This is a genomic window from Nannocystis punicea (genome assembly GCF_026965555.1).
GTDB lineage: Bacteria > Myxococcota_A > Polyangia > Nannocystales > Nannocystaceae > Nannocystis > Nannocystis punicea.
Map to the genome: position 1 here is coordinate 7,421,611 of NZ_CP114040.1, position 57,671 is coordinate 7,479,281.

Genomic DNA, 57,671 nt, shown 5'->3' on the forward strand with positions numbered 1-57,671 from the left:
GCTGCTCGGCCACGCGGTAGATGTCGTCGAGGCGCTTCGACTCCCAGAACCGGTCGAGGAACGTGATCGACTGCGACTGCGCCTGGCTGATGTGGATCAGCTTGTAGAGAATCACGAAGATCGTGGTGAAGATCGAAGTGACCAGCAGGATGGCGACCACGAGCACGAGGCCCTTGGCGCCGAACAGCAGGTGGATGATGTCGATCTCGGCGAGCAAGCTGGGCGCGGGAAGCAACACGCCGGCAGGCTACACGCCCCCGCCCGGCCCCGTCAAACCGCGGGCCGCCCCCGACGGTTACGGTTTTGCTATCCTCCCGGCCGTGCCTCGCCCCGCCCACGCGCTCGCGCCCGCGCCCGCCTCGCACCTGCGGCGGCGCCCGAGCCTGGCGGCAGGAGCGACCCTCGCGCTGGTCACCGCCGCCGCCTGTGTGCGCGACCAAGGCGAGGTCGAGCTCAATTGGACCGTCGTCGACGCCGCGGGCCGCTCGATCTTCCCCGCCGGCGAACTCGACGAAATCGCCGGCTGCAACGCCGACGCCCCCAAGTTCGACGACCTGTGCGGCTTCATCGGCCGCACCACCCCCGACGGCCCGCGCCGGCGCTACCAGTTGCACACGCAGCTGCGCCTGTGCGAACCCGATTGCCCGCAGGCGTGCACGGCCGACGAATCTTGCCAGATCGACGTCCTCACCTACGATTGCAAGGCCGCGCGCGGGTTTTCCATCGTCGCCGCCCGCGAGCAGGAGCCCTACGACTTCGAGGTCGCGCTGGTCGCCCAATTCGAGAACGAATGCGTCTGCGAGCTCGGCCCCGCGTGCGCCCTGACCCCCGGCCCGCGCACCCGCAAGGTCGAACCGGGCCTCTTGACCGACCTCCAGGTCTACCTGTTCGTCCTCACCGGCCTCGACGCCTGCGTGCAGGAGCCGTCCGAACAGGGCCGCACCGTCATGGACCTCGTAGGATGTTGCGCCGGCTGCTCCTAGGGACCTGGCTCTTGGGGCCGGCTTGCGTCCTGCCCGCCGGCGGCGCCACCGGCGTCGAGCTGACGTGGACCGCGCGCGAGACCAACGAGGCCGACGGCCCCGACGCCCGCCGGATGCGCACCTGCCTCGGCGCGGGGCTCTCCGGTGTGACGGTGCGGGTGATCGACGCCGACGAGCCCGAGCGCGACCGCCTGTTCGCGTACGGGTGTGAGGCCGGCAACATGTCGCCGGCTGCGCGGGCCGTCGAGACGCCGGAGATCTTCCTCGACCTCCGCCAGGGCACCTACCACTTGACCGCCAGCGGCCGCGCCGCCGACGACGAGCTCCGCGCCACCGGGGCCGCCCTCGGCGAGGTCGAGAGCCACGCGATCACGCTCGTCGACCTCGAGCTGGGGCGCGCGCCGCAACCACTCGACCTCGCGCTGACCGGCGCCTGCAGCGAGCTCGTCGTCGCCCTGCGCTACGCCGATCCGGCCGCGGCTCTGTTCCTCGACGAGGCCGAGCAGCCGCCCGCCGTCTATCGCCAGGGCCTCCGCAGCGATCGCGGCCTGCGCCTCGGCGGCCAGGCCCAGGCGTGCGCCGGGCTCCAGGGCGCTCACCGCGTCGCCGACGTCGACCCCGGCCGCTATCGCCTCGACCTCGAGATCGACGGCCGCAGCTGCTCGCGCGCCGTGACAATCGAAGACTCACCCGTCCAGATCGCCCTGGACCTTGAAAACCCCGCCTGTGACGGATAGACCGGCCCTGATGCTCCGCGCTCGCCTCGCCCCCCTCGCGCTCGCGTCCGTCGCCGCGGCCGGCTGCGCGGAGGACCCCAGCTTCTGGGTCCGCTGGCGCTTGCAGTCGCCGGTCGAGGCCGAGGTGAGCGAGGCCGTCGAGCTCGTGTCGGTCGACCAGTGCACCGAACTCGGCATCACGCGGGTCCGCATCAGCACCCGCGACGGCAACAACACTCTCGTCGACGAGCGCGAGTTCCCCTGCTTCCCCGCCGGCTTCGAAGATCCGGACGCCCGTGCCCCGGGCCCGGAGGTCGGCGCCGGTGCGTACAGCGTCACGGTCACCGCGCTCGGTCGCCGCGACGTCCAGTTCTGCGCCGACGAGCCCGTCGAGGACGACGGCGACACCGACGGCACCGAGATCGACACCTCCTGCAAGAAGGTGCTCGCCTCCACCGCGCAGGACGTGATGGTCCAGGCGACCGGGGAGGGCAAGCAGCTGCCCGACTTCGTCATCGTCGGCGCGCCGCAGTGCAGCGACGGCATCGACAACGACCGCGACGGCTACACCGACCTCGCCGACCCCTCGTGCGCCGGGGACCGCACCGCGCTCGAGGTCGGCGACAGCGCCGGCGCGCAGATCCTGGTCCGCCCCGAGCTGATGAGCGGCAACCCGAACGCTTACTGCGGCGGCCTGCAGCTCGGCGAGATCGAGCTCGCCATCGACGGCCCGACGGCGAGGAAGATCCGCTTCCCCTGCACCACCACCGCCCAGACCATCAGCGAGCCGCTCGACCCCGGCGATTACACCCTCTCGGTCACCGGCCTCGGCACCAACGGCAAGCCGCTCGCCGTCCCCATGCTCGACGCGGACGTCACCGCCTTCACCCTCGCGCCGGAGGGCTTCCGCAGCGTCGACCTGATCGCCGACTTCACGATCGCCAGCTTCCTCGCGCCGATCGACGCCGGCTTCTCGTTCTCCCTGGCGATCCTCAGCGGCCCCGACGAGCTGCCCCTCACGACCTGTGAGCCGGAGCCGGGCCTCGTCCTCGACCGCGCGCGGATCACCGTCCTCGACGCCGACCTCCAGGTCGTCCCGACCGCCGCGCTGCGCGACGGCCAGAACCCGCCGATCGTGCTCGACGGCGTGGCCACCGTCCCGTGCGCGCAGCTCGGCAAGATCCGCGACATCGAGCCGCTGGTGTGGGACGACGCCGCGCCGGGTCACGAGGCGCTGTTCCTGCGCATCGAGGCGCTCGCGCCCGACTCCGACGTGGCCTGCTACGGCAACGGCGACGACCCGGTGCCGGCGGCCCCGAACGCCAGTCTGGCCGTCGAGCTGCCGCGGATCTCTTTCGACGGCGCCTGCGCCGGAATGCAACCATGACCGACACACCCGAACAACCCGGCACCCCGGCCGCGCCCGCCGCATCGGCGCCTCGCTCGGACTCGCGGCGCAAGCGTCGCGGCACCGGCCCGTTCCTGACCTCCGAGCAGGAGATCGCGCAGGCGCAGGCGGAGGCCGCCGCCCGCAACCCTGCACCCGCGGCTCCGCTGACGAGCGAGCGGCCGCTCACCCCGAAGTTCGGCCGCTACGAGCGCGCCGACTTCGAGCGCGTCGAGACGATGCTCGGCAGCTTCGCCACCCGGCGGTTCGGCCCGTTCGTCACCCAGGTCATGAACGGCTTCTTCGGCGGCGCCACGCCGGCCGAGAAGAACAACGCCGACCTGCGGCGCGCCGCCCAGACCTTCTGCCTGTACGGCTACCGCGACCCCAAGGGCATCCGCCTGATCGATATGTTCGCCAGCGCCGGCCTGCCCCTCGAGGGCCGCCAGCGCGCCGCGCTCGACGCCTGCCTGCAGGCGCGGCTGCTGCTGGTCGCCGTCGACGACGTCCACCCCGGCAAGCAGCGCGTCCGCGGCAAGGACCTCCTGCGCGACGAGCCGGTCACCCTCACCGACAACAACATGTCCCAGGTCCTGCGCCCGGGCGACCGCGTCCTGACCTGGACGATCCCGTGGGGCACCAGCTGGCAGCCGATCGGCGTCGGCCAGCGCCTGGAGGCCCGCCGGGCCGGCGTCCTCGATCGCGGCCTCGAGACCCTGTGCGACAGCCTGCGCGCGGTCCGGCGCGAGCTGCCCGACCGCCACGGCCCCAACCTGTTCTGGCTGGTCCACCGGGTCGCCAACGCGCCGCTCGCCTGAGCCTGCGCTTCCGGGCATGTCCCGACGGACATGTCCGTCGAGACCCGCTGGAAGGGGCATGTCCGCCTGGACATGCCCCTTCGGTCATAGGCCGGCCGGCCCACCCGTCGACGCTCTCGCACAGCGAGGCTCCTGCCGGCTCCCCCAGCGGCTCAGCGCCGCCGCCGGCGCGCCGCCAGCAGCCCTAGCCCCGCGAGCATCAGCGCCGCGCCGCCCCGTCCGCCGCCCGTGCGGCAGCCGCAGCCGCTGGCGTCGTCCTGCCCGCCGCCGGTGGCAGAGTCGGGCCCGCCGTCGCTGCTGCCAGGGCCGTCGGAGTCGGTGTCGCTGGCGCTGGTGGTCGGCGCGTCGGGGAAGCGGGGCCAGCCGTGGGCCAGGTTCCACTCCTCGATCTTCTTGTTGATCGCCGCGGTGTTGTTGACGAGGTGCATCGGCTTGCCCTTGAGGGCGACCTGCTGGACCTCCTCGGCCCACCACATCTCGCCGATGAAGTCCGGCCACGGCCCGCCGTTGGGCACGAAGATCTCGCGCTCGTCGGGCAGCGTCACCACGCTGTTGCCGTCGCACAGGTTGTACTCGGTGGCCGAGCGGAAGCTCGGCACCTCCGGCAGGTCCGGGTTGATATGGAAGATCGGGTCCGCGATCATCTCGTTGGGCGAGATGACCGTGTACATGCGCGTGAGGTACGAGTACGTGTCGAGCAGCTCCTGCGCGTGCTCCCCGGGCGCGATGATCCGGCTGTCGAGCGCCTGCGCGAAGCCGCTGCCGTCGCCCCACGCCATCGCGTCGATCTGCCCCGCGTAGGCCGGGAGGTTCGCGTAGAACTCCTCCGCAGCGAGGCCGTCGGGCACCGGCAGGAAGTCGTTCAGCAGGCTCTCGAGCAGCGGGTGGTTGTAGAAGCAGAAGTCGGCGCCGAAGCAGTTGGCCAGGCCCTGGTCGTTGAGGGTGGTGATCACCTGCTCGGGCGGCAGGCCGACGAACGCCGCCTCGTTCCACGACGTGCTGTAGAAGTTGAACGAGAACGGCTGGACCACGTTCGACGGCCCGGCGTACTCGGTCACGAACGCCAGCCCGTCGGCCTCGAGGTCGTCGACCGCCTTGGTGATGACCTCCTTGTAGTTCGCCGCGAACTGCAGCCAGTCGATCTTCAGCGGGTTGACGAGGACGTGGCGGTAGTTGGTCGGCGCCGCCCGCTGGTCGCCGAGCACGAACACGCGGATGTCCATGTTCTCGATCGAGGCGAAGCGGGTCAGTCGCAGCGGGAAGCAGTTCTCGTTCGACGGGTAGCGCAGGACGATCGGGTGCACGTCGCCGCCGTCGGACCCCGCCGCCAGCTTGAGCGCGACGATCACGTTGCCCTCGTCGAGGTACTGCTGCAGCACCATCTCCGAGCCGTCGATCCACTGATAGTCGTTGTCGAGCAGCCACTGCTTGATCGGCTCGATCGTCTGGTCCTGCAGGACCACGATCTCGAACGCGCCGGCCGTGGTCTTGAACACCACCGGGTCCTCGCCCGGGGCCGGCTCCTCGCCGCTGGTGCTGCCGCCGGCAGTGTCGCCGGCGGTCCCCGTCGCGTTGGTCGTGAGCCCGCCGGAGATGCCGTTCTCGCCGCAGATCTCGAAGGTCTGCTGCAGCTGGTAGGTCGGCACCGACGAATTCAGCAGCGCGTCGAACAGCGGCTGCGAGCCGACCTCGAACTCGGGGATCTGCGCGATCGGGACCAGCCACGCGAACTTCTGCGCGTTGGTGTTGGGGTCGATGCTGATCTGGATGTGGACCTCGACCTCGTTCTGATTGAGGACGAAGAGCACGTTCTCGCCGTCTTGATTGACGGGCATCGAGTTCGGCAGGCCGCCGTCGCAGAACACGCCGCCGCACGCCTCGGCCGTCTGCGGCAGCGCCACGGCCCCCGCCGCGGCGAACGCCGCACCCAACAACATGGAAGTCCGCATCACCGTGCTCCGATCTCGCAAGTCAAAACAGCCTGTCACGGCAGGGTCGCACAGGCGTGCGCATCCCGCCAGCGACGGCGAAATTGCGGCCACAAGGCGGGCCCGGAACGCTGCTCTGCGCTCAGGTGCGGAAGATGTAAGACCGCTGGCCGTGGACCCGGGCGACCCCGCGCGGGCGCGGCTGCATCGCCCCGCGCAGCTCGGCCATCATCTCGAGGGTCGGGCTCGGGTCGCTCGGCGACTGCGGCGGCACAACATCGAGCGTGAAGCGGATGCTCGGCGAGGGCTCGATCGACCGCAGGTATTGCATGCAGAACTCGCGCGCCTCGTTCTCGTCGGTGGCCAGCACCGTCAGCCCCGTGGTGTAGCCGTCGGTGTTCTCGGGCCAGTGCTCCGGCCGCTCGCCCGCCTCGGCGCGCGCCACCACCGTGTACATGCTGACCTGCGGCGAGCGCCCGTGGTCGGCCTCGTTGAGGCAATCGAGGATGTGCGGCGTGATCCACTCGCGCTGGCCGGCCAGCCGCGCCACCTCGCGGGCCTCGCCCTGGCGGCCGTTCTGCCACAGCGCCTCGAAGATCTCCTCCGCGACCAGGCTGCAATAGCCGATCTGCCCCGGGTCCTGTGCGTAGCGCCGCTCGAGCAGCTCGAGCGCGCCGTACAGCAGGCCGAGCGCCTCGTCGAGGTCGCAGTCGGCGGCCGACAATCGCCAGCCGCCGAGCACCGCCAGCGTCAACGCGTTGCCCTTGTCGAGCTGACGCGCCCGCTCGAGCGCGCCCAGGGCCTGCTCGTAGCGGCCCAGGCGGTACAGCGTGATCGCCTTGTTGTACTGCGCCCCCGCGTTCTCGGGGTCGAGGCTCAGCGCGAAGTCGAAGCGATCGATCGCCTCGTCGAGGCGATCGAGGTCGGACAGACAGATGCCGTGCTCGACCAGGATCTCGACGTTGATCGAGTCGTCGCTGAGATAGGCGTCGTAGATCTGTTCGGCCTCTTCGAGCCGACCCTGGCGCCGCAGCAACGCCCCCAGCGCCGCGATCGCCTCGTACATCCCGCCGTGCGGGTCACACTCGTTGGCCCGGCGATAACAGACCTCCGCGTCCATCTCGCGGCCGAGTCGCTCGAGCACCGCGCCGAGGTTGTAGTGCTGCAGGCCGCCGCCCGGGTCGTGATCGATCGCCGCCTCGAACGCCTCGCGGGCCTTCTCGAGGTCGCCGACCAGGTCTTGCACGTTGCCGAGTGCGATCAGGACGTCGGCCTCGCGGGGGAACTCGTTGGCGGCCCTGCGCGCGAGCGTCAGCGCGTGGTCCAGTTCGCCCGTCTCACACAACCCGCGGACCCACATGCAGTACATGCGCACCAGGTCGTCGGGCGGGAGGTCCGGCTCCCAACAGCTTCGCAACAAGCGGACCGCCGAATCCGCGGCACCCTGGTTCAGCAGGGTCGCGATCGCGTCGAGTTGGGGTAGAGAAGACATGGGAAAGCCAGGGCACGCCGGCCCGAAGGGCCGTGGGGTTATGGTTTTTGCACGGGCCTTCGCGCTTGGCAATCCTGGGGATTTCGCCCGCTCGCTTTCTCGCCCGACCTCCGGATTTTACGCGCTCTCGGGTCCGCCGCGAGTGGCACCAGCGGCGGGAGAACGTCGCACATTGCGACGTCTTGCGAGCCAGGCGAGCGTCCGCCGCGGCAACGCGCGGGCGAGCAGCGCCACCAGAGCCGAGGCCGCGCCATCGTGCGATACGGCCCGTCCGGCCAGCGCATCGCGCAGCGCTAGGGCCACCACCTGCTCCGGCATCGTGGCAGCGGAGATCGGCCCACGCACGCCGGCGACCGCGAAGAACTCGGTCGCCACCGGCCCTGGACACACCGCACACACATCGATCCCACGCGGGCGCAATTCCTCGCGCAACGCATAGGCCAGGGAGATCACGAAACTCTTGCTGGCTGCATACGCCGCGAAATAGGGCGAAGGCACATACCCCGCCGCAGATGCCACCAGAATCACCTTCGACCCGCGCGACATCCAGGGCAAAAGCCCGTGTGTCAGCAAGGAAAGTGCGCGAATGTTCAGGTCGAGCATGCTCGCCAGCGACGCGGCGTCCTGGTCGGCGAATGCCCCGAGGTGACCGACACCGGCGCTGGCCACGAACAGGCGCACGGCAGGTCGTTCGTCTCGCACGCGCGCGAGCACGGCCTCGACCCCGGCGGACGTCGCCAGGTCGGCAGTGATCGGCACCCCGAGCTCGCGCGGCAGCTCGCGCGCGATCGCGTGCAGGCGCTGCTCGCGGCGTGCGACCAGCCAGATCTGCGCCAGGTCGGCGAACGCCGGGTGCGCGGCGATCGCCCGTGCGAACGTCTCGCCGAGCCCCGACGACGCCCCCGTCACGACGGCGATCGGTCGTCCAGTCATGCCAGCGCCGCGAGGCGATCGCGGACGATGCCGAGGAACATCGCCACGCCCGTCGGGATGAGGTCGTCGTCGAAGTCGAAGTCGGGGTGGTGGCAGACCGGCGTGTCCTCGTCGCCGCGACGGGCCCCGAGAAAAAAGTACGCCGCCGGCACCGCCTGCGCAAAGTAGGCGAAGTCTTCCCCGCCCGCCAGCGGCAGACCCGCGTTCGAAACCCGTTCACGACCGAGCACGGCGGCGCCGACGCGAGTCACTGCGTCCACGCAGTTCGCGTCGTTCATCGTCACCGGGTAGCCGACCTCGATCTGCAGGTCGATGTCGACCGCGAACGTCGCCGCAGTGCCGCTCACCACCTCGCGCACGCGCTCCATCACCCGCTCGGTGGTGCTCGGCTCGAACGAGCGGATCGTGCCCTTCATGCGCGCGACGTCGGGGATCACGTTGTGCGTCGTGCCCGCCGTGAATTGGGTGATGGACACCACCGCCCCGCCGGCGTAGCCGAGCCCGCGCGACACCACCGTCTGCAGCGCAGTCACCAGGTGAGCCCCGGCCACGATCGGGTCGCGGCACAATTGCGGCTGGCTGCCGTGGCCGCCCTTGCCGCGGATCGTGAGCGTCAGCTCGTGCACCTGCGCCAGCATCGGCCCGACCTGCACGCGCAGCTCGCCTTTCGGGTACGCCGGCCAGTTGTGCAGCCCGTAGATCTCGCGCACCCCGGCCAGCGCACCCTCCTCCACCATCACCTTCGCGCCGCCGCCCCGGACCCCTTCCTCGGCTGGCTGAAAGAGCAGGCGGATGTTGCCGCGCACCGACTCGCGGTGACGCGCGAGGATGTCGGCGACCCCGAGCAGGATCGCCGTGTGGCCGTCGTGCCCGCACTTGTGCGCGCGGCCCTGGTGGACCGAGCGATACGGCAGGTCGGTGCTCTCGTGCATCGGCAGGCAGTCGAGGTCGGCGCGCAGCGCGATCGTCGGCCCGGAGGAGTGCGGGTGTAGATCGGCCACCAGCCCCGTCTCGGCGCAATTGCGCGGCTGGTACCCGCGCTCCATGAGCCACGCGCGGACCAGCGCTTGCGTGCGCACCTCCTCGAAGCCCAGCTCCGGGTGGCGGTGGAGGTCGTGGCGGATCTCTCGCAGGCGATCGGTGAGCGCCTCGATCTCGGCGCGCGGGTCGGTCCAGGACATGCCAGCAAGCTAGACCATCATTCGCGCCGACGCGACCGCTTGCCCGTCACTGCGCCGGCGCGCCTCTGGGGTCGCTGAGCGGCAGCACCCGTCGCGGTCCTCTACGAGGGCGTGCTCACCGCCCATCGCTCCTGCGAGATCGCCCTCGCCGACCCCTTCGACCGCCCGCCCGCCCGCTACCTCGCCCGGGTCGAGGCCGAACTCGATCGCGGCAGCAACCCCGACCTCGTGCGGCGGTTTCCTCGGCCCGGCTCGCCACGCCTTCGCACCGCGCTGGTCGGCCAGGTCGCGCAGCTCATCGACGACACTCTGCGGGGAGCACGGCGTGGTCCACACCGCCACTCCCGTCACCATCGCCGACGGGCACCGATTCGACCGGGCGCTCGACCTCGAACCTGCCCCGAAGACCAGCTGAGCGGGCGCCCGGGGCGGGCGATTGCGCCGGCCCGGGTCGTCGTGCCACCCTTGGTGGATGCAAGAGCCGCAGGCCAACCACTCGCCCCCGGGAGTGCCTCCGCAAGCGCAGCCGCCGCTCGGCTCCTCGCCGACGCAGGCCACCGACGAGCTCTTCTTCGAGGGCATCGCCAAGCACAGCGCCAACATCGGCACCTACCTCTGGTGGGTGGGTGTCTGCATCCTCGGCGGCGGCATCGCCTACGGCCTGTTGCAGATCGAGGCCCTGCAGGGCAAGCCGCTGTGGCTGCTGGCGCTGATCGGCACGCCGATGCTGCTGTGGTCGTACCTGCAGCACATCAGCACCCGCTACAAGATCTCGCGCCGGCGGGTCGAGTTCCAGAAGGGCGTCGTCAGCCGCCGGCTCGACTCGCTCGAGCTGTGGCGCGTGCTCGACGTGCGCTACGAGCAGAGCCTGCTCGACCGGATCTTCGACAACGCCAAGATCACCCTGATCGGCACCGACCAGACCCATCCGAACCTGCTCCTCTACGGCTTGCCGAACCACCGCCAGCTGTTCGAGCGCCTGCGCGAGGCGGTGCAGTTCGCGCGCAGCAACAACCGGCCGATGGAGCTCGCGCCGGGCGCCCACGAGGGCGGCGACGCCTTCGGCCATCATCACCACTGAGCCGGCGGGCGCACCTTCGCCCGCTCGTGGTGCGGTGATCGTCCGGTCACCCGAAGTCCCTTGCGGTATTCTCGGCCCCGATGAAGCCGCAGAACCCGTCCGCTTTGCACATCCTCGCCTTCGTGTATCTCACCTTCAGCCACGTCACCGACGGCGAGCTGAGCCGCGAGGAGATCGACACCATCGCGCGGGTGCTCCACGGCTGGCTCCCCGAGGCCACCAGCGACCAGATCTCCAAGGTCATCGTCGACAGCGCCGCGTGGGTCAACGGCATCACCAGCGACGAGGAGCGGCTCGCGCAGGCCGAGACCTACGCGCACCTGATGAAGGAGCAGATGAGCGAGAAGCAGCGCAGCGCGGTGCTGGTCAACCTCATCGAGCTCGCCCGCGCCGACGGCAAGATCACCGCGAGCGAGGAGCAGTTCATCGGCCACCTCACGCGGCTCCTCGGCCTCGGTTGAGTTAACGTCGCCGCGCATGCGGCCCGACGACGCGCTCTACCTCCCGGACGGCGAAGCGGACCGCGCCGTCCGCTTCATCGCCACCCCCTGGACCCGCGGCCCCTGGGACATGCGGACCCAGCACGGCGGCCCCCCGACCGCGCTCATGGTGCGGGCCATGGAGCGCCGCGCCGCCGAGCTCGGTGACTTCCAGCTCGCCCGCGTCACCGCCGACTTCCTGCGCGCCATCCCGATCGCCGCCTGCGACCTCGTCGTCGAGCCGCTCCGTCCCGGCCGGCGCGCCCTCGGCCTCCAGTGCACCCTCGCCGTCGACGGCCGCCCGTGCGCCCGCGCCAGCGCCCTGTTCATCCGCCGCGCCGACGTCCCGGTCCCGCCCGAGCTCGCGCTCCCCGACGATCCGCTCGACCCGCGCGGCCTCCCCGAGCACACCTTCGACTTCTTCCCCGACCCAGTCGGCTATCACACCGCCATCGAGCTGCGCGTCGGGACATGTCCTCTGGAACCTGGCTCCGGGGACGGGTGGCTGCGCCTGCGCGGCCGCCTGGTCGCCGGCGAGGCGCCGAGCCCGGCCCAGCGGGTCGCCGTCGCCGCCGACGCGATCAACGGCGTCGGCTTCGCCCTCGAGTTCGCCCGCTGGACCTTCGTCAACGCCGACCTCACCGTCTACCTCCACCGCGAGCTCGAGGGCGAGTACGTCCGCCTGCGGACCCGCCACATCTCGCAGCCGGACGGCCGCGGCCTGGTCGACGCCGTGCTCGGCGACCGCCGCGGCCCGATCGGCCGGGCCCTCGAGGCCCAGCTCCTCGAGCCGCGCCAGCCGACCGCGCAGGGCGGCTGACGGTCCGATTTTCAACCTGTCCTCGAAGACATCCTGCCCCAAAGGACAGCCGACAGACGCCCCCTGGAACGCGCCTGTCTCGAAAGCCAGCTAGACCAGCGAGTAGCCGCCGTCGGCCACGACGTCGGCCGCGGTCATGAACGACGACTCGTCGGACGCGAGGAACACCGCCGCGTTGGCGATCTCGTCGGGCGTACCGCTGCGGCCGAGCGGCGAGCCGCTGTGGGTCGAGGCCTTGACGTGGGCGATGGTGGCCTCGTCGAGGCCCATGTTGACCAGGATCGGCGTCTCGGTGAGGCCGGGGCTGAGCGAGTTGACGCGGATCTTCCGCGGCGCGAGCTCGACCGCGAAGGTGCGGGCGAACTGCCGGACCGCCGCCTTGGTCGCCCCGTACACGGACATGTACGGCGTCGCCTTCTGGTGCAGCCCCGACGCGATCAGGACCACCGAGCTGCCGGCCGGCATCAGCGGCAGCGCCTTCTGCACCGTGAAGAACACGCCCTTGATGTTGGTGTCGAGCAGCATGTCGAGCGACGTCTCGTCGACCACGTCGACCGGGCCCATCACGCTGCGACCGGCGTTGGCGACCACCACGTCGACGCGGCCGAACTTCTCCTTCACCTCGGCGTACAGCCGCTCGATGTCGGCGACGCGGGTGACGTCGGCCTCGACCGCCAGGGTGTCCGCGCCCAGCTCCTGCTGCGCCGCGTGCAGCGACGACGCGCTGCGCCCCGCGATCGCCACCTTCGCCCCCTCGCGCACGAACGCCTTGGCGATCGCCAGACCGATCCCGCTGTTGCCACCCGTGATGACCGCGACCTTGTCCTTCAGTCTCATACGTCCCCTCGTTGCCGGCAGCCTACGCCGAAGCGCCAGCCCTTGGCCATCGGTCTGCACGCGCGGAACCGCCCGGACGCGAGCATCGCATGTCTCTTCGGACATGTCGCTGTTCGCCGCTCGCTCGCCGGGCGAACGGCGGTGCGCCGCGGCTCCTGCGCCGCGTCGCCGGCGAGCGAGCGTTCGGGCGCGCCGTGGCTGCTCCGCTGCCGGCACGCGGAGCCCGGTCCGCGCCCGTGCAGGACGCCCGCGCTACCATCCGCGACGATGGAGCCCGATCCGCGCGAGCTGCAGACGCCCGGCCAGCGCGTCCTGTCGCGGCTCTCTCGCCTCGTCTCCGGCGAACACCCCGAGGGCAACTACGTCCTCACCCGCTTCGTCGTCCTCCGCGTCCTCGGCCTCGTCTTCGTCGCCGCGTTCGCCACGGCGGTCACGCAGCTCGTCCCGCTCGTCGGGTCTCACGGCATCACGCCGATGGGGCCGATCGACGACTTCTGGGCCCGTCCGACCCTCTTCTGGTGGAGCGCCTCCGACGCGGCGCTCGGGACAGTCAGCGTCCTCGGCCTCGTCCTCTCGGTCCTGCTCTTGCTCGGCTGCGAGAACGTCCTCCTCCTCCTCGTCCTCTGGGTCCTCTACCTCTCGATCGTCCACGTCGGCGGCCGCTGGTACGCCTTCGGCTGGGAGATCCAGCTGCTCGAGACGGCGCTCCTGTGCGCCTTGCTGGGCCCGCTCGCCCGCCTGCGCCCGCTCGCCGGCGATCGCCCGCCCGCCTACGTCGCGGTCGTCCTGCTGCGCTGGCTCGCCTTCCGCATCATGCTCGGCGCCGGCCTCATCAAGCTGCGCGGCGACCCCTGCTGGACCGAGCTCACCTGTCTCGAGAGCCACTTCGAGACCCAGCCGATCCCCAACCCCGTCAGCTTCTACTTCCATCACCTCCCGCCGGCGGCGCTGCGCGCCGGCGTCGTCTTCAACCACCTCGCCGAGCTCGTCCTCCCGTGGTTCGTGTTCGGCCCGCGCCGCCTGCGTCTGCTCGCCGCGCTCGGCATGATCGCCTTTCAGCTCACCCTGATCGTCAGCGGCAACCTCTCCTTCCTCAACTGGCTCACCCTCGTCCCGCTGCTCGCCTGCCTCGACGACCACTTCCTCGGCCGACTCCTCCCCGCCCGCCTGCGCGCCCGCGCCGGCGACGGCACCGCCCGCCCGACCCGCGCCGCGGTCGTCGCCGCCGCCTCCTACGCCCTCGTCGTCGCCTGGCTCAGCATCGACGTCGTCGCCAACCTCGCCGGGCGAGGCCAGCAGATGAACGCCTCCTTCGATCGCCTGCACCTCGTCAACACCTACGGCGCCTTCGGCAGCATCAGCACCATCCGCCTCGAGCTGCAGATCGAGGGCACCGACGCCGCAGCCCCCGACGACTCGGCCACCTGGCGCCCCTATCACCTCCCGTGCAAGCCCGGCCCCGTCGATCGGCGGCCGTGCTGGCTCTCCCCCTACCACCGCCGCCTCGACTGGCTCATGTGGTTCGCCGCGCTCGACGTCCTCGGCAACGGCACCCTGGCCCGAGAGACATGGCTCTTCAACCTCCTCGATCGACTGCTCGCCGGCGAGCCGACCGTCCTGAGCCTGTTCGCCGACCCGCCGCAGTTCGCGGGCGGCAAGCCCACCTTCGTCCGCGTCGAGGTCTACCGCTACTGGTTCGCCCCGCTCGGCGACCCGGCCTGGTGGCGGCGTGAGCGCCTCGACCAGTTGATCCGGCCCGTCGCCCGCGACGATCCCGACCTCCGCGGCCTGCTCGACGGCGAGTGATCGCCCGTCCCCGCCGGTCCCCCTTCGCCGGTGCGTCCGGGCGCTGTCGCAGGACGCAACGTCGCGTCTCGCCACGCCCTGCCCGTGTGCAAGCGCCGACCCTCGCGCGCGGCCTGGAACGAGGCTTGAATCGCGAGCGACGGAGGATCTTCGTGACCCGGGCACTCGCGCTCTCCCTCCTCTTTCTCGGCGCCTGCGGCAGCGACCTGCCGGCCGGCAGCGACAGCGACGGCCACGAGCCGGACACGACCATCGCCACCACGTCCGGCGACGACCCCACCGCGGGCACCACCGGCGACCCCGGGGACGGCGAACCGATCCTGCTCGGGCCGCGCGACCGCCTCTTGCGGATCTCGATGGCCCTCCGCGGCGTGCGGCCGAGCGACGCCGACTACGCCGCCGTCGAGGCCGACCCGCAGGCCCTCTCGCAGCGCGTCGACGAATACCTCGACTCCCCCGACTTCGGCGCCACGGTCCGCGACCTCCACAACGACGCCCTGCTGGTGCTCGCCGACTTCGCGGCCCCGCCGGCCGGCTTCCTCGCCAAGGACGGCCTCGCCGGCATGGACCTCGTCGCGGCCAACCGCGCCATCATGGAGGCTCCGCTGCGGCTCATCGAGCACGTCGTCGCCGGCGATCGCCCCTACAGCGACATCGTCACCGCCGACTACACCCTCGTCAGCGCCGCCTCTGCGGCCGCCTGGGGCCTCCCCTTCGATCCGGCCGGCGACGCCTGGCAGGTCCAGGATCCGCCCAGCGACCTGCGCAACGCCGGCGTCCTCGCCGACTCGTGGCTGTTTCAGCGCCACGGCTCGACCCGCACCAACGCCAACCGCGGGCGGGCCAACGCGATCGCGCGCGCCTTCCTGTGCGTCGACTTCAACGACCGCGACCTCGAGATCGACCCCAGCGTCAACCTCGCCGACCCCGAGGCGGTCGCCGACGCGGTGCAGGAGAACCCCACCTGCGCCGCCTGTCATCAGACCCTCGACCCGCTGGCCGCCTTCTTCTGGGGCTACAAGCCGCAGTTCGTCCCGCTCCTGGTCGACTACCCGCAGGACCACTACGCCGAGGGCTTCTTCACCACCATCCTCGGCGTCCCGCGCCGCGACCCGCACTACTTCGGCAGCGTCGGCGGCTCGCTGGCCGACCTCGGCGCCCTCCTCAGCGTCGACCCGCGCTTCAGCCTGTGCGCCGCCCGGCGGGCCTACGCCTACTTCCACCAGACCGACCTCGGCGCAGTCCCGCTGGAGCGCGCCGGCCAGCTCCAAGCTGTCCTTCAGGACAGCGACGACTACAAGGCCATGATCAAGGCCCTCGTGCTCGCCGACGACTTCGCCCGCGGCGACGGCGAGCTCGGCCGCAAGCGCGCCCGCCCGCACCAGCTCGCGCGCCTCGTCGAGGACCTCACCGGCTTCCGCTGGCGCAGCGACCTCACCGGCTTCGGCGCCGGCGTCCTCGACCTCATGGACGACAGCCTGATCGGCTACCACGTCCTCGCCGGCGGCCTCGACGCCATCTTCGTCAACACCGCCTCCTACACCTACAGCGCCACCACCAGCCTGGTCCTGCGGGCGCTCGCGCGTCAGGCCGCCAACGACGTCGTCGAGGACGACTTCGCCCTCGCCGACAAGGCCGCGCGTCGCCTCTTCACCCTCGTGTCCGCGGTCGACACCGGCCAGGCCAAGCTGCGCCCGCAGATCGCCCTGCTCCACCGCCGCTTCTTCGGCCGCGACCTCGCCGACGACGCCCCCGAGGTGAGCGAGACCCTCGAGCTGTTCAAGGCCGCGCTCGCCCTGGCCCCCGGCGACGCCGAGCGCGCCTGGAAGATCACCCTCACCGCCCTCCTGCAGGACGTCCGGATCGCCTTCTACTGAGGAACATGTCATGAACGCCATGTCCAAACAACCATGCCTCATGCGACATGTTCCTAGTGACATGTCCCGAAGGTCCTGGCTGAAGCGCGGCCTCTACGCCCTCGCCGCCGCCGGCGCGCTCGCGGGCGGTCGCCGGCTTGCCGCCGCCGAGCCGGGCCCGGCCCGGCGGCTCGTCCTCGTGCTCGTCCAGGGCGGCTGGGACACCACCTACGCCATCGACCCCAAGCCCGGCGTCGGCGGCGTCGACGCCCCGGTCGGCGCGGTCCAGGACTTCCACGGCCTCGACGTCCTCACCGACCCCGCGCGGCCGGCCGTGGGCGCCTTCTTCGACGCCTGGGGCGACCGCTGCGCCCTCGTCCGCGGCGTCTCGGTCGCCAGCGTCGCCCACCCCGACTGCATGCACCGGATCCTCACCGGCGTGCTCGACGACACCGCCCCCGACGTCGCCGCCATCGCCGCCGCCGCCCACGCCCCCGACCTCCCTGCCCCTTACCTGATCCTCGGCCGCACCGCCTACAGCGGCCCCTGGGGCGCGCTGTCCGCGAGGACAGGTTCCGTCAACCAGATCGTCACCCTCCTCGATCCGAAGCTCACCTTCCCGGCCATGGGCGCCCCGCTCCTCCCGCTCGTCCCGACCGACGCCGAGGAGGCCCTGATCCGCGCCCACGTCGAGCTGCGAGCCGAGCGCGAGCTCGCGGCCGCGAAGGGCAGCAAGCGCGTCCAGGACTTCCTCGACGCCTTGCCGCGCGGCGACCTTTTGCGCGACCTCGGCGAGGTCAGCAAGCTCGAGCTGACCCGCACCTTCGACACCCAAATTAAACTCGCGGTCGACGCCCTGAGCCGCGGCCTGTGTCACTCGGTCCAGATCGAGAGCGCCGACTGGGACACCCACACCGGCAACGACGCCCAGGGCCCCAAGCACCAGGCGCTGTTTCAGAGCCTCGCCGGCCTCATGCAGTCGCTCGCCGCCGCGAAGCTGCTCGACGACACCGTCGTCGTCGTCGCCTCCGAGATGGGCCGCACCCCGCGGCTCAACGCCGCCGAGGGCAAGGACCACTGGCCGATCACCAGCACCCTCGTGCTCGGCGCCGGCGTCGCCGGCGGCCGGGTCGTCGGCGCCACCACCGACGCCCTCGACGCCGCCCCCGTCGACTTCACCACCGGCGCAGTCGACCCCAAGGGCCGCCCGATCGCCTACGCCGACCTGGCCGCCGGCATCCTCCAGCTCGTCGGCGTCGACCCCTCCGCGCACATCCCCACCGGAGAGCCCCTGCATGCCCTCTCGGCCTGACCTGCCGGCGCTCGCCCTGCTCACCTGCCTGTCCCTCGCGTCCTGTACCGAAGACCCTGTCCCTTCGGACAGCGACACCGACACCACCGGCGACGACACGAGCACCACCGGCACCACCGGCGCCGACGAGTCGACCGGCGCCGACTACCCGAGCCTCGACGAGCGACCTTGCCCCGAGGACAGCATCCTCACCGCCGAGAACTTCGGCGCCCCGTTCATGCTGACCCACTGCACCGGCTGCCACCACGTCGCCCTGAAGGAGGGCGAGCGCGCCGGCGCCCCCCTCGGCATCGACTTCGAGAGTCTCAAAAAAGTCCGCGCCCAGGCCGACCGGATCTGGGCCCGCGCCGCCGATCAGAACGCCACCATGCCGCCGGTCGGCCCGCCCTCCGCCGACGAGCGCGCCCGCCTCGGCGAGTGGCTCGCCTGCGGCGCCCCCACGGCCGCAGAGCTGTGACGCGCCCGCGGCCCTCCCGACCTTCGCCGGCCTCACGCCCCCGTCGTCCCGAACGTCGCCTCGGCGACCCGCCGGATCGCCTGCCCGGCGCCTCTCGCCCGGCGGTCGGCCATCGATGGTGGGTCGACGCATCACCGGTCACCCGCGCGAGGATCGTCCTGCGAGCGGTCGAGCACCACGGCATCGGCGACCACCCGCGACGCGCGCGAGTCCGTACCGCCTCGCCTTCGCGTCCCCGCCCGCACGCGTGAGCCTGGGAATGCCCGCGCCCGCGCGTCCGCACGCCTGTCCCGGCGCCGGCGAATCACGCTACCGTCGCGACGTGCGCCTCGCCTTCGCGGTCCCTCTCGTGTTCGTCCTCGCCTGCGCCGACGGTTTCCCCGACACCGCCACCCTCGACATCGGCACCAGCTTCGACACCAGCACCAGCACCAGCACCAGCACCAGCACCACCTGGTCGACCACCTTCGACACCACCATCTCCGTCGATTCGCTCACCGACGGGACCACCACCTCGACCACCGGGACCACCACCGAAGACCCCACCACCGGCGCGCCCCCGTCTCCCGCCCGCCAGTACGACCTCGACGACGACGGCCAGCCCGACACCGACCTGTCCCTCGGGACATGCACTCAATCCGCCGACCTCACCTGCCTGCGCGTCGGCAGCGACCTCGTCCCTGTCCTCGAGGTCAGCCTCGGCCCCCTGCCCGACCAGTGCGACGGCAACCTGTTCGGCGCCCCGCGGATCACCCTGATCGGCGATCACGACGGCGACGGCCTCAGCGAGGTCGCCGCGCGTCACTGCCGGTTCGACGGCGTCCAGGGCCCGCCCGCGCTCGCCGTCGTCAGCCTCCCCGCCGCCGCCGTCAGCGCCCGCGCCGACGCCCCTGCGGTCCAGGACAACGCCTGGAGCGACGACCTCCGCGATCCGCAGGGCCTGCTTCACCCGTTCCTCGCCCCCTCCTACGGCGACGGCGAGAACCCGCTCGGCGACTGGGGTCGGCTGTGCGTCTACCGGCCCGACCTCCCGCCGGGCGACGGCTGCGGACCTGGCTTTTCGGCCATCTCGACCTTGCTCGCCCCGGGCGAGTTCCGCGAGGTCGGCGGCACCCTGCAGGACCTCGACGGCGACGGCTGGGAGGACATCAACCTGATCTACCACCGCCGCCAGCACACCGTCTCCGCCGCCACGCTCGCGCTCGTGAACGACCTCGAGTACGACGTCGCCGCCGCCAGCGAGCCGCAGAGCCCGAAGTGGTTCCACTCCGGCCGCAACTACGGCACCCACGCCGCCGTCGTCGGCGGCGACGGCCAGCAGCGGCTCGTCGTCGTCGGCGGCGCCCCGGTCGGCAGCTTCGGCGACGACCTGTGCAACGTCAGCCGCTTCCTCGCAGTCCTCGAGTCGAGCCCCGGTCAGCCGGCCACGCGCAAGCTCGCCTGGTCGACCTACTTCTCGTTCTCCTCGAGCATCTTCAAGACCTACGACCCGGTCCACGCCGGCGACCCGATGGCCGACGTCGCCCGCCTCGCCGACGCCGTCGACGGCTGCATCCACCGCTACGCCGACAGCCGCACCGTCATGGACGGCCAGGAGGTCCTGCTCGTCAACTACTTCGCCATGGACGCGCCCGTCGACCTCTGCCTCGACGAGCAGTTCGCCCTCTATCAGCCGCCCACGTGGACCGACGAGAAGGCCGACGCCTGGTACGGCTGCTTCGCCAAGAACAAGCAGGCCTCCGGCAAGTGGGGCATGCAGGTCGTCGACGAGCGCACCGGCCAGGGCCTCACCGGCAGCCAGCAGACCTACGTATGGGGCTGGAGCGACCAGCTGCGCCCCGGCGAGCTCGTCTACCTCGTCGAGTACCTCCCGCCCACCACCCTGTGGGACCTCAGCGACGTCGCCCCGAGCGCCCTGCAGGTCCAGGCCCTCGAGGGCGGCCTGTGGCAGAGCCGCGGCACCTTCCCGGTCGCCGGCCGGCCCAAGCTGCAGCAGCGCGTCCCCACCGGCGCGCAGGGCGTCGGCTCGTACACCAGCTTCGCCGAGCTCACCCTGCACCCCGGCGACCCGCCCGGCGTCGAGCTCGAGGACGGCACGGTCATCGCCCACGACCCGGTCCGCGACGCGTGGATCGTCCGCTGACCTTTTGGGCATGTTCTTCTGAACATGCCTGAAAACCATGCCCATCGTTCACCGCCGGTGTCCACGATCGAGCGCATCTCCGGCCGCCCCCAAACTCGCCACCTGTCCCTTCGACCAGCCAATTTCGGAGCTCACGCAGTGCCCGCGCGAACCACCCTCGTCCTCGTGCTCCTCGTCGCCTGCGGCCCCAAGACGCCGCCGGAGACCGACACCGACAGCGCCACCACCACGTCCACGACCACCTCGACCACGAGCGGCGCTCCGCTCCCCACCTCCACGACCACGTCCGGCACGACGACGACCGCCTCGGAAGTGACCACCGACGGCGTCGCCTTCATCCGGCCGAACGATGGCGGCGTCGCCTGCGGCGCCGTGTTTGAGGGCGACGGCGCCGTGCGCTGCAAGCCGTGCGACCTGTGGTTAGAATTCGACTGTATTCCCGGCTACAAGTGCGTCCCGGAGGACGACAGCGGCCAGGGCGACTGGAACGATACGACCTGCGTCCCGCTCGCCCCCGACCCCGCCGCGATCGGCGAACCGTGCACCGTCGAGGATAAGGGGAGCCACCGCGCCGACACCTGCGAGCTGGGCGCGATCTGCCTCGGCGTCGATCCCGAGACCCTCACCGGCACCTGCGTCCCGCTGTGCCAGGGCTCGCAGGACGCGCCGGAGTGCCCGGCCGGCACCGCCTGCGTCATCAGCCACGAGGGCGCCCTGATCCCCTGCCTCCCGACCTGCGACCCGCTGGGTTCGACATGTCCCGAGGGCCAGGCGTGCCAGATCAACTTCAGCGACCCCGACAACTTCGTCTGCCTCGAGAACGACCCGGCCGCCCTCGCGCCGCTGTTCGCCCCGTGCGACGCCGTCCTCGACTGCGCCCCCGGCCTCGCCTGCATGGACGCCGCGCTCGCCGAGGAGTGCGACCCGCAGCAGTCGGCCCGCTGCTGCCTGGCCCACTGCGACCTCGGCATGCCGAGCTGCCCCGGGGTCATGCAGGAGTGCCTGCCGTTCTGGGCCATCGACCCCCCGCCGCCGGAGTGGGCCCACCTCGGCGTGTGCCAGCTGCCCTGACGCAGCACCGCAACGACGTGCTCCGAAGAACATGCCCTCGAGGGCATGCTCTTTCGGACAGGCTCTTTGGACCACCGACGCACGCTCCTCCAGTCGACATCCACCCATGCATCCGGAGACAGATCGCCGGACGCACTCCCGCCGAGAGCAGGCGCGAATCCACCCCGGACACAAACATCGTTTATTCGGCCTCCTCCTGCATCTCGAAGTCCCTGACATTCTAACATTTCAATAATAACAATGAATTCGCGCTCGCCGTTTGCTAACCTCGAACCCGTGACTTCCTCCACGCCCGCCTCTTTCTTCCCCGCCGCCGCGGCGCACCTCGCCAGCCTCTCGTCGTCGCTCGCGTTCGCGTTGCTCCTCGCCTGCGGCCCGCAGCCGGCCACCACCGACGGCACCACGGGCGAGAGCACCACCACGACCGGGTCGACGACCGGCGGCGCACCCGTCACCACCGGCGGTGAGCCCGGAACCACGACCTCGTCGACGACCAGCCCGGCCTCCACCGACGACTCGACCACAGGCGCCGCCTCCACGACCGGCGCCGGCTTCATCCCTCTCTCCGACGGCGGCACCTGTTTGGTCGGCCACAGCGGCGACGGGCAGGTCCGCTGCATCGAGTGCGACCCCTGGTCGCAAAATTGCCCCGCCGACGGCAAGTGCAACGCGTACGCGCCCCATCCGGACGGCACGTGGGACGCCCTCAAGTGCGTCCCGCTGTTCCCCGACCCCGACCATGCCGGCGAGCCGTGCACCGTCGAGGGCGCTCCGATGAGCGGCATCGACAGCTGCGACCTCGACTCGATGTGCTTCCACGTCGACCCCGACACCCTCGTCGGCACCTGCGTGCGCCGGTGCGCCGGCTCGCCGGAGGCGCCCGAGTGCCCCGCGGGCCGCGCCTGCCACGTCAGCCACGACGGCAACCTGGCCCTCTGCCTGCCGCAGTGCGATCCCTTGCTCGCGGACTGTCCCATGGGACAGGTCTGCATCCCGACCTCGCACCAGGACTTCGCCTGCGCGCCCGACCTCTCGGGCGCCGGGGGCCAGGCGTTCAGCCCCTGCGCCGACGAGGCCGCCTGCGACCCCGGCCTCGCCTGCGTCGACGCGGGGCTCGCCGCCGAGTGCGACCCGCAGCAGACGGGCTTCTGCTGCCTGCCGTTCTGCGACCTCGACCAGCCCCCCGCGTGCCCCGGCGCCGGCCAGCAGTGCCTGCCGTTCGTCCACCCCGGCTGGAGTCAGCCCGTCCCCGGCGGCCCCGGCCTGTGCACCCTCGCGCCGTGAGGGCCGCCCGCGTGCGTCTTCGGCCATGCCCCTCGGAGCATGCTCCCGGGGACATGCCCCTCGGAGCATGCCCCCTCGGACAGCCGCTAGCCGACCATCAGCCGGCCCTCGGGGAACGTCACCCGCCCGGTCTTCTGGGCCCCGAGCGCCAGCGCCAGCGACGTCGGCCCGACGCGGCCGATGAACATCAGGACGATCAGGACCCACTTGCCGATCGCGTGCAGGTCGTCGGTGATCCCGAGCGACAGGCCGACGGTCCCAACCGCGCTGACGACCTCGAACACCACGAACGCGAACGGCAGGTTGTGGGTGGCCAGCATGATCACCAGCGCGATCGCAGTGATGAGGCCGGCGACGGTGACGATGGTCGCCGCGCGGTACACGATCTCGTTGGGGATCGCGCGGCGCATCAGCACCGCGCGCGGCTGGTTGTAGAGCAGGGCTGGCAGCGCCGCCGCCAGCACCGCAAGGGTCGTCACCTTGATCCCGCCGCCGGTCCCGCCCGGCGCCGCGCCGATGAACATCCACACGATCATCACCGCGATCGTCGCCTGCTCGACGGCGGCGAAGTCGACCGTGTTGAACCCGCCGGAGCGCAGCGTGATCGACTGAAACGCCGCGTTCATCCACTTGTCGAACGTCGACATCCCCGCCAGCGTCGCGTCCCACTCGAGCAGCGCATACAGCAGCGTCCCGACCACGATCAGCGCCAGAGTCATCCACAGCACCACCCGCGTCTGCAGCGAGAAGCGGCGGTGGACCCCGCGCGCGCGCAGCCACAGCGCCGCCAGCACCGAGAAGCCGACGCTGCCGACCACCACCAGCGCCATGATGACCCCCAGCACCACCGGGTCGCTCTGCTGCGAGATCAGCGAGTCCGGCCACAGCGCGAACCCGGCGTGGCAGAACGCCCCGACGGCGTGGAACACCCCGTGCCAGATCGCGTCGAGCGCCGGCATCCCGTGCTGCGAGAAGCGCAGCGCCAGGATCCCCGCGCCCAGGGCCTCGAGCGCCAGCGTCGCCACGACGATGAAGCTCGCCAGCTCGTAGGCCGCGCCCGGGCTCTGGATGTCGAGGATCTCCTCGAGCGCCTGCTCGCTGCGCAGCGCCAGCCGGCCGCCGAGGAGGATGGTCGCGAACGTCGACAGCACCATGATCCCGAGCCCGCCGAGCTGGATCAAGATCAGGATCACGCCCTGGCCGAACGGCGAGAACGTGCTCGCGGTGTCGAGCACCGCCAGGCCGGTGATGCACGCCGCGCTGGTCGCGGTGAACAGCGCGTCGAGGAACGACAGCGGCTCGCCCTGGGCCGACGCCGGGAAGCTCAGCACCAGCGCGCCGGTCACCGCCATCGACCCGAACGTCGACAGCAGCAGCAGCGCCGGGCGGTGCAGGAAGCTCTGCACGAGGTCGTCGAACAGCGGGCCGCGGGCCAGCACGAACGCGAACACCACGACCTGGTACAGCGACAGCGCCACCAGCACCGCGCCCAGCGGGTTCGTCCCCCACGGCACGCCCAGCAGCACCAGCGCCGGCCAGATCAGGTGGCGCGGCGTCTGCCGCACCACCGCCAGCATGAACGGCCCGGTGAGCCCCACCACCCCGATCCCGAGCAGCAGGCACGTCACGTCGGCCACCCGCGACGCCGCGATCTCGAAGCCGACGATCGACAGGTTGGCGATCAGCGACACCGCCAGGATGTGGCGCGCCGCGGCCCCGTAGCGCTGGATCCACACCGAATCGGGCGTGACCTTCTGTTCTTGCCGGCGGCCCCGCTGCGCCCGCGTGTCGTCGACGAAGTACTCGTTGGCGACGTGGACGGCGCTCCACAGCATCACGGAGCCCGCGACCGGGAAGTCGTGGATCAGCGCCGGCAGGAACGCGCCGACGTTGAGCGACAGCAGGACCAGCGAACCCAGAGTCGCCCAGCGCCGACCTTGCAGCGCTGCAAGGGAGAACAGCCCCGACAGCGCCACCAGCACCGAGGCGTAGATCGCCCCGAGCAACGTCACCTGACTCGACGCACCGAAGTGGCCGTGAGGCGCATGGGTGACGATCATCCCCAGGACGCCGACGACGGCGAGGCCGACGAGTCGAGCGGCCTGAAGGCGGCGGGTCGGGCGCGGGACCGGCGGCGACGACATGGGGGCGACCGGCCTGCGACCATACCACGACCGCCCGCGCGTCCACCTCGGCGCCGCTCGCGTGCGCGGGACCCCCGCGAGCCCGCGCGGCCTTGGGTTATTCTTGCGGTCGCATGAGCGCAGCCGGCTTCGCCGACCACATCCGCGATCTGAGCATCGTCCTCAGCACCGCCGCCGTCACGAGCCTGATCTCGCAGCGCCTCAAACAGCCGCCGGTGCTCGGCTATCTGCTCGCCGGCATCCTGCTCGGCCCGCACGTCCCGGGGATCGTGCTCGGCGGCGAGGAGAGCACGGAGCTCACCCACAGCCTGTCCGAGCTCGGCGTCATCCTGCTGATGTTCACCATCGGCCTCGAGTTCAACCTGCGCAAGATCGCCCGGATCGGCCCCGTCGCCGGCTTCACCGCGGTCGTCGAGGTCGGCCTCATGCTCAGCCTCGGCTTCGTCGCCTCGCGGCTGCTCGGCTTCACGCCCATCGAGTCGCTGTTCGTCGGCGCCTGCGTCGGCATCTCCTCGACCATGCTGGTCGCCAAGGCCTTCGAGGAGCAGAAGCTGAAGGGCGGCTTCGCCGAGGTCGTGTTCGGCGTCCTCGTGTTCGAGGACATCATCGCCATCCTCCTGCTCGCCGTGCTCACCGCGGTGTCCTCGGGCAGCGGCCTGACCACCGGCGAGTTCGCGCTCGAGATCGGCAAGCTGCTCGGCTTCCTGCTCGCGCTGCTGGCGATCGGCCTGCTCGTCGTCCCGCGCTTCATCCGCGGCGTCGTCCGCCTCAGCCGCTCCGAGACCACCCTGATCGCCGGCATCGCCGTCTGCTTCACCATGGCCACTCTGGCCGCGGAGGCCGGCTACTCGGTCGCGCTCGGGGCCTTCCTCGCCGGCATGCTGGTGTCCGAGTCGGGCGAGGGCGGCAAGGTCGAGCACCTCGTGCAGCCGCTGCGCGACATCTTCGCCGCGATCTTCTTTATCGCCGTCGGCCTCTCGATCAACCCGATGGACGTCGTCACCCACTGGCTGCCGGTGCTCGTGCTGACGGTGCTGGTCCTGGTCGGCAAGACCGTCGGCGTCGCCCTCGGCGCCTTCCTCACCGGCAACGGCGTCAAGCACTCGGTGCGCTCCGGCATGAGCCTGGCGCAGATCGGCGAGTTCTCGTTCATCATCGCCGGCCTCGGCATCGCCCGCGGCGCCACCGGCAGCTTCATCTACCCGGTCGCGGTCGCCGTCTCGCTGCTCACCTCCCTCACCACCCCGTGGATGGTCCGCAACTCCGAGCGGATCGCCGAGTCCGTCGATCGCCGCCTGCCCGCGCGCCTGCAGACCTTCGTCACCTTCTACGAGGCCTGGATCGAGCAGCTCAAGACCGCCCGCGGCCCGATCTCCACCTGGCAGCGGATCCGCCGCACGATCATCCTGCTCGCCGTCGACGCCGTGCTGCTGAGCGCCAGCCTCGCCGGCGCGCGCCTGGTCCACCAGCGCGTGGTCGCGACCCTGCACGAGCGCTTCACTCTGCCGACCTGGCTGGTCGAGCCCGCGTACACCGGCGCCACCCTGCTGGTCGCCGCGATCTTCTTCGTCGGCGTCATCCGCCAGAGCGTCAACCTCGCCAACATCCTCGCCCGCATCGTCATGCCCGAGCGCCCGAGCGACGGCACGCCCAGGCCCGACCTCGGCGCCGCCCCGCGCAACCTCATCACCGTCGTCTTCCAGCTCGCCCTCGGCCTCGCCGTCGGCCTGCCGCTGGTCGCCATCACCCAGCCGTTCGTCCCCCCGGGCTCCACCTTCGCGGTGTTCGCCCTCATCATCCTCGCCCTCGCGGTCAACGCCTGGCGCAGCATCAAGAACCTCCAGGGCCACGTGCGCGCCGGCGCCGAGCTGGTGGTCGAGATGCTCGGGCGACAGAGCCGCAAGGCCGCCGAGTCGCACCACGGCACCCCCACGGTCGAGCCGGAGCCCACGGTCGAGGAGATTCTGCCCGGCCTGCCCGGCATGACCGCCGTCCAGATCGTCGAGGGTTGCGCCGGCCTCGGTCGCAGCCTGTCCCAGCTCAACCTGCGCCTGCGCACCGGCGTCGCCATCCTCACCATCCACCGCCCCGACGGCACCGAGGTCCCGCAGCCGATCACCCGCCACAAGCTCGCGCTCGGCGAGGTCGTCACCCTCGCCGGCTCGCGCGAGGCGGTCGACCAGGCCACCGAGATCCTGCAAAAGGGCCCGGCGGTCGACCCGAAGTTCCTCAGCTACGCCAGCTGACGCGAGCCTGCGACGTCCTCACCGGCGACGCGAGCGCCGGCGCCCGCGTCGCCGTCACGATCGCGTCACGCCGACCTCTGCTTAAAAGTTCACGAATCAACGGCTCACCCTCGCTATCCTCGCGTGATGCGGGAGTGTGCGGCGTGACCGAGCCCGAATCGCTGGACGACCCGACCGCCGAGCTCGCGCGCCTGCAGCGACGCGTCGTCGAGCTCGAGGCCGAACTCGCGGTGCTGCGGCCGTCCGAGGCCGAGCTGCGGGCGATGTTCCGGGCGATGTCCGACGTCGTCCTGGTGATGAGCCGCGACGGCCATTACCTGCGGATCGGCGACACCGCGCCCGACCTGCTCTACAAGCCCTCCGCCGACCTCGTCGGCCAGCGCATGCACGACGTCATGCCGGCTGCCGCCGCCGACTTCTTCCTCGAGCACATCCGCCGCGCCCTCGACCACCAGAGCGTCGTCAGCATGGATTACAGCCTGCCCCTCGACGACCGCGAGGTGTGGTTCTCCGCCAACATCTCGCCGCTGTCCGACGACGCGGTCGTGCTCGTGTGCCGCGACGTCACCGAGCGCAAGCGCAACGAGCTGCTGCTGCAGGACAGCCTGCGCCAGCAGGAGCTGCTGCGCGCCCACGAGGCCGCGCTCCTCCAGCTCTCGACCCCGCTGATCCCGATCAGCGACGATCTCGTCGTCATGCCGCTGGTCGGTCGGCTCGACGGCACCCGCATCGATCACGTCCTCCAGACCCTGCTCGAAGGCGTGCAGCGGACCCGCGCCGCCGTCGTGATCCTCGACGTCACCGGCGTCGCGGTCGTCGACGCCCCCGTCGCCGACGCGCTGGTCCGCGCCGCGCGGGCCGTCGGCCTCCTGGGCGCGCGCGTGGTCCTGACCGGGATCCGGCCCGAAGTCGCCGCGGCCCTGGTTTCGCTCGGGACCGACCTGATGGGGCTCGTCACCCGCGGCACCCTGCAGGACGGCATCCGCCACGCCCAGGTCGACCTGGTCGCCCGCCGCCCCCGATCCTGACCTGTCCTCGGAGACAGCAGCGTCCGCACGCGCGGGCCCGCGGGCCCGCGGCGATCCGTGTTAGAACACCCGGCTGTATGGTGAGGCTCCCACGGCTCGGAATCGCCGGCGCGCTGATCTTGCTCGGCAGCGCCTGCTACGACGACAACAGCGCCCGGGACAGCGACCAGGCCGCGAGCAGCACCGGCGAGTCGGCCGGCACCGACGCGCCGACCGGCACCGGCGAGCCGACCGGGAGCGGCGGCGAGTCGGACAGCGACAGCGGCGACGCGCCCGAGGCCTTTGAGCCGGCCGAGCCGGTGCTGCCGCGCCTGACCGCCACGCAGTACCGCAACGCCATCGAGCACCTGCTCGGCCCCGGCCTGCCCGGCATGCCGCTCGAGCCCGACACCAACCCGTATCTCTTCTACAACATCGGCGCGACGACCACCTTCCTGTCGGAGCTCGGGGTGCAGCAGTACGAGGAGGCCGCCGACGCGCTGTCGCGGGCGGTGTTCGCCGACCAGGCGCGGCGCGAGGCGCTGGTCGGCTGCGTGCCGCTGTCGCCCGGCGACGGTTGCGTGCAGAACTTCCTCGCCACCTTCGGTCGCCGCGCCTATCGCCGGCCGCTCACTCCCGACGAGCTCGGGCGCTGGACCGACGTCGCCGCTCAATTGGCCGAGGGCGACGCCTGGCGCGGCCTGCAGTTCGCGGTCGCCGGCGTCCTGCAGTCGCCGCACTTCCTCTACCGCGTCGAGCTCGGTGAGCCCGACCCCGGCGACCCCACGCGGCTGCGCTTCACCGGCTGGGAGATGGCGACGCGCCTGTCCTTCCTGCTGTGGAACGGCCCGCCCGACGACCTCCTGCTCGACGCGGCCGGGCGCGGCGACCTCCACACCGACGCCGGCCTCACCGCCGAGGCCCAGCGCCTGCTCGACGACCCGCGGGCGCGCGTCGCCCTGCAGGAGTTCTTCGCCCAGTACCTCGACCTCGCGCGGCTCGAGCACGTCAGCCGCGACCCCGCGCGCTGGCCGATGTTCAGCCCGACCATGACCGCGTCGATGCGCACCGAGGTCCAGCTGCTCGTCGACGACCTGATCCACCGCAACGACGGCGACATCCGCCAGCTGTTCAGCACCCGCCGCACCTTCGTCAACGCCGAGCTGGCCGCGCTCTACGGCGTCGCCGCCGAGGGCGCCTCGCCGATCACCTTCGTCCCGGTCGAGCTGCCGGAGGACGGCCCGCGCGCCGGCATCCTCACTCTCGGCGCCTTCCTCACCATGAACGCGCACGAGACCATCACCTCGCCGACCAACCGCGGCAAGTACCTGCGCGAGCGCGTCCTCTGCCAGGTCATCCCGCCGCCGCCGGGCGACGTCGACACCGACCTCGGCGACGACGAGAACATGGACGCCCAGACCGTGCGCGAGAAGCTCGAGCAGCACCAGAAGGACCCGATCTGCGCCGGCTGCCACTCGATCATCGACCCGCCCGGGTTCCTGTTCGAGCACTTCGACTCGATCGGCGGCTACCGCACGCTCGACAACGGCTACCCCGTCGACGCCACCGGCAACCTCGACGGCATGCCGCTGGACGGCGCGCGCGACCTCGCCGAGGCGCTCAAGACCGACCCGCGCGTCGGTCGCTGCATCGTCAACCAGCTGTACCGCCACGCCACCGGCCGCCTGCCCGAGCTGTCCGAGACCCCGGCCCTCGAGGCGCTCGAGCAGCGCTTCATCAAGGCCGACCACCGCTTCAAGCAGCTGCTGCTCGACCTCGTCGTCAGCGAGGCGTTCCGCACCGTCGCCGAGGAGACCGACGCATGAGCTTCCTGATCCGCAAGCCGCCCATCTCGCGCCGCACCGTCCTCCGCGGGGCCCTCGGCGGCGCCGCCGTGGCCCTCGCCCTGCCGCCGCTCGAGGCGATGTTCGGCGAGACCGCCCGCGCCGCCGATCCGTCCAGCGACCCGATCTTCGGCCTGTTCTACTGGGCCAACGGCGTCCCGTGGCACGCCGGTCACGGCGCCGATCAGGGCGCCAACAGCCCCGGCGGCGACGTCTGGACCCCGCCGACCGTCGGCGCCGACTTCACGCCCTCGCCGCTGCTCACCCCGCTCGCGGCCCACAAGGTCAGCGTCGCCACCGGCCTCGAGCCCAAGACCGAGGTCCCGCAGCCCGACAACGGCCAGAGCGACGGCCACATGCGCGGCTTCATGGTGGCGATGACGGGCGACCGGATCCGCCCCGAGGGCTTCGATCATCCGTCGCACACCCTGACCTGCCTGCGGCCGACGCTCGACCAGTACGTCGCCACCCACGAGCAGTTCTACGGCAACTCGCCGTCGCGGTTCCGCTCGCTGTGCCTCGGCGTCAGCGAGGCCCGCTTCCACGACTACGGCCACTGGAACGCCATCTCGTTCACCGGCCCCGACTCGCCGGTGGCGGCGATCCACAGCCCCGCGCAGCTCTACTCGATGCTGTTCGACGTGCCGGCCGACCTGATGGCCCTGACCCGCCGCGTCACCCTCATCGACGCGGTCATGGCCGACGCCGAGGGCCTGCGCGGCCGCCTCGGCGGCACCGACAAGCAGCGCCTCGAGGCCCACCTCGACCACCTGCGCGAGGTCCAGCGCCGGCTCGACCTGTCCTCGGGGACATGCGACGTCATCCCCGCCGCCCCCGGCGACTCGGCCGACGTCGTCGCCCGCACCGACATCATGGCCGGGCTCCTGGCCGCCGCGCTCAATTGCGGCCTCACCCGCGTGTTCTCGTTCATGCTGAGCTCCCCGGCCACCACCCACGTGTTCAACAACCTGGGCGTGCCGAACGGGATGCACCAGGTCTGCCACGACGGCCAGTGGGAGTACGTCCGCAGCATCACCGAGTACCAGATGCTGGCCTTCGCCCGCCTGCTCGACCACCTCGCCGCCGCCGTCGACCCGATGGGCGTCAGCGTCCTCGACCGCGCCTGCGTCTACGGCGTGTCCGAGTACGGCGAGGGCTACAAGCACAGCGTCGCCGAGATGCCGGTGGTCCTGGCCGGCGGCGCCGGCGGCAAGCTGGTCCGCGGCTACCACTACCGCGAGCAGGGCGGCAACCTGTGCAAGGTCCACGTCACCATCCTGCGCGCGCTCGGCATCGACACCCCGAGCTACGGCTTCAACGGCGCCGAGACCACCGAGCACCTCACCGGGATCCTGGCCTGAGCGCCATGCCCCGCAGGACCTGTCCCCTGCAACCTGGCCCTCGCATACTGTCCCCGGGGACATGGCTCTTCGCCGCGCTCGCGGCCCTCTCGCCCGCCTGCGCCGGCGGCGAGGGCCGGGGCGACGCCGCCAGCACCGCCGCGCCCGGCCCGACCGGCACCGATTCGACCGGCGCCGACTCGACCGGCACCGCCGGCTCGACCGAACCCGACACCACCGGCGACGACCCGCCGACCTCGAGCAGCAGCAGCAGCACGAGCGAGGGCGTCGACGACCCGCCGCTCGTGTGCGATCCGCTGACCACCTGCGGCGTGCAGTGCGTCGACCTGATGACCGACGCCGCCAATTGCGGCAAGTGCGGGGTGAGCTGCGTGATCCCGCGGGCCACCGCCGCCTGCGCCGCGGGCCAGTGCGCCCTCGGCGAGTGCGACGACGGCTGGTTCGACTGCGACGAGGATCCCAACACCGGCTGCGAGCAGCAGCTCGCGCCCGGGCAGATGTGCGGCCTCGTCTGCAAGCCCGACAAGGCCGAGGCGTGCAACCTGTTCGACGACAACTGCGACGGCCAGTGCGACGAGGGCGCCCTGCCCGGCTGCCGCGTCGGCGTGCACCGCTGCTCGAGCCCGACGCTCGGCCACTTCTACACGATCGACGCCGCCGAGGCGATGTCCGGCGATTTCACCCCCGAGTTCCTCAACTTCTATTATCTGTACTCGGCCCCGGGCGCCGGCCTGGTGCCGTTCTACCGCTGCCTCAAGGGCGACGGCCGCCGCTTCTACACCACCAGCGGCACCTGCGAGAACGCGGCCACCCTCGAGGGCCCGCTCGGCCACATCGCCACCGACCCGCAGTGCGGCGCGGTCCCGCTGTTCCGCCTCTACGGCGCCGGCGACCACTTCTATACGACCAGCGAGGCCGAGCGCGACAACGCCGTGGCGATGTACGGCTATCAATACGAGGCGGTCGCCGGCTACGTGTGGACCGGCCCGTGAGCCCCGGCGCCTGACCGCCTCCGCCGCTCGCTGAGATTCGCCGCGCGCAGCCCCACGCGGTCGTCGCTCGCCCGCTCTCGACGACCCCCGCCGCGCACCCCGATCTCGACGGCCCAGGAGCCCGTCCAGGAAATCGCGCGGCCGAGGACGCGGGGCCGTGGGGATCTGGGTGACGGCAGGCACGGGGCGGCGGAGCGGGTCCCTCGCTACGGCGGGGCCCTCCCAGGCAACGTGCTCGGCGCCCTCGGGCTTCGATGGTGAGCTGTCGTTGAGGACAGGCTCATTCGTGCTTCGCGGATGATGGCGCCTGCGCGCGGTTGCCTGCGGCCCCTCCCGCCTGCGTCCCACTCCGCCGCCCCGTGCCCGCCTGCGGAGAACGTCGCCGGCCCCGCTTGTCGCCGTGCGAGGTTATCGCGCAGGCCGTGCATGCGAGATGTCTCGGGGACATGAGAATCCTAGCGACGAGCCAACGGTGACGATCGTGGCGACGAGATGCCGGCATGAGTCCAGAGTAAGGAAGAGCGCCTGGCCAAGATCCGCGAGACCCGCTCCGCGCCCGCCGTCACCCAGCTCCCCATGCCCCGCGCCTTCGGGCGCGCGTTTCTCAGGCAGGCTCCTGGCGACGCGCAGCCTCATCACGCGCCACGTCCTCGCCCCGGCCCCGCGTCCCCTCGACGCGCCGCCCCGCCCTCGCGCCTCTCCGGCCGCACTCGAGCCGCCGCATGGCCTCCATGCGCCCGTCTGGGACGCGCCCTCGTGACCTCCGGGCGCGCCCCTTCGCCGCGCTCGAGCCCGTGACAGCGAAGCAGGTGCGGCCTCGTACTCGCTCGAACGCGCGCGACCCATCGCCTCCATCGCCTCCCATATGAGGCCGCACCTGAGCTGCGCCGGCACCCATTCAGGGGTTTTTACCGTTGGCCGACCACCCCCTCCAACCCTCAACGCTCGGGGCGATTGCAGCATTCGCTGAATGGCACCTGTCGTATCGACTGTACATACGGCGATTGTCCAATGTTCTGCCACCGCGAACACCGCGCATTCCGCCGCCCGGCCCGCGTACGTCTTGCGCCGGCCCGTCGCTCGTCCTGCGGTGTTTTCGATTGCGCCAGCGTGGTTCCTCTGTCAAATTGATGAAAATGCTGTGAGTCGCCCGCGCGGCCTTTCGGGCGCGACGCGGGCGGCCTCCGACCGTCGGCGGCGACGCCCGACGGTCATGCCGACGATAGCGATGGACATGACGTTCGACGACGACAGGACACATATCGAGTACCGAACACCGGTAATTCAGCTGTGGGGCCGCCTCGTCGTCCCGCTGCAGGGCGACATCACCGACGAGGTCGCGGCGGCGCTGGTCGACGACGTCCTGCGGCGGATCCGCGACGTCTCTGCGGCCGGCCTCGTCATCGACGTCACCGGCATGTGGACGATCGACAGCCACCTCTGTCACGTCATCGCCGGCCTCGCCGCCGCCGCCCGGCTGATGGGCACGCCCACGATCCTCTGCGGAATGAGCGGGGCGATCGCCATCACCCTGCAGACCATGGGCATCGACTTCCGCCAGCTCCACACCGCCCTGACCCTCGAGGACGCGCTCGAGCGGCTCGGCGTCGAGCCGTCGCTCCGCGACGTCGACCTCGAGGCCCAGGGCCCCCCGTCGCCCGAACCAGGAGAAATTACCAATGGACACCCACCCCCCTAGGTCCCCCGAATCACCAACCCTCGAAGTATGCGGCCTCGAATACCGCTGGGACCTGGCCCGCGGCAGCTTCACGATCGGCGGCGTCCCCGGCGTCGCGTTCTTCCGCGACTCGACCCTGGCGCGGCTCCTGGTCGGTTTTTTGACCACCCTCGGCCCGCACCGCTTCTCGCTGATGATGCTCGCCGAGGGTCAGCGCAGCATCGACGAGGATTGGGAGATCATCCGCGCCTACCCCAGCTTCGAGGCCGGCTTCACCGAGCTCGCCAAATATGCGTACACGGCGGGGTGGGGGCGCTGGGAGCTGGTCCGCATCGACCCCGAGGCGCGGCGCGGCGTGTTCCGCGTCCACAACGGCTGGGAGGGCTCGGTCCAGCGGGCCACGGCCCTCAACTGGGGCGTCGGCCTGGTCGCCGGCAAGTTCACCGCCTTCTGTCAAAAGCTGTTCGGCTGCAACTGCTGGCCGCGCCAGACCCGGTTCATCGCCGACGGCGACGCCTGGGACGAGCTCGTCGTCGAGCCCTCGGCGCGCACCGTCGCCGACGAGCTCGGGGCGCTGGCCGACGCCGGCCTGGCGACCAACGCCGACCTGCACCGCCTGCTCGCCGATCTCAAGACCAGCGCCGCCGCCCGCGAGCGCGCCCTGACCGAGCGCGACCGCATGGTCGAGGAGCTGCAGGACAAGCTGCACATCATCGCCGAGCAGCGGGTCGCCATCGCCGCCCTCTCGACCCCGATCGTCCAGCTGTGGGACGAGGTGCTGGCCGTCCCGATCGTCGGGGCGATCGACGCCGAGCGGACCGGCCGGCTGATGGAGAAGCTGCTGACCAGCATCATCGACAGCAAGTCGCGCTTCGCCATCCTCGACGTCACCGGCGTCGAGGCCATCGACGCCGCCACCGCCGACAACTTCGTCCGCATCATCCGCGCGGTGCAGCTGCTCGGCGCCCACGGCGTGCTGTCCGGCATCGTCCCCGCGGTCGCGCAGACGCTGGTCGACCTCGGCGTCGACCTGTCCGGCGTCCGCACCTTCGCCAACCTCCGCGAGGCCCTCAAGGCCTGCCTCGCCGAACCCGCGAGGAGCCGTCGCCATGCCTGACCTGCACCGCCGCTTCTTCGACCTCTCCGCCGAGCTGTTCTGCACCGCCGACAGCAACGGCTTCTTCGTCGAGCTCAGCCCCGCCTGGGAGCGCGTCCTCGGCTGGACCCTCGACGAGCTGCGCAGCGCGCCGTTCATCGAGTTCGTCGACCCGGCCGACCGCGAATCCACGCTCGCCGCCACCGCGCGCCTCGCCGGCGGCAGCGACATCGTCCGCTTCGAGAACCGCTACCGCAAGAAGGACGGCTCCTACATGGCGCTCGAGTGGGCCTCGTCGGCCCCGCACGGCCCGGGCGAGCCGATCTGCGCCGTCGCCCGCCCGCTCGTCACCCCCGACGCCGCCGACGCCGCCCAGGCCAGCCTCGGCGACATCCGCCGCGAGGCCCTGTGCGCCGCGGTCTCGACCCCGATCATTCAGGTGTGGGACGACATCGTCACGATGCCGGTCGTCGGCCTCGTCGACAGCGTGCGCGCGGCCGACATGAAGGCCGCGCTGCTCGCCGCGGTCTCGCGCACCGGGGCCAAGTTCGCGATCGTCGACCTCACCGGCGTCGACATCGTCGACACCGCGACCGCCGACCACCTGCTCCGGGTCATGCGCGCGGTCCAGCTGCTCGGGGCCCGCTGCGTGATCACGGGGATCCAGCCGTCGGTCGCGCAGATCATCGTCGGCCTCGGCCTCGCCCTCCCCGGCGTCGTCACCCTCCGCAGCCTGCGCGAGGGCCTGCGCTTCTGCCTGCGCGACCTCGGCTATGTCGTCGCCCGCGAGGCCGCGACGCCGTAGCCGCCGCGCGAATCTCCGCCCACCCGCGACGATCGAAGGCAGGGTCCACGCGTCGGGTCCCACTCGTCGGTCGTCGCGGTGTGGTGAATATCATCCGCATGCATTGCGGCGCGGTCGCCGTCCGCTAGGTTCTAGCCGTACGGGAGACCCACGCGGATGCCCACCAAATTGACGTTCGGATTATTCATAGCATTGGCGACCACGGCGCTTACGCTCGACGATTGCATCTTCATCAACTTCGGCGACGAAGACGACGAGGACCGCGAGTCCCAGACCCGGGACGCCACGCCGCCCCTCGGCGCAGTCCCGACCGGGTGAGCCGCCCCAGGCCGCGTCCGCACGCGCGCCACCGCCCGTCCGCCGCACGCGCCGGATCGGCTATCGTTGTCGCGTGCGCCGCGAGCCCCGGGTCCGCTCCCCATGGTCCGTCGCGCGAGCCCCCGCGCTCGCCCTCGCCGCCGCCGCGTCGGCCTGCTCCGCGCCGCCCGACGCCCCGACCGGCTGCCCCGCACCGCTCGCCGAATCGCTCGACCTCGACGCGATCGAGCAGCACCTGCTCGCCCTCGCCGACCTCGGTCAGGCCCACGCGAACACCCGCGCGGCCGGGACCCCCGGCTTCTCGGCCTCCGCCGATTACGTCGCCGAGCAGCTCGCCGCCGCCGGCCTGAGCGTCCGCCGCGAGCCGTTCACCTACGACGACTTCGCTCTGCTCGCCCCTCCGCGCCTGCTCCGGCCCGCCGCGCCGGGCCCCGAGTACATCGCCGACGTCGACTTCCGCGTCGCCACCTTCTCGGCCAGCGGCGACGTCGCCGGCCCGGTGATCCCCGTCGACCTGTCCCTCGGGGCAGGCAAAGAATCCACCAGCGGCTGCCAGATCGAGGACTTCGCCGGCTTCTTCCCGAACAGCATCGCCCTGCTCCAGCGCGGCGGCTGCGTCCATCAGCAGAAGGTCGACAACGCGATCCGGGCCGGCGCCGCCGCGGTCGTCTACTTCAACCAGGGCGACGTCCCCGAGCGCCTGCCCCTGTTCACGCCGCGCCTCGACCGTGGCACCACCCTCCCGGTCGTCGCAGTGCCGTACGCGCTCGGCGAGGCGCTCGCGCAGGAGAGCGACCTGCGACTGCACCTCGTCGTCTCCGCCGCGGCCGTCGTGCGCGACACCGTCAACGTGATCGCCGACTCCGCGCCGACCGCCAGCGGCCGCGTCGTCATGCTCGGCGCCCACCTCGACTCGGTGCCCGCGGGCCCGGGCGTCAACGACAACGGCTCGGGCGTCGCCGCCCTCCTGGGCATCGCCGGCGCCCTGCCGCGCTGTGATCTGCGCCATCAGGTCCGCTTCGCCTTCTGGGGCGCCGAGGAGCTCGGCCTGCTCGGATCGATCCACCACGTCGAGTCGCTGTCCGCGAGCGAACGGTCCGCGATCGCGCTCTACCTCAACCTCGACATGGTCGCCTCGCCCAACCCGGTCCGCTTCGTCTACGACGGCGACGGCTCGGCGTGGCAGAAGGCCGGGCCGCCCGGCTCGGCCGCGATCGAGGCCGCGTTCACCGACTACTTCGCCGCCCTCGCAGTGCCCACCCGCGAGACCGCCTTCGACGGCCGCTCCGACTACTGGGCCTTCATCCGCCACGACATCGCCGCGGGCGGCCTGTTCACCGGCGCCGAGGCCCGCAAGAGCGCCCACGAGGCCCAGCTGTTCGGCGGCGAGGCCGAGGTCGCCTACGACCCCTGTTACCACGCCCTCTGCGACGACCGCGACAACTACAGCCGCGACGCCTTGCTCGAGAACACCCGCGCCACCGCCCACGTGCTCGAGTCGTTCGCGATGAGCGACCCGCCGCTGCCCGCCCCGCCGGCGGACGTCGCTCCGCGCGCCGACCTCGTCGCCGATGTCCACGCGCCCGAGCATTGCGACGACCGCCGCTGACCGGCGCCGGCTCCGCAGCGCTCGCGTAAATCGTCGGCGACGCGTCCGCGTGCGCTGCTCCACACCCGCGCCGGGTGCGACTGGCGCGGGTGCTACGTTGGCTTGGGCATGCGCGAGCCTGCCGCTCTCCTCCCCGATCCCGCGCGCCGGATCGTCGACGCGCTCGCCGGCCTCGGCGACCTCGAGATCGTCGTCGCCGCCCCGCCGCACGGCGCCATCGTGGCCGCCACCGGCTCCGCCGCCGCCCTCCTCGCCCACTTCCCCGACGACCCGCGGCGCCACCCGCTCGCGCGCTGCCTCGCCGGCGTCCCCGTCGAGGAGGAGGTCCGCCGGATCGCCGAGACCGGCGCCGTCACCCACATCCACGTGCGCGGCGTGCCCGTGCGCGACGCCAGCGGCGCAGTCATCGCCGCCGTCGCCGTCCTCGCCGACGTCGCCGCCCAGCGCCGCCGCCTCGCCGCCGCCGCCGTGCTCGAGGCCGCCGGCAGCGTCCTGCTCGAGTCCCTGGACCTCGCCCGCGTCGCCCAGCTCGGCGCCGAGCTGCTGGTCCCGCGCCTCGGCGACTTCTGCCTCGTCTCCCTGCTCGCGGCCGACGACGAGCTGCACCTCTTCGGCCTCGCCCACGCCGACCCGGCCGCCCTCGCCCACGAGCGGCCGCTGCACGACATCTTCCCGCTGCAGGACCGCGCCTGGGATGTCCTTCAGGACAGCCGCTCTCGCCTCGTCGCCGACCTCGGCCCCCTCGATCCGCCGCTCCGCGAGCTCGGCCTGCGCGCCGGCCTGATCGCCCCGCTGATCGCCCGCGATCGTGCGCTCGGGGTCCTGCGCCTGCTCTCCGCGCGCCGCCTCGACGCCGACGACCTCGAGCTCGCGCGCCGCGTCGCCGACCGGATCGCCCTCGCCCTCGACAACGCCCGCCAGCACGCCGAGGCCCTGCGCGCCAGCCAGGCCCGCGAGGACGTGCTCACCGTCGTCTCCCACGACCTCCGCAACCCGCTCAGCGCCATCACCCTCGGCGCCACGGTGCTCGTCAAGAAGCTGCGCGACGCCGAGGAGAACGTCGCAGTCATCCAGCGCAGCGCCGCCCGCATCGAGCGCCTCACCGAGAACCTGCTCGACCTCGCCGGCGCCCAGGCCGGCCAGACCACCGTGCTCGAGCGCGAGGTCGCCGACGCCCGTGAGATCGTCGAGGAGGCGCTCGCGCTGCAGAAGCCGCTCGCCGACAAGAAGGGCGTGCGCCTGATCGCCGGCCTGCGGATCGCCCAGGCCCCGCTGTTCTGCGACCGCACCCGGATCGCCCAGGTGTTCGGCAACCTCCTCGACAACGCCATCAAGTTCAGCGCCTCCGGCCAGGAGGTCGCCGTCGACGGCGACCTCGTCGACGGCCAGGTCCGCTTCTCCGTCCGCGACCACGGCCCCGGGATCGACGACGCCGACCTCCCGCACATCTTCGAGCCGTTCTGGTCGACCGTCCGCGGCGGCAAGAAGGGCCTCGGCCTCGGCCTCTCGATCGCCCGCAGCATCGTCGACGCCCACGACGGCCGCATGATCGTCCACAGCGACCACAGCGGCACCGTGTTCACCTTCACCCTCCCGCTCGCGCACGCCGTCGACGCCGACGACATGACCTGAGAGACATGTGTTTCCCTCGATCCGGACATGACGTGCCCTCGAGGACATGTCCATCCAGACATGCCCCGAGAGCCCGCCGTGCCACGTCGACCTCCAGGCCGGACACGACTTGTCCTCGAGGACATGTCGATCCAGACATGTCCCCAGTTCCGCCGCTCACCCGCTCTCGACGCCGAGCTCGAGCAGGACCACCCCGGCGACCACCAGCCCGACGCCGATGATCTGCGCCCCCGTCATGAACTCGCCGAAGACGAACCGGCTCACCAGCGTCACCAGCACCACGCCGACGCCCGCCCACACGGCGTAGGCGATCCCCAGCGGGATCCCGCGGCCGAGCGCGAGGGCGAGCGCGACGAACGCCAGCGTGTAGCCGCCGACCACGACCGGATACGACCACCAGGCGGCCCGCTCGCCGGTCGTGAAGCGCAAGAACGAAGTTGCGATCACCTCGAAGAGGATCGCCGCCGAAAGGAACAGGTACGCCACGACGCTCGCCCCGGAGAGCTCCCACCATACCACCGGGCCGCGCCCTCGCCCCGTCCCGCCGCCCTCGCGGCCCGGCGACTCGTCCGCCCCGCCGTTCAGCTCGCCGGCGGGGCGCATGACGCCGGCGACAGCGTCCGGACGGGCCGGCGACGCCAAAGGACCGAAGGACGTCTCGGCGCCCGCTGGCGAGCTCGGCCGGCACGGCGCATGACGCCGGCGACAGCATCCGACGGCCCGCGACGCCACATGACCCCAAGGACACCTCGCTGGCGAGCTCGGCCGGCACGGCGCATGACGCCGGCGACAGCGTCCGACGGGCCCGCGACGTCACATGACCCGAAGGACACCTCGCTGGCGAGCTCGGCCGGCACGGCGCATGACGCGGCGACAGCGTCCGACGGCCCGCGACGCTACATGATCCGAAGGACACCTCGCCGGCGAGCTCGCCCGGCACGGCGCATGACGCCGGCGAAAACGTCCGACGGGCCCGCGACGTCACATGACCCGAAGGACACCTCGCCGGCGAGCTCGGCCGACAGGGCGCATGACGCCGGCGACAGCGTCCGACTGGCCCGCGACGTCACATGACCCGAAGGACATCTCTCCGGCGAGCTCGCCCGCCGAGCGGAGGACGACGGCCGGGCCGGCGGCATCACATGACCCGAAGGACATCTCGCCATCCGCCCGCGCCCCCGCGCCGTCGTGACGGCGATGAGAGCGTCGCCGGCCGCGCCACATGACATGTCCGCAAGGACATCTCGTCGCTCGCGCCGGCGAGTGGGGCCGCGCCTCGCCGCTCCTTCGCCGCCGCTCGCTCGCCGCGGCCGTCCGGCGCGCGCGGTCGCGACATGACATGTCCGCAAGGACATCCCGTCGCCCGCCCGCCCGCGGCGCGCGGCCTGCGATTTGCGCCGCGGCCGAGCCCGCTCGTCGGACCTGCGATTCAGGCCGCACGACACGTCGGTCCGGGGCCCCGAATTCGGATTCGCGGCGGGCGTGACCGGCCTTTTGCCGTATCCACAGCTCAGCGCCCCCGACCGCGGCGGTTAGCATCCATGGCAGCGATGCTCCATCACACCCCCCTGCTCGACACCATCGCCGCCGGCCTGGTCTTCGCGTTCGCGCTCGGTGCCCTGGCCACGCGCGCCCGGCTGTCGCCGCTCGTCGGCTACCTCGCGGCGGGGATCGTCGTCGGCCCGTTCACGCCGGGCATCGTCGCCGACCAGTCGCTGGCCAATCAGCTGTCGGAGATCGGCGTCATCCTGCTGATGTTCGGCGTCGGCCTGCACTTCTCCCTGCGCGACCTGCTCGAGGTCAAGGCGATCGCGATCCCCGGCGCAGTCGCCCAGATCGCGTTCGCCACCGGGCTCGGCGCCGGCCTGGCGTGGCTGCTCGGCTGGCCGTTCCACGCCGGCTTGATGTTCGGCCTGGCGCTGTCGGTCGCCAGCACCGTCGTCCTGCTGCGCGCGCTCGAGGAGCGGCGCCTGCTCGACAGCCCGCGCGGCAAGATCGCCATCGGCTGGCTCATCGTCGAGGACCTCGCCATGGTGCTCGCCCTCGTGCTCGTGCCCGCCGTCGCCGGCGCGCCCGCGGACGGCGGGAGCGAGGTGTGGCTGTCGCTCGTCCGGACCCTCTTCAAGGTCGCCGGCTTCCTCGCCCTCATGCTCGTCGTCGGCCGACGCGTCATCCCGTGGATCCTCGAGCAGATCGCGGGCACCGGCTCGCGCGAGCTGTTCACCCTGTGCGTCCTGGCGATCGCCCTCGGCGTCGCTCTCGGCGCGGCCCTGCTGTTCAACGTCTCGTTCGCCCTCGGCGCCTTCTTCGCCGGCATGCTGCTGGCAGAGTCCGAGTTCAGCCACAAGGCCGCCAGCGACTCCCTGCCGCTGCGCGACGCCTTCGCGGTGCTGTTCTTCGTCTCCGTCGGCATGCTGTTCGACCCGCGGATCCTCGTCGACGAGCCGCTGCTCGTGCTCGCCACCTGCGGCATCATCATCATCGGCAAGTCGGTCGCCGCCCTGGCGCTGGTGCTCGCATTCCGGCACCCGCTCGCCACCGCGTTGACGATCGCCGTCAGCCTGGCCCAGATCGGCGAGTTCTCGTTCATCCTCGCCGGCCTCGGCATCGAGCTCGGCCTCATCCCGCCGGAGGCGCGCGATCTCATCCTCGCCGGCGCCATCCTCTCGATCCTCTGCAACCCGCTGCTGTTCGCCGCCCTCGACCGCTGGCAGCGCCGCCGCGCCACCGCGGAGGTCGAGAAGAAGGCGCTCGTCGCCTCTGGCCCGCCCGCGCCCGAGGGCCCGTTCGTGCTGCTCATCGGCTTCGGCCGGGTCGGCAGCGCGATCGCCCAGCTCCTGCGCGAGCGCGGCGCGCCGCTGCTGGTCGTCGACACCGACCCCGACCTCATCGACCGCGCCCAGGCGCTCGGGATCCCGGCGATCTGCGGCAACGCGGCCAGCCCTCGCGTCCTCGACGAGACGAACCCCGCCCAGGCCCGCCTCGCCCTGCTGGCGATCCCGCAAGCCCTCGAGGCCGGCGAGATCATCGCCCGCCTGCGCGAGGCCAAGCCCGAACTCACCATCATCGCCCGCGGCCACTCCGACGGCGAGGTCGAACACCTCCTGCGCCATGGAGCCGACGCCGCAGTCATGGCCGAACGCATCATGGCCCTGCGCATGGCCGAAATGGCGACCCAGTCGCTCGCCTACCACGATCGCGTCGCGGCCGCCGCGAGCCGAGAACCTCCGCCCGCCGCTGCGGAGTGACGACGAGTGTCGGCGCGACGTCGGCGATCACCGAGCCGACCGCGAGGTCTCACCAGCCGGGCACCCTCGCGGCCCGCACGATCACGACCCGTCGCGCGACGGACATGTCTCTCGAGACATGTCCGATCACGCCTCGGAGTGCTCCCTCAAGGGCAGTCGTCCAGCTCGGTCCCGACGAGTTGCGGCATGCCTCGCCGCCTGGGCTCGAGGATCCAGCGGGCAATCGCCCGCACAAAGTCCCACGGACCGCCAGCCGCCGGCCGAACATAGCCCGCATCGCCCGGATCGGAGCCCATGCGGGCGAACATGTCGACGATCCACTGCTTCTTGTCCGCTCGGGGGATCTCCAGCTCGGGGAACCATCCCTCGAGCTCGCCCACGGGCACGGCGAAGATCCCGTACTCCGCCAGGTCTCGGAGGTATTTCTCCCATCCCTCGCGTTCGCCGGCCGCGACCGCGTTCAATCCGAGGAGCTTCAACTGCCTGCGATCGTCGACGCCCCGGGCCAGATCGCCGCGCATCTGCCCCATGCTGCGCGTGATGGTCTCCGGCACTCCCGCTGCCTCGAGCAGCATCCTGGCGTCGTCGTGGATCACGGCGTCGAGATCGACGAGCAACGCCGCCGGGATCCCGAGCCGACGTAGCGCACGGACGATCCGGGGGATCGTCTGCCAGTTCTGCGCATTGACGAAGTGGCAGCTCTCCAGCCCTTCCCGGCGATCGAGGAGCCGCTCGTTGATCTCCTGATAGAACGCGCGATCGGAGTCCGCCTCGCACACGACCACCCCGTCGTGAAAGAGCCCGGACAGGATGTTCGCCGAGCGCAGCAGCGGGTCGCGCATCAGCGGCAGCAGGTCGCCCGTCGACAACAAGCGCGCCGTCGACACGCCGTCGCGGTACGTGAGTCGGATGACGTTGGACTGACACCCGGCCTGGACGCACCCGAACACGAAGTCCGGGCTGTGGGTCGCCGCGAACACGTGCCCGTCGCGCTCGATCGCCAGCTGCGTCAGCTGCTTGCCCAGCTTGCGAGCGAGCGGCGGATGAAGAAACGCGCCGGCCTCGTCGAGGAAGACGAGGCGCTCTTTCCCCGACAGCAAGTGCCCCCAGAGTCCGATATAGCTCCTGGTGCCGTCGGACAGCGCGTCCGGGGTGAGCGCCGCATCCAAGAATTCTTCATTCTCGCGCTGAATCAGAACACCGACGTTCTCGGGAAGAGGCTGACTTGACAGCCGCAGCTGGAGCTCGCCGTGCAAGGCGTCGATCACCGGATACAGGCCAAACATCTCATGAACGAGAGCCTTGAATCTTTCGCCGGCGCCGTCGTCGCGAAAGAGCGCATCGAGGCGACTCTGCGGAGCGAATTTCAACCGCCCACGACCTCCCTTGGCGATGAGCCCGAGGCTGTTCGACACCGAGAGGACCACCCGCTGAGCCGATTCGTATTCCTGATGTATTTGGCGCAGAATACTATCCAGGGATGTCCTCACCTGACGTTCCGCTCTCGCTATAAACCTCGTGCCCTCGCGCTCGGCCTCGACGATCTCCTTGACGCGCGGGTATTCGTACGTGGACAAAAACTGCGGGTTCGCCCGGACGAACAACCGCAACGCGGCTTCCGTCTCGCGCCCGAGCACCGACCGGTCGCATACCACCAGGTGTTCCCTTCGAACCCCGGCGAGCTCGTTGATCGCGGTGCTCTTGCCGGACGAGTTCGGCCCGACGAACACGTTGATGGGGGCGACCGGAATCGACAGGTGCTGCACCTTTGCTCCGGCGATCGGGCGAAAATGGAGTTCGATCGTCTCGTATACCGGCACGGCTTCCTCTCTCCCGCAGCTCGCGTTCTAGCAGTGAATGAAGCCGCTCTACCCCGGCGGCTCGATCGGCGCGCAGGTCGACACTCCGGCCCCGACGATGGCGATCGGCGCGTTCGCGTTGACCGTCGTCAGCGCCTTCCCGCTGTTGTCGCTGTCGTCGTAGTCGAGCTTCGTCACCTTGCTGTTGCCGCTCTCGCCGTTCGGGTCGGCGAGGGTGAAGAAATAAAAATCGCCGCCCCAGAACGCGAACGCGAACGCGCTCGTCAGCGGCAGGTTGTTGAACGGCAGGGTCTCGACGGCCTGGGCCGTCTGCTTGTCGAACTGGATCAGCTTCGCGTTCGGCACCCCGCCGAACGCGTACAGTCGGCCGTCGCCGGTGCCCGTCAGCTCCGCGCCGTTGTAGTTCGTCGTCCCGATCGTGTTCATCTGCATCGCCACCGGGTCGAACACCCCGAGCTTGCCCGCGCCGGGCCCCTCGGACCATAACCCCGCCTGGCCGTTCCAGTGCTGGCCGTACAGCCTGTCGCACGGATTTTGCGCGCTCTCCGACACGAACGCCATGCCGAAGTGCACCCAGCCGTTGGCGCCGGGCATGTAGCCGGGGTCGACGCAATTCTGCGGGTTGGTCACGTCGAGGCGGAACAGGTCACCGACGTAATTGCTGACGCCTTGCGGGATCGTCGTCTGGATCCACGCGAACCCGTCGCGGCCCACTCCCATGGAGAACGTCCCGTCGGTGGTCGGACAGCCGAGCGGTCCGACCAGCTCGAAGCTGTTGCCCAGCGGATCGTACGTCCACAGCTCGCGGTCGTCGGAGAGCACGTAGATGAGGTCGAGCTTCGGCGCGCAGGGGCACAGCGCCTCGTCGGGTCCGGTCGTCGTGCTCGGGCCCGAGTCCTCGCCGAGGTCGAACTTCACCCCGGCCCCGGTCGTCACCGCGCCCTCCGACGTGGGCCCCGCGCCCGTCGTCGCGCCTGTCCCCTGCGACTCGCTCGCCTCGCCGGTGCTCGTCTCGCCCGGGTCGCCCGGCAGCGTCAGGTCGGGCAACGTGGCCGGGTACGTCCCCGCGGCGCCGGTCGCTTCCGGGCCTGAATCCTCGTTGCAAGCGAGCGCGAGCGCGACGAGCCAGCGGGGCGAAGGAGAGCGCATGGCGGCACGCTATCGCCGGCCGCGCGCCAGCGTCAAGGCCCGCGCCCTGGCCGTTCGCTTGGTGTCGCGCCGATCACGGCCCGGACGCTACCGCCTCTTGAGACATGTCCCGAGAGACATCCACTGTCGCCCGCTCGCCGTGGTACGGTGAGCCCATGCGCCCGCTCCTCCTCGCGCTGACCTGCGTCACCGCCTGCAGCGCCGGCGAGCGAGCGGCGGTCCCCTCCCGCACCGCGACCGCAGAGCCCGCCACGGCTCCCAACGTCCCGACCCCCGCCTCCACCGAGCCTTCGTCGTCCCGAGCGCGCGAGCCCGCCGGCCCATCGTCGACCTCCCCACGCTTCCCCACCGAGGCATCATCCGTCCTCCCGCACGACCCCACCGATTCACCGCTCTCGCCCGCGGCCCCGCGCGACCCTGCCGGCTACTTCGCGCTCGCCGATCCGCTGCGCTGCGCTCGCGCGGTCCGCTGCGGAGAGATCGGCGCCTCCGAACGCGAACGATGCCTGCGCGAGGCCCCGCGCGCCCGCGTCCTCCTCGGCGTAGAGCGCGGCCTGCAAGCGGGCCGCTATCGCTTCGACCCGCAGCTCGCCGCCACCTGTCTGAAGCTCCTCGCCGGGGCCGCCTGCGCCGTCGACCACCACGTCCTCCCCTCCGGCTGCCTCGGCGGCGCAGTCCCGACCGGCCTCGCGCCCGCGGTGCCCGCTGGCGGCGCCTGCGAGCGTGACGAGGAGTGCATCGACGGCCGCTGCACCGGCGGCCTCGGCTGCCCCGGGGTCTGTCGCGCCCACACCCTCGCCGCCGGCGGCCCCTGTGGCTCCGACACCCTGTGCGGCCCCGGCCTCTACTGCGACCGCGACGTCTGTCGCCCGCGCGGAGACATCGGCGCCGCCTGCAGCGGCCACTGGCAGGCCTGTCGGCCCGGCCTCGTGTGCCGCGGCTACGTCGCGCCCAACCGCAACCCGCACGCCTACCGCCACGAGCAGCTCGGCGTGTGCGAGGCGCGAGGCGACGTCGGTCGTCCCTGTCGCCGGCTCGGCCTCGACGACGACTGCGCCCCCGCCTCCCCGTGTGACTTCAGCGGCGCCGTGCCGACCTGTCGCGCCCGCTCGCCGGTCGGGGCCGCCTGCACCTGGCTCGGCACCTGCGCCGACGGCCTGCGCTGCGACGGCCTGCGCCTCGCCCAGCCCATCGGCGGCTCCGACCAGCCGACCCTGGCCACCGCCGGCGTGTGCCACCTCGTCGGCGACGTCGGCACCGCCTGCGATCCCGCCGCCGCCGAGACGCAATGCCCCGACAGCATGTCGTGCAGCGACGCCGGCACCTGTCGCCCGCGCGGCGACACCGGGGCCACCTGCCGCGAACGCAACGACTGCGGCCCCTATCACCATTGCGATCTCGGCACCTGCCGGCCCGACCTCGCCCCCGGCGAGCCCTGCAGCCCCGGCGCGGGCGGCGACTCCGGCCCGTGCTTCGCAAGCACCTGCGATCCGGCCGCCCGCCGCTGCCTCGGCTCGTGCGACCGCGGCCGATGACGCCCGCCTGCGGCATGATGTGCCCGTGCAGCTCCGCCCGCTCGTCGTCCTCGCCGCCGCGCTCGCTTGCAACGCGCCACCTGCCCCCAGAGACACCTCGCCTGCCCCGAAGGACAGTCTTCCTCCGCCTGCCCCGAAGGACACTTCATCTGTCCCCAAGGTCACCCCCGAGCAACCTGCCCCGAAGGACACCTCAACGGCCCGCGACCTCCCGGTCCGGACCGGCGCCGACGTCCCGACCGGCCCGCTGGTGACCACCCACGCCGGCGTCGGCTCGCCGCTGAGCCAGGCCGACGGCGCAGCGCGAGCGGCCGCGGCCGGCGGCGACGTCCTGGCCTCCGGCGGCAGCGCCCTCGAAGCGGCGATCGCCGCCGCCGTCGTGCTCGAGGACGACCCGCGCTACAACGCCGGCACCGGCGCCAACATCCGCCTCGACGGCAAGACGATCCAGCTCGACGCCGCGCTCATGACCGACGACGGCCGCTTCGCCGCGGTGGCGGCGATCGAGCGGGTCAAGAACCCGATCCGCGCCGCCCGCCTGGTGCTCGACTCGCCGCACGTCCTCCTGGTCGGCGAGGGCGCGACCCGCTTCGCCCACAAGCTCGGCCTGCCCGACGAGGTCCCGCGCTCGCCCGAGGCCGAGGCCAAGTACGAGGCCCGCATGAAGCGCCTGCGCGAGGTCATCGAGACCCCCGGCACCACCGAGCCCGACTGGCGGACCTACTGGAACTACCCCGGCGAGATGCCGCCCGACATGGTCGCCTGGCGCTACGGCGGCGACACCGTCGGCGCAGTCGCCCGCACCGCCGACCACCGCTTCGCCGCCACCCTGTCGACCGGCGGCACCTCCGTCACGCTCTACGGCCGCGTCGGCGACGTGCCGATCTACGGCGCCGGCCTCTACGCCGGCCCCGCGGGCGCGGTCGCCTGTACCGGCCACGGCGAGGAGATCATCCGCCAGGCGCTGGCGCGCACCGTCTACCAGGCCCTGGCCGCCGGCACCCCCGCGCGCGAGGCAGTGGCCCGCGCCGCCGCCGACTTCGACCCTCGCTGGGACGTCGGCCTCATCGCCGTCGACCGCGGCGGCTGGGGCGTCGCCGCCACCCAGCCGATGGCCCACGGCCACGCGCCGTGACGCCCATGTCCTCGGCGACATGTCGGATTCATCATGTCCTGAAGCACATGCCCCCGAGGGCATGCCCTTCGAGACAGGACCGAAGCCGCTACGCCCCGGCCGCGCCGCAACGGGCGTGGTAGCGCGGCAGCTCGGCGCCGGGGCCGTCGGCGAACTTGTCGACGATCTTCCCGCTGCCGGCCCCCTGGACCAGCTGCAGCCGGAGCACGTCGCCGGCGCGGAAGCTGCGGACGCGCGCGCCCTTGCCGTCGCGGCAGGCCGGCAGGCCGTGCTCGGGGCACTGGTGGGCGACGTAGAGGTCGCGCTCGTCGTAGCTGCCGGCCAGCACGCGCTTCACCGCGTAGCGCATCACCACCATGAACTTGTTCTTGCCGCAGTGCGCCGCGCTGCGGGCCTCGACCAGCTCGGCCTCGACCTCGAGCCGGCTCGACGGCTCCGGCAGCGCCGACGGGTCGCCGCCGTCGATGTCGTCGGCGGCCTCCTCCTCGTCGTCGGCGACCGCCACCGCCGCGTCGGACTCCGGCGCGATCACTGCGGGCACCATGCCGGGGCTGGCCGAAGACTCGAGCACCGGCACCGACATCCAACAGCCGGCGGAGCCGGCCAGACAGGCGAGAGCGAAGCTCGTGACGCGCGCGCGGGTCACGGGACAATTCATAGCGCTTTCTCGCCGCGGGCACAGCCCATTCGAGACACACGAAGAGCGGCGCCGGGACCGCGTCCCGAACGCCGCTCTTGTGGGGCCGACACACACGTGCGATCGGCCGATCGCATGGAACATGTTTCGCCGAAGCGGCCTTCACCGCCCCGGCGCGCCGCTCAGGGGTTGAAAACGACCGTGAGCTCGGCGCTCTGCAGGGTGCCCGCGTCGCCGGCCATGCCGTCACCGACGCAGACCTGCCAGTTGCCCGCGCCCATGCTGCCGGCGAACGATGCGAAGTTCACGCCGGGGCCCTTGCCGGGGTTCGGCTTGTAGTCGCAGCGGAAGTCGTCCTTGCAGACGACCAGGTCGATGCCGATCGTGTTGCCCATCGCCTCGGCGTCGGTGGTCCCGGCGTCGCGGAAGAACAGCGGGAACATGGCGTTCGCGTTCGACGAGTCGCCGTTCCAGAAGCCGCCGTCGTCGGCGCCCTCGACCACGCCCGGGCTGCGCATCACGGTCACCACCTGATTGGCCGGGTTGACGACCTTGATCGTCAGGTCACCGATCCACGGGTGGGTGAAGCCGATCAGCAGCGTCACGTCCTTGACCGTGCCGTTGCCGCCGCCGGCGACGTTCATGGTGGTGCACGCCATCGTCGCGATGGTGCCGGTGTACAGGTCGTCGGGGATCGACTGGTTGAGCGCGTTCTTCTTGACGGTCTCGTTGGGCGTCTCGAACTGGCAGGTCGGGCTGCAGCCGTCGCCGGCGGCGGTGTTGCCGTCCTCGCACTGCTCGACGCCGATGTTGATGAGCCCGTCGCCGCACACGTTGGCCTTGCACATGGCCACGCAGCCGTCGGTCAGGTTCTGGTTGCCGTCGTCGCACTCCTCGACGCCCTGCTGGACGAAGCCGTCGCCGCAGACCGCGTTCTTGCAGGCGTTGGTGCAGGCGTCGGTCGACTCCATGTTGCCGTCGTCGCACTGCTCGCCGCCCTGCTTGAAGCCGTCGCCGCAGGAGGCCAGCTTGCACACGTTGGTGCAGCCGTCCTCGTTGACCACGTTGCCGTCGTCGCACTGCTCGACGCCGGCCTGCACCTTGGCGTCGCCGCAGATCGCGGTCACGCAGGTCGACAGGCACGCCTTGTCGTCGCCGTTGCCGACCCCGTCGTCGCACTGCTCGACGTTCTCGTGGATGAGGCCGTCGCCGCACTTGGCGTTCTTGCACTCGAGCGTGCAATCGCCGGTGTTGCTGTTCTCGGCCCCGTCGTCGCACTGCTCCGTCAGGCTGGCCTGGACGAACGCGTCGCCGCACTTCGGCTCCTGGCACAGGTCGGTGCAGCCGTCGTCCTGGTCGCCGTTGGCGCCGTCGTCGCAGACCTCCATGTCCTCGACGACCGCGTTGCCGCAGCCCTCGAGGACGCAGGTCGCGCCGCAGCCGTCGCCCTCGTCCGTGTTGCCGTCGTCGCAGGTCTCGCCCGGGCCGACGTCGCCGTCGCCGCAGACGTTGAGCACGCAGCCCTCGAGGCAGGACTGGCCCGAGCCGTTGTCCTTGCCCGCGTCGCACTCCTCGCCGCCGTCGGTCCACGCGAAGCCGTCGCCGCAGACGTTGCCCTTGCACTCGGGGGTGCACATCGCGTTGGCGCCGTTGCCGGCCCCGTCGTCGCACTCCTCCGTGTTGACCTCCTGCGTGAAGCCGTCGCCGCAGACCGCGCTGGTGCACGCGTTGGTGCACTCGTCGGTGTCCTCGGCGTTGGCGTCGTCGCACTCCTCGTTGAGGTCGACGTTGCCGTCGCCGCAGCTCGGCACCTTGCACTCGGCCGAGCAGGTCTCGCCGCCGTTGTCGCGGCCCTCGTCGCAGCCCTCGCCGGGGCCGACCTTGCCGTCGCCGCACACGTTCTCCTTGCACTCCGAGGTGCAGGCCGCGCGGTCGCCGTTGTTGGCCCCGTTGTCACACTCCTCGCCCGCATCGACGTTGCCGTCGCCGCACACCGGCATCGGCCCATCGGTGTCGCTGTCGGTGTCGGTGTCGGTGTCCGTGCCCGGCTCGGTCGTCGTCGTCTCGGTGGTGCCCTCGGTTGTGGTCGTCGGCCCGGTCGTCGGCACGGTCTCGGTCGGGTCCGGCGCGCTCGTCATCGAGCCGGTCGTATCCGTGTCCGTGGACGTCTCGGTATCGGACTCTGTCCCCTCCGTCGTGGCCGACGGCGTGCTCGGACACGCGCTCAGGAGCACAACCGGCGCCGCGCTCAGGAAATAACCAAGGATCTGCCGCTTCGAACAAATGCTTACTCGCATGGCGCGGACCATACCCTCGAGGTCACCTCGTCAACAGGGACATCCCGACACAAAAACGTGCCCCAATTGCGGCTCAGCGGCGGCTTCGCTACGCTCCACCGAGCAGTGTGCGAGCTGCTGCACACCCGCGGCTCCCCGACCTCGACTTTCGTGGGTGACAGGTCGACGACCGCTCTCATCCCTTGAAAGCGAGCACCGCTCCTGCCGAAGATCGGCGCGGCAATGACCCGAGCACGCCGTTTTTCCGCCGACCCGCGCGTCCATGGGACGCTCAGGGCGCCGGCTTACGGCGCCGATCGGACGACGAGCTCGGCCATCACCGGCTCGACGGGCGCCGCGACATCCACCGCACCGACCACCAACGCCTCGACGACCGCGACGTCGACCGCGGATGGCAGCGCGACGGCCTCGACCGCCACCGCGGTCTCGGCGTCGACGACCCCAGGATCACGACCACCGGCCCCGACCCCGACTCGACCCCCGACGACTCGACCACCGACGCCGAGACCGACTCGAGCAGCGGTCCGGGGGTGCGCGATCTCGGCTGTCCCGACGGCTTCTTCGCCGTCGATCGCGACCCCCCTCACCGGCGAATGCGGATGCAACGACTCCTGTGTCAAAAAGAGCGACGCTCCGATCGACGGCCCATTCGCCGCTGACTCGCGGGGTTTCGGCGACAATGGTGGCACCCACGACGACCGCGACGCCGGCGGCGGCTCCTCGGCTCCTCGCACGCGCCTCGCCGGCATCATGGCCGTCGACGGCACGAACCACAGCACCACCGGCGTGCCCGGCTTCGGCGGGGCGGGTGGCACCAATCCGGAAATCAACCCCGACCTCGCGGGCCTGAACCTGCAGCTCCATTGACGGAACACGACCCCGACGAACCCGCCGACGCCGAGCTCCTGTTCGAGGACCTCGCCGCCGATCTGGTCAGCGAGCGGCGCCACGAGCCGCTGCTGGCCCGCCTGTTCGCCGCCGAGCCCGGCGTCTGGCACGACCTCGACGACCTGGCGGAGGACCTCCCGCTCGTGCGCGACCGCCTGGCCGAGCTCGACGGCCTGCCGATTCACGTGTCGTGGATCGACCTGCCCGCCTCGATCCACGGCGACGGCTACTGCACGATCACCTTCTACTGCGAGCGCGGCCACCTCTACCGCCTGGCCCTCTACGATCGCGGCCGATTCGCCCGGACGCGCGGCGAACCCGGCCCGCCGCGGCCGCCGGGGCGCCTGCTCAATTGAGCACCGGGCAGGAGCGCGGCCGCAGGCTCACTGCGGCATGATCGTCACGTCGTTGATCGGCCGGAGCGCCGCGCCCGCCGGGTACGCGTACGACACGTTCAGCGTGTTGAACTCGACCGACTCCGGCGAGCCCCAGCCCCACACGGTCACGCCGATCGGGTTGGCGCTCGCGACCTCGTGGCGGCCGTTCGAGCACTGGCCGACGTCCTCGAAGTTGCCGGTCACCAGGTCGACGCGGGTGTACTCGTGCTCGTCGTCGACCATCGCCCAGCCGTCGAGCACGCCGGCGCAGCCGAGCGTCACGTCGGCGTAGGCGCCGTCCTGCTTGCGCCGCACCACCACCAAACTGGTCTCCGAGTAGGTCGGGTCGGTGAAGAACACGTAGCGATCGAGGTACTGCTCCGACGGGATCACGTTGACCCATTCGGGGTCGCCGCGGTTGTCGTACTGCTGCCCGCCGGTCATGTACCCGGCCAGGTAGAACGGGTGCTCGCTGTCCTGGCTGCGGACCGTGAACGGCCCGGCCGCCGTGAATTCGGCGACCTGTCCGAAAGACAAGGTGTCGGGCGCCCCCGCCGGCTTGGCCGGCTGCCACGTCAGCGTCGTCCCGTCGACCGTGCCCACCAGCCGCCACGGCGGCGTCTCCTCCAGGCCCATCGCCAGCCGGTTCTTGTAGCGCACCGCCACGTACGCGCTGCCCAGCGCCTTGATCGGCGGGATCTGCTGGTGCGCCCCGTCGCAGTACGACGCATCCACCGGCACGTTGAAGCAGCTCGCCCCGCCGAACACCCCGACCGGCTTGTTGGCGACCAGCGGCGAGCCCGTCAGCTCGGCCGACTGCGCGAACTGGATCGTCTCACCACGGGCGAGGTTGTACTTGATCGGCACCCCGGCCGCGCCGGCGGCGACGCCCGGTCCGCCGTCGATGGCGACCTTCGGATCGATCGTCACCTCGGTGCCGTCCTCGCCGGCGACGACCGCCCACAACGGCCGCGCCGCCGGCACCGCCACGCTCTGCGCATAGGCGTTGACGACCACGTAGTTGGTGTCCCACACGCTCGTCGGCAGCATCAGCGTCGCCGACGTGATCGCCACCGCGCCGCCGCCGTACGGCAACATCTGATACGCCGCCACCGGCCGGTCGGTCGAGATCCGGAAACCCTTCCCGCGCCCCGTCCCGGCCACCTCGGTCTCCGTCGCCACGCCCGCGGGCGCCGGGCAGTCCGGGTTGATACCTGTCCCTCGGGACAGGAACACAAGCGCCACCTGCCCCACCGGCAGGCCGGCCACCGGGTCGTACGGCGCGTAGCTGATGCTCTCGCCCTGGCCCTCGGGGATCCGCGTGAACCCGGCGACGTCGAGGCTCTGGCCGTCGTACTCGACCTCGATGTGGACCGGCTCGTCCCACGTGTTGGCCACGAAGACCGCGAAGCACCCGCCCGTCTTGGTCGTCTGCGTCTTCACCGCCCAGAACTCGCAGCCCTCGCTGCCCTGCAGCAGCGCCGCCGCCTCGCACGGCGCCAGCGGCGTGCACACGCCCTCGATGCAGTACGAGTCCTCCTCGCAGCTCGACACCGGCTGCCCGTCGCACTCGAGCCCCTTCAGATCGGCGGAGCACGTGACCGGCTCGCACGGCTCGCCGGTCGTCGGATCGGTCGTCGCGGTCGGCCCCTCGGTCGTGACCGCCTCGGTGGTCGTCGGCACCACCGCAGTGGTCCCCATCGAGTCGGTCCCGCCGCCCTCGGTCGGGGTCGTCCCGCCGATCGTCTCGGTGCCGGTCAACGCCTCGGTAGCCGTCGCCGTCACCTCGGTGGCAGTCATCGCCCCGACCGTCGTCTCGGTGGCAGTGCTGCCGCGGCTCTCGGACCCCTCGCCCCCCGCACAGGCGAACAGCCCCCGGACGCCGAAGGTGACGAGACAGAGCCTACCGATCCCGCGCATCCGAATCATGACCGCCAGTATGACACGGAGCGCGCGATCGCTGGCTCCCCGGGGCCAGTGGCGCCCCACCTGCTGCGTTCGCCGACGCCGGACGAACGACCGCAAGGTCGTGCGCCCCGGCCGCTGCATTCACCCATGAAGGCCTCCTCGGCCCCGGGCCACGACGACGATATGTCCCGAGGGACAGCCGGAACCTCACGCCGCCGCGCCCGGCCGAGCCGTCACGTCGCCGTGACATCGGCGAGTGCATACCTGTCCTCGGAGACATATCCTTCGAGGGCGCCACCCCGCGGGTCGTCCTCGCGGTCCGCCGACCGCCACCTGGAGCCCCGCGTCGAATGCAACGCCCGCGCGCTCGGGGCCGCGAGCGGTCTCTCACGGATCTGGACTCGCACGCGGCCTCCTGCGCCGCTTTGAATCGCTCGAACCACCGGGCGTATGGAGAAGTATGAGCGAGCTTCTTCTCCACCCCCTGGTGCAGGCGGCCCAGAGCTACGCCACCCGCGCCCACGCGGAGACCAATCACCTTTACGACGGCCGGCCGTACGCCAGCCACCTGAGCATGGTCGTCGATCGCGCGGTCGAGTTCCTCCACCTGCTCGACGACGCCGACCGCCCGATCGCCCTCGCCGGCGCCTGGGTTCACGACAGCATCGAGGACGCCCGGCAGACCTACAACGACGTCAAGAAGGCCACCAGCGAGGCCGTGGCCGAGGTCGCGTTCGCCCTGACCAACGAGAAGGGGCGCACCCGCAAGGAGCGGGCCAACGAGCGCTACTACGAGGGCATCCGCGCCCACGAGGTCGCCACCTTCGTGAAGATCTGCGACCGCCTCGCCAACGCCGGTCACTCGGCCAGGACGCAGTCGCGGATGCTCGACGTCTACCGGCGAGAGCAGGCCGACTTCCGCGCCGCCCTCTACAGCGATCGCTTCGCCGCCATGTGGGACGCGCTCGAGGCGCTGCTCGCCGCCCCGTGAAGTCGACGCGCTCGCTACGTCCGCCGCGTCGCTCCAGCCTCGATTGAGTGTACATGTCCCCAAGGACATGCCATCACTCGACCCTTCGCCCCCGCGTCGATGATAGGACCGAAGAGACAGGTCGTCCGCGCCTCTCTTCACCGCCCCGGCGGGCCGTCCCTGCCGCCTCTGCGAGCGCCGGCGTCCTCACGACCCCGCCGTCGGGTCCCGACAATCGGAGAACTCCCCTTCGTGTGAGCGCAGGGCCGCACGATTGCCCCGGCTCGCGTCGGCGGCCCACAGGCCCCAGTCGCCGGTGCATCCCCCCGATCTTTGGCGCACGTTCTGCGGACCTCGCGTTCCCCGCCCGTCCCCGACGGGCCCGTGATACGGTGGGCGTCCATGCCGACCGCGCCCTCGCTCCGACTCGCCGCACTCGCCACCCTGTGCGTGGCCCCGTCCGCCACCGCGCGCGCCGACGGGCCGCACGATCACCAGGACGTCTGCGAGCTGACGGCCCCGCCCGACGTCGCCGAGCACCCCGCGCCGGTCGACTGCGCCGAGAGCAAGGACACCGGCTACATGAGCGGCAACCCGTTCGAGATCACCGTCGTCCACATCGACGGGCGCCCGGTCGAGAAGCTCACCGCCAACGCCTACTGGGTCATGCGCGAGGCCGCCGCCGCCGCCGGCGTCGACATGCACATCAACAGCGGCTTCCGCACCATGTCCGAGCAGGAGTACCTCTACGGCTGCTACGTCAATTGCAACTGTAATGATTGCAACCTGGCGGCCAAGCCCGGCTATTCGAACCACCAGAGCGGCCACGCCCTCGACATCAACACCGCCACGCCCGGCGTCTACAACTGGCTCAACGCCAACGGCGGCGCCTACGGGTTCACCGAGACCGTCCCCGGCGAGCCGTGGCACTGGGAGTGGTGGGGCGGCGGCCCCGGCGGGGGGATCTGCGACATCAGCATCCCCCCGCAGGGCTACCTCGACACCGTCGATTGCGAGACCGTCTACGGCTGGGCCCAGGACCCCGACGCGCCCGACGCCGCGATCGACGTCCACGTCTACTTCAACGCCCCGGCCGGCGATCCCAACGGCATCAGCGTGGCGACCACCGCCAACCTGCACCGCGAGGACCTGTGCATGGCCCTCGGCTCGTGCGCCCACGGCTACGAGCTCGCCGTCCCGAACAGCCTGCGCGACGGCGCCACCCACCCGGTCCACGTCTACGGCATCGACATCGAGGGCCAGCAGAACCCGCAGCTGGCCCAGAGCCCGCTGTCGTTCACCTGCGCCCCGCCGGCCTTGCCGCCGGCCGTCCGTCGCCACGTCCCCGACCCGAACATCCTCGCCGCGTGGAAGTTCGACCTCTTCTGGCAGCTCGTCCACCTCGACGATCCGACCTTGCTGGCGATCCCCGAGTGGAACGCCATCGACCCCGCGCCGCAGATGATCCGCGCCGACGACGGCATCCCCGAGGTGTGGCTCAGGGACGGTGAGTTCCGCCGCCACATCCCGAGCCCCGAGGTCGCCGACAACTGGGACTTCGACCTCGGCACCGTCGTCACCGTCCCGGCCGCCGAGGTCTATGCAATCCCGCTCGGCACGCCCGTGTGGGACAAGCCGATCCTCGTCCAGGGCGCCGGGCCCGAGGTCTATCAGCTCGACGATCGTCAATGCGCGCCCGACAGCCGCGACCCCGAGTGCCAGATCGACGCCACCACCGGCGACGATCCGACCGGCGAGGCGCCGACCACCAGCGGTGGCGACGGCGGTCATGATTCGACGGGCGCCGACTCCGACGCGAGCACCGGCGGGAGCACCTCCGAGACCGCGGGGGGCCCGGCCGGCAGCGCCAGCAGCGGCACCGCCGGCAACGACCAGGCCGACGCGGGCGGTTGCGCCTGCCGCTCGGACGCCGGCGCGACCCCGCCGTGGGCGCTCGGCCTCCTGCTCCTCGGCGGCCTCGCCCGCCGCCGCCGTGTTCGATAGCGAGGACCTGCCGGTTCACTCGCGCGGTCACGCCGCGCGAGTGAACTGCGGCGAACGTGCAGAGCCCCGATTCATCGCGCCCACCCGTCGCGGCGGATCACCTTCGCCTCACCGACCGAGCGACGAGAGCCTCGCGGCCACTCGCACGTCGCGCCGCGCGAGGGAGCCGCGGCGAACGTGCGGAGCCCCGATTCATCGCGCGCCCACCCGCCGCAGCGGATCACCTTCGCCTCACCGCCCGTCCGGCGCTCGCCTGTCTCTCGGGACATGTCATTGCGCGCCGGCTCGCAGCCCGAGTTCGGCCTCCTCGACGGCTCGCCGCACGGCGTCCTGGAAGGTCGTCTCGACCGAGGCCTCGAGCACCAGTTCCGGCATCTTCGCCGCGAA

General features: G+C 71.6%; 46 protein-coding genes (2 of these 46 only partly in view). 31 read left to right on the top strand and 15 right to left on the bottom strand.

The window, feature by feature from the left end; translation table 11 throughout:
• Window positions 1-238, bottom strand: partial view of a MotA/TolQ/ExbB proton channel family protein gene (locus O0S08_RS28580; protein ID WP_269032500.1) — the start only. 467 nt of this gene lie to the left of the window's left edge; only the first 238 of its 705 coding nucleotides appear in the window; the start codon lies at window positions 236-238; its stop codon lies beyond the left edge, outside the window.
• A gap of 82 nt (window positions 239-320) precedes the next feature.
• Between O0S08_RS28580 and O0S08_RS28585 the strand changes: the two genes are divergently transcribed.
• Genes O0S08_RS28585 through O0S08_RS28600 form a run of 4 tightly spaced genes read left to right on the top strand, consistent with a single transcriptional unit; the run spans window position 321 to window position 3,904 of the window.
• Window positions 321-983 carry a hypothetical protein gene (locus O0S08_RS28585; protein ID WP_269032501.1) on the top strand — a complete coding sequence of 221 codons (663 nt, stop codon included), beginning with the start codon at window positions 321-323 and terminating at the stop codon, window positions 981-983.
• A gap of 11 nt (window positions 984-994) precedes the next feature.
• A complete protein-coding gene (locus O0S08_RS28590) occupies window positions 995-1,720 on the top strand; it encodes a hypothetical protein (RefSeq protein ID WP_269032502.1) in 726 nt (241 codons plus the stop codon).
• A gap of 10 nt (window positions 1,721-1,730) precedes the next feature.
• Window positions 1,731-3,086, top strand: a complete 1,356-nt coding sequence (locus O0S08_RS28595) for a hypothetical protein (protein WP_269032503.1) — start codon at window positions 1,731-1,733, stop codon at window positions 3,084-3,086.
• A complete protein-coding gene (locus tag O0S08_RS28600) occupies window positions 3,083-3,904 on the top strand; it encodes a DUF7986 domain-containing protein (protein WP_269032504.1) in 822 nt (273 codons plus the stop codon). Before O0S08_RS28595 ends, O0S08_RS28600 begins: the two co-directional genes overlap by 4 nt.
• A gap of 152 nt (window positions 3,905-4,056) precedes the next feature.
• On the opposite strand, the gene O0S08_RS28605 is transcribed toward O0S08_RS28600, so the two are convergent.
• The 4 genes from O0S08_RS28605 to O0S08_RS28620 all read right to left on the bottom strand — a co-directional run bounded on the left by O0S08_RS28605 (window position 4,057) and on the right by O0S08_RS28620 (window position 9,438).
• The gene (locus tag O0S08_RS28605) at window positions 4,057-5,853 is read right to left on the bottom strand and encodes a DUF2330 domain-containing protein (RefSeq protein ID WP_269032505.1); all 1,797 of its coding nucleotides are present in this window, start codon (window positions 5,851-5,853) and stop codon (window positions 4,057-4,059) included.
• Between the two features lie 121 nt (window positions 5,854-5,974).
• Window positions 5,975-7,324 carry a tetratricopeptide repeat protein gene (locus O0S08_RS28610; RefSeq protein WP_269032506.1) on the bottom strand — a complete coding sequence of 450 codons (1,350 nt, stop codon included), beginning with the start codon at window positions 7,322-7,324 and terminating at the stop codon, window positions 5,975-5,977.
• 117 nt (window positions 7,325-7,441) lie between these two features.
• Complete coding sequence (locus tag O0S08_RS28615) at window positions 7,442-8,257, bottom strand: SDR family NAD(P)-dependent oxidoreductase (RefSeq protein ID WP_269032507.1); 816 nt, start codon at window positions 8,255-8,257, stop codon at window positions 7,442-7,444.
• Complete coding sequence (locus O0S08_RS28620; RefSeq protein WP_269032508.1) at window positions 8,254-9,438, bottom strand: M20 metallopeptidase family protein; 1,185 nt, start codon at window positions 9,436-9,438, stop codon at window positions 8,254-8,256. The genes O0S08_RS28615 and O0S08_RS28620 overlap by 4 nt, the downstream gene beginning before the upstream one ends.
• Before the next feature lie 472 nt (window positions 9,439-9,910).
• Here O0S08_RS28620 and O0S08_RS28625 point away from each other — a divergent pair, with 472 nt between their 5' ends.
• From O0S08_RS28625 to O0S08_RS28635, 3 genes are all read left to right on the top strand, one after another.
• Window positions 9,911-10,519 carry a PH domain-containing protein gene (locus tag O0S08_RS28625; RefSeq protein ID WP_269032509.1) on the top strand — a complete coding sequence of 203 codons (609 nt, stop codon included), beginning with the start codon at window positions 9,911-9,913 and terminating at the stop codon, window positions 10,517-10,519.
• A gap of 80 nt (window positions 10,520-10,599) precedes the next feature.
• The gene (locus O0S08_RS28630; RefSeq protein WP_269032510.1) at window positions 10,600-10,980 is read left to right on the top strand and encodes a TerB family tellurite resistance protein; all 381 of its coding nucleotides are present in this window, start codon (window positions 10,600-10,602) and stop codon (window positions 10,978-10,980) included.
• A gap of 16 nt (window positions 10,981-10,996) precedes the next feature.
• Window positions 10,997-11,818: a thioesterase family protein gene (locus O0S08_RS28635; protein ID WP_269032511.1), complete on the top strand. Its 822-nt coding sequence runs from the start codon at window positions 10,997-10,999 to the stop codon at window positions 11,816-11,818.
• A gap of 90 nt (window positions 11,819-11,908) precedes the next feature.
• On the opposite strand, the gene O0S08_RS28640 is transcribed toward O0S08_RS28635, so the two are convergent.
• Window positions 11,909-12,655: an SDR family NAD(P)-dependent oxidoreductase gene (locus O0S08_RS28640; protein ID WP_269032512.1), complete on the bottom strand. Its 747-nt coding sequence runs from the start codon at window positions 12,653-12,655 to the stop codon at window positions 11,909-11,911.
• Between the two features lie 267 nt (window positions 12,656-12,922).
• Between O0S08_RS28640 and O0S08_RS28645 the strand changes: the two genes are divergently transcribed.
• From O0S08_RS28645 to O0S08_RS28675, 7 genes are all read left to right on the top strand, one after another.
• Window positions 12,923-14,461 (top strand): lipase maturation factor family protein, encoded by a 1,539-nt coding sequence (locus tag O0S08_RS28645; RefSeq protein WP_269032513.1) that lies wholly within the window; start codon window positions 12,923-12,925, stop codon window positions 14,459-14,461.
• 152 nt (window positions 14,462-14,613) lie between these two features.
• On the top strand, window positions 14,614-16,338 hold the full coding sequence (locus tag O0S08_RS28650; protein WP_269032514.1) for a DUF1588 domain-containing protein: 1,725 nt from the start codon (window positions 14,614-14,616) through the stop codon (window positions 16,336-16,338).
• Window positions 16,339-16,399: 61 nt separating this feature from the next.
• Window positions 16,400-17,629, top strand: a complete 1,230-nt coding sequence (locus tag O0S08_RS28655) for a DUF1501 domain-containing protein (RefSeq protein WP_269032515.1) — start codon at window positions 16,400-16,402, stop codon at window positions 17,627-17,629.
• The gene (locus O0S08_RS28660) at window positions 17,613-18,086 is read left to right on the top strand and encodes a hypothetical protein (protein WP_269032516.1); all 474 of its coding nucleotides are present in this window, start codon (window positions 17,613-17,615) and stop codon (window positions 18,084-18,086) included. The genes O0S08_RS28655 and O0S08_RS28660 overlap by 17 nt, the downstream gene beginning before the upstream one ends.
• 322 nt (window positions 18,087-18,408) lie before the next feature.
• The gene (locus O0S08_RS28665) at window positions 18,409-20,229 is read left to right on the top strand and encodes a hypothetical protein (RefSeq protein WP_269032517.1); all 1,821 of its coding nucleotides are present in this window, start codon (window positions 18,409-18,411) and stop codon (window positions 20,227-20,229) included.
• Window positions 20,230-20,367: 138 nt separating this feature from the next.
• Window positions 20,368-21,300 (top strand): hypothetical protein, encoded by a 933-nt coding sequence (locus O0S08_RS28670; protein WP_269032518.1) that lies wholly within the window; start codon window positions 20,368-20,370, stop codon window positions 21,298-21,300.
• 276 nt (window positions 21,301-21,576) lie between these two features.
• Window positions 21,577-22,584: a hypothetical protein gene (locus tag O0S08_RS28675; RefSeq protein ID WP_269032519.1), complete on the top strand. Its 1,008-nt coding sequence runs from the start codon at window positions 21,577-21,579 to the stop codon at window positions 22,582-22,584.
• A gap of 86 nt (window positions 22,585-22,670) precedes the next feature.
• Here O0S08_RS28675 and O0S08_RS28680 read toward each other — a convergent pair whose 3' ends face one another.
• A complete protein-coding gene (locus O0S08_RS28680; protein ID WP_269032520.1) occupies window positions 22,671-24,728 on the bottom strand; it encodes a potassium transporter TrkG in 2,058 nt (685 codons plus the stop codon).
• 113 nt (window positions 24,729-24,841) lie between these two features.
• On the opposite strand from O0S08_RS28680, the gene O0S08_RS28685 reads away from it, so the two are divergent.
• The 11 genes from O0S08_RS28685 (at window position 24,842) to O0S08_RS28735 (ending at window position 39,316) form a co-directional block, all read left to right on the top strand.
• Window positions 24,842-26,974 (top strand): monovalent cation:proton antiporter family protein, encoded by a 2,133-nt coding sequence (locus tag O0S08_RS28685; RefSeq protein ID WP_269032521.1) that lies wholly within the window; start codon window positions 24,842-24,844, stop codon window positions 26,972-26,974.
• Between the two features lie 143 nt (window positions 26,975-27,117).
• Complete coding sequence (locus O0S08_RS28690) at window positions 27,118-28,002, top strand: PAS domain-containing protein (RefSeq protein WP_269032522.1); 885 nt, start codon at window positions 27,118-27,120, stop codon at window positions 28,000-28,002.
• A 77-nt stretch (window positions 28,003-28,079) separates the two neighbouring features.
• On the top strand, window positions 28,080-29,807 hold the full coding sequence (locus O0S08_RS28695; protein ID WP_269032523.1) for a DUF1592 domain-containing protein: 1,728 nt from the start codon (window positions 28,080-28,082) through the stop codon (window positions 29,805-29,807).
• A complete protein-coding gene (locus O0S08_RS28700; RefSeq protein ID WP_269032524.1) occupies window positions 29,804-31,186 on the top strand; it encodes a DUF1552 domain-containing protein in 1,383 nt (460 codons plus the stop codon). Before O0S08_RS28695 ends, O0S08_RS28700 begins: the two co-directional genes overlap by 4 nt.
• A 5-nt stretch (window positions 31,187-31,191) precedes the next feature.
• Window positions 31,192-32,178, top strand: a complete 987-nt coding sequence (locus tag O0S08_RS28705) for a hypothetical protein (RefSeq protein ID WP_269032525.1) — start codon at window positions 31,192-31,194, stop codon at window positions 32,176-32,178.
• 1,234 nt (window positions 32,179-33,412) lie between these two features.
• A complete protein-coding gene (locus tag O0S08_RS28710) occupies window positions 33,413-33,877 on the top strand; it encodes an STAS domain-containing protein (protein WP_269032526.1) in 465 nt (154 codons plus the stop codon).
• Between the two features lie 139 nt (window positions 33,878-34,016).
• Window positions 34,017-34,973, top strand: a complete 957-nt coding sequence (locus O0S08_RS28715; RefSeq protein ID WP_269032527.1) for an STAS domain-containing protein — start codon at window positions 34,017-34,019, stop codon at window positions 34,971-34,973.
• The gene (locus O0S08_RS28720; protein ID WP_269032528.1) at window positions 34,966-35,757 is read left to right on the top strand and encodes a PAS domain S-box protein; all 792 of its coding nucleotides are present in this window, start codon (window positions 34,966-34,968) and stop codon (window positions 35,755-35,757) included. The genes O0S08_RS28715 and O0S08_RS28720 overlap by 8 nt, the downstream gene beginning before the upstream one ends.
• A 168-nt stretch (window positions 35,758-35,925) precedes the next feature.
• On the top strand, window positions 35,926-36,075 hold the full coding sequence (locus O0S08_RS28725; protein ID WP_269032529.1) for a hypothetical protein: 150 nt from the start codon (window positions 35,926-35,928) through the stop codon (window positions 36,073-36,075).
• Between the two features lie 73 nt (window positions 36,076-36,148).
• Entirely contained in the window at window positions 36,149-37,684 is a 1,536-nt protein-coding gene (locus O0S08_RS28730) for a M28 family metallopeptidase (RefSeq protein ID WP_269032530.1), read from the top strand.
• A gap of 108 nt (window positions 37,685-37,792) precedes the next feature.
• A complete protein-coding gene (locus O0S08_RS28735) occupies window positions 37,793-39,316 on the top strand; it encodes a sensor histidine kinase (RefSeq protein WP_269032531.1) in 1,524 nt (507 codons plus the stop codon).
• A 156-nt stretch (window positions 39,317-39,472) separates the two neighbouring features.
• Here O0S08_RS28735 and O0S08_RS28740 read toward each other — a convergent pair whose 3' ends face one another.
• Entirely contained in the window at window positions 39,473-39,919 is a 447-nt protein-coding gene (locus O0S08_RS28740; RefSeq protein ID WP_269032532.1) for a DMT family transporter, read from the bottom strand.
• A 947-nt stretch (window positions 39,920-40,866) separates the two neighbouring features.
• Between O0S08_RS28740 and O0S08_RS28745 the strand changes: the two genes are divergently transcribed.
• Window positions 40,867-42,564 (top strand): cation:proton antiporter domain-containing protein, encoded by a 1,698-nt coding sequence (locus O0S08_RS28745; RefSeq protein ID WP_269032533.1) that lies wholly within the window; start codon window positions 40,867-40,869, stop codon window positions 42,562-42,564.
• A 146-nt stretch (window positions 42,565-42,710) separates the two neighbouring features.
• Here the strand turns inward: O0S08_RS28745 and O0S08_RS28750 are convergent, their stop codons facing one another.
• The gene (locus O0S08_RS28750; protein ID WP_269032534.1) at window positions 42,711-44,384 is read right to left on the bottom strand and encodes an ATP-dependent nuclease; all 1,674 of its coding nucleotides are present in this window, start codon (window positions 44,382-44,384) and stop codon (window positions 42,711-42,713) included.
• A 48-nt stretch (window positions 44,385-44,432) separates the two neighbouring features.
• Entirely contained in the window at window positions 44,433-45,533 is a 1,101-nt protein-coding gene (locus tag O0S08_RS28755) for a hypothetical protein (protein WP_269032535.1), read from the bottom strand.
• A gap of 155 nt (window positions 45,534-45,688) precedes the next feature.
• Here O0S08_RS28755 and O0S08_RS28760 point away from each other — a divergent pair, with 155 nt between their 5' ends.
• Window positions 45,689-47,068 (top strand): hypothetical protein, encoded by a 1,380-nt coding sequence (locus O0S08_RS28760; protein WP_269032536.1) that lies wholly within the window; start codon window positions 45,689-45,691, stop codon window positions 47,066-47,068.
• A gap of 25 nt (window positions 47,069-47,093) precedes the next feature.
• A complete protein-coding gene (locus O0S08_RS28765) occupies window positions 47,094-48,203 on the top strand; it encodes an isoaspartyl peptidase/L-asparaginase (RefSeq protein ID WP_269032537.1) in 1,110 nt (369 codons plus the stop codon).
• An 88-nt stretch (window positions 48,204-48,291) separates the two neighbouring features.
• On the opposite strand, the gene O0S08_RS28770 is transcribed toward O0S08_RS28765, so the two are convergent.
• The 3 genes from O0S08_RS28770 to O0S08_RS28780 form a co-directional block, all read right to left on the bottom strand.
• Window positions 48,292-48,849 (bottom strand): hypothetical protein, encoded by a 558-nt coding sequence (locus tag O0S08_RS28770; protein WP_269032538.1) that lies wholly within the window; start codon window positions 48,847-48,849, stop codon window positions 48,292-48,294.
• 173 nt (window positions 48,850-49,022) lie between these two features.
• Window positions 49,023-50,978, bottom strand: a complete 1,956-nt coding sequence (locus O0S08_RS28775; RefSeq protein ID WP_269032539.1) for a DUF4215 domain-containing protein — start codon at window positions 50,976-50,978, stop codon at window positions 49,023-49,025.
• 443 nt (window positions 50,979-51,421) lie between these two features.
• Window positions 51,422-51,556, bottom strand: a complete 135-nt coding sequence (locus O0S08_RS28780; protein ID WP_269032540.1) for a hypothetical protein — start codon at window positions 51,554-51,556, stop codon at window positions 51,422-51,424.
• A gap of 444 nt (window positions 51,557-52,000) precedes the next feature.
• On the opposite strand from O0S08_RS28780, the gene O0S08_RS28785 reads away from it, so the two are divergent.
• A complete protein-coding gene (locus O0S08_RS28785; protein WP_269032541.1) occupies window positions 52,001-52,381 on the top strand; it encodes a hypothetical protein in 381 nt (126 codons plus the stop codon).
• Window positions 52,382-52,408: 27 nt separating this feature from the next.
• Here the strand turns inward: O0S08_RS28785 and O0S08_RS28790 are convergent, their stop codons facing one another.
• Entirely contained in the window at window positions 52,409-54,331 is a 1,923-nt protein-coding gene (locus O0S08_RS28790; RefSeq protein WP_269032542.1) for an IgGFc-binding protein, read from the bottom strand.
• Window positions 54,332-54,770: 439 nt separating this feature from the next.
• Between O0S08_RS28790 and O0S08_RS28795 the strand changes: the two genes are divergently transcribed.
• Window positions 54,771-55,301 carry a hypothetical protein gene (locus O0S08_RS28795; RefSeq protein WP_269032543.1) on the top strand — a complete coding sequence of 177 codons (531 nt, stop codon included), beginning with the start codon at window positions 54,771-54,773 and terminating at the stop codon, window positions 55,299-55,301.
• A 381-nt stretch (window positions 55,302-55,682) separates the two neighbouring features.
• Entirely contained in the window at window positions 55,683-57,284 is a 1,602-nt protein-coding gene (locus O0S08_RS28800) for a M15 family metallopeptidase (protein ID WP_269032544.1), read from the top strand.
• A gap of 270 nt (window positions 57,285-57,554) precedes the next feature.
• Here O0S08_RS28800 and O0S08_RS28805 read toward each other — a convergent pair whose 3' ends face one another.
• Window positions 57,555-57,671, bottom strand: partial view of a hypothetical protein gene (locus O0S08_RS28805; protein WP_269032545.1) — the 3' end only. It continues 843 nt past the right edge of the window; only the last 117 of its 960 coding nucleotides appear in the window; its start codon lies beyond the right edge, outside the window; its stop codon occupies window positions 57,555-57,557.

Coding starts and splice junctions, on each gene's coding strand:
- O0S08_RS28685 (WP_269032521.1), top strand. CDS start 24,842: ATGAGCGCAGCCGGCTTCGCCGACCACATCCGCGATCTGAGCATCGTC.
- O0S08_RS28760 (WP_269032536.1), top strand. CDS start 45,689: ATGCGCCCGCTCCTCCTCGCGCTGACCTGCGTCACCGCCTGCAGCGCC.
- O0S08_RS28710 (WP_269032526.1), top strand. CDS start 33,413: ATGACGTTCGACGACGACAGGACACATATCGAGTACCGAACACCGGTA.
- O0S08_RS28605 (WP_269032505.1), bottom strand. CDS start 5,853: ATGCGGACTTCCATGTTGTTGGGTGCGGCGTTCGCCGCGGCGGGGGCC.
- O0S08_RS28595 (WP_269032503.1), top strand. CDS start 1,731: ATGCTCCGCGCTCGCCTCGCCCCCCTCGCGCTCGCGTCCGTCGCCGCG.
- O0S08_RS28680 (WP_269032520.1), bottom strand. CDS start 24,728: ATGTCGTCGCCGCCGGTCCCGCGCCCGACCCGCCGCCTTCAGGCCGCT.
- O0S08_RS28695 (WP_269032523.1), top strand. CDS start 28,080: ATGGTGAGGCTCCCACGGCTCGGAATCGCCGGCGCGCTGATCTTGCTC.
- O0S08_RS28755 (WP_269032535.1), bottom strand. CDS start 45,533: ATGCGCTCTCCTTCGCCCCGCTGGCTCGTCGCGCTCGCGCTCGCTTGC.
- O0S08_RS28705 (WP_269032525.1), top strand. CDS start 31,192: ATGCCCCGCAGGACCTGTCCCCTGCAACCTGGCCCTCGCATACTGTCC.
- O0S08_RS28745 (WP_269032533.1), top strand. CDS start 40,867: ATGCTCCATCACACCCCCCTGCTCGACACCATCGCCGCCGGCCTGGTC.
- O0S08_RS28625 (WP_269032509.1), top strand. CDS start 9,911: ATGCAAGAGCCGCAGGCCAACCACTCGCCCCCGGGAGTGCCTCCGCAA.
- O0S08_RS28720 (WP_269032528.1), top strand. CDS start 34,966: ATGCCTGACCTGCACCGCCGCTTCTTCGACCTCTCCGCCGAGCTGTTC.
- O0S08_RS28635 (WP_269032511.1), top strand. CDS start 10,997: ATGCGGCCCGACGACGCGCTCTACCTCCCGGACGGCGAAGCGGACCGC.
- O0S08_RS28610 (WP_269032506.1), bottom strand. CDS start 7,324: ATGTCTTCTCTACCCCAACTCGACGCGATCGCGACCCTGCTGAACCAG.
- O0S08_RS28620 (WP_269032508.1), bottom strand. CDS start 9,438: ATGTCCTGGACCGACCCGCGCGCCGAGATCGAGGCGCTCACCGATCGC.
- O0S08_RS28775 (WP_269032539.1), bottom strand. CDS start 50,978: ATGACGAGCGCGCCGGACCCGACCGAGACCGTGCCGACGACCGGGCCG.
- O0S08_RS28790 (WP_269032542.1), bottom strand. CDS start 54,331: ATGATTCGGATGCGCGGGATCGGTAGGCTCTGTCTCGTCACCTTCGGC.
- O0S08_RS28630 (WP_269032510.1), top strand. CDS start 10,600: ATGAAGCCGCAGAACCCGTCCGCTTTGCACATCCTCGCCTTCGTGTAT.
- O0S08_RS28800 (WP_269032544.1), top strand. CDS start 55,683: ATGCCGACCGCGCCCTCGCTCCGACTCGCCGCACTCGCCACCCTGTGC.
- O0S08_RS28700 (WP_269032524.1), top strand. CDS start 29,804: ATGAGCTTCCTGATCCGCAAGCCGCCCATCTCGCGCCGCACCGTCCTC.
- O0S08_RS28795 (WP_269032543.1), top strand. CDS start 54,771: ATGAGCGAGCTTCTTCTCCACCCCCTGGTGCAGGCGGCCCAGAGCTAC.
- O0S08_RS28600 (WP_269032504.1), top strand. CDS start 3,083: ATGACCGACACACCCGAACAACCCGGCACCCCGGCCGCGCCCGCCGCA.
- O0S08_RS28640 (WP_269032512.1), bottom strand. CDS start 12,655: ATGAGACTGAAGGACAAGGTCGCGGTCATCACGGGTGGCAACAGCGGG.
- O0S08_RS28615 (WP_269032507.1), bottom strand. CDS start 8,257: ATGACTGGACGACCGATCGCCGTCGTGACGGGGGCGTCGTCGGGGCTC.
- O0S08_RS28735 (WP_269032531.1), top strand. CDS start 37,793: ATGCGCGAGCCTGCCGCTCTCCTCCCCGATCCCGCGCGCCGGATCGTC.
- O0S08_RS28645 (WP_269032513.1), top strand. CDS start 12,923: ATGGAGCCCGATCCGCGCGAGCTGCAGACGCCCGGCCAGCGCGTCCTG.
- O0S08_RS28660 (WP_269032516.1), top strand. CDS start 17,613: ATGCCCTCTCGGCCTGACCTGCCGGCGCTCGCCCTGCTCACCTGCCTG.
- O0S08_RS28655 (WP_269032515.1), top strand. CDS start 16,400: ATGTCCCGAAGGTCCTGGCTGAAGCGCGGCCTCTACGCCCTCGCCGCC.
- O0S08_RS28740 (WP_269032532.1), bottom strand. CDS start 39,919: ATGCGCCCCGCCGGCGAGCTGAACGGCGGGGCGGACGAGTCGCCGGGC.